The sequence below is a fragment of the Parabacteroides sp. AM17-47 genome (assembly GCF_003434625.1).
Classification (GTDB): domain Bacteria; phylum Bacteroidota; class Bacteroidia; order Bacteroidales; family Tannerellaceae; genus Parabacteroides; species Parabacteroides distasonis.
The window spans coordinates 49,140-91,433 of the sequence record NZ_QTLI01000024.1; the positions used below are offsets into that span (position 1 = coordinate 49,140).

The 42,294-nt window shown below is 45.9% G+C and carries 35 protein-coding genes; 9 read left to right on the forward strand and 26 right to left on the reverse strand.

Annotated elements, in window-relative coordinates:
• Positions 1-255 (forward strand): flavin reductase (locus tag DW205_RS22625; protein WP_233523159.1); only part of this gene is annotated, 255 nt, incomplete at its 5' end.
• A gap of 2 nt (positions 256-257) precedes the next feature.
• Here the strand turns inward: DW205_RS22625 and DW205_RS18050 are convergent.
• From DW205_RS18050 to DW205_RS18060, 3 genes are all read right to left on the reverse strand, one after another.
• Positions 258-1,022, reverse strand: coding sequence for an AAA family ATPase (locus DW205_RS18050; RefSeq protein ID WP_005863912.1), 765 nt, complete (start codon positions 1,020-1,022; stop codon positions 258-260).
• A 35-nt stretch (positions 1,023-1,057) separates the two neighbouring features.
• A complete protein-coding gene (locus DW205_RS18055; protein ID WP_005863914.1) occupies positions 1,058-1,786 on the reverse strand; it encodes a helix-hairpin-helix domain-containing protein in 729 nt (242 codons plus the stop codon).
• A gap of 77 nt (positions 1,787-1,863) precedes the next feature.
• A complete protein-coding gene (locus DW205_RS18060) occupies positions 1,864-3,228 on the reverse strand; it encodes a sodium-dependent transporter (protein ID WP_005863916.1) in 1,365 nt (454 codons plus the stop codon).
• A 118-nt stretch (positions 3,229-3,346) separates the two neighbouring features.
• On the opposite strand from DW205_RS18060, the gene DW205_RS18065 reads away from it, so the two are divergent.
• From DW205_RS18065 to DW205_RS18095, 7 genes are all read left to right on the forward strand, one after another.
• Complete coding sequence (locus DW205_RS18065; RefSeq protein WP_005863918.1) at positions 3,347-4,306, forward strand: site-specific integrase; 960 nt, start codon at positions 3,347-3,349, stop codon at positions 4,304-4,306.
• Positions 4,307-4,916: 610 nt separating this feature from the next.
• A complete protein-coding gene (locus DW205_RS18070; RefSeq protein ID WP_005863920.1) occupies positions 4,917-5,507 on the forward strand; it encodes a DUF3575 domain-containing protein in 591 nt (196 codons plus the stop codon).
• Positions 5,508-5,526: 19 nt separating this feature from the next.
• A complete protein-coding gene (locus DW205_RS18075) occupies positions 5,527-6,996 on the forward strand; it encodes a DUF3868 domain-containing protein (protein WP_008778656.1) in 1,470 nt (489 codons plus the stop codon).
• A 63-nt stretch (positions 6,997-7,059) separates the two neighbouring features.
• Entirely contained in the window at positions 7,060-9,171 is a 2,112-nt protein-coding gene (locus tag DW205_RS18080; RefSeq protein WP_005863924.1) for an Mfa1 family fimbria major subunit, read from the forward strand.
• 167 nt (positions 9,172-9,338) lie between these two features.
• Positions 9,339-10,457, forward strand: coding sequence for a FimB/Mfa2 family fimbrial subunit (locus tag DW205_RS18085; RefSeq protein ID WP_005863926.1), 1,119 nt, complete (start codon positions 9,339-9,341; stop codon positions 10,455-10,457).
• Between the two features lie 24 nt (positions 10,458-10,481).
• A complete protein-coding gene (locus DW205_RS18090) occupies positions 10,482-12,107 on the forward strand; it encodes a hypothetical protein (protein ID WP_008778655.1) in 1,626 nt (541 codons plus the stop codon).
• A gap of 42 nt (positions 12,108-12,149) precedes the next feature.
• A complete protein-coding gene (locus tag DW205_RS18095; protein ID WP_005863930.1) occupies positions 12,150-18,005 on the forward strand; it encodes a hypothetical protein in 5,856 nt (1,951 codons plus the stop codon).
• Here the strand turns inward: DW205_RS18095 and DW205_RS18100 are convergent.
• The 13 genes from DW205_RS18100 to DW205_RS18160 all read right to left on the reverse strand — a co-directional run bounded on the left by DW205_RS18100 (position 17,999) and on the right by DW205_RS18160 (position 33,985).
• Positions 17,999-18,658, reverse strand: coding sequence for an ABC transporter ATP-binding protein (locus DW205_RS18100; RefSeq protein ID WP_005863932.1), 660 nt, complete (start codon positions 18,656-18,658; stop codon positions 17,999-18,001). The genes DW205_RS18095 and DW205_RS18100 overlap by 7 nt on opposite strands.
• Positions 18,655-19,371, reverse strand: a complete 717-nt coding sequence (locus tag DW205_RS18105) for a ThiF family adenylyltransferase (RefSeq protein ID WP_005863934.1) — start codon at positions 19,369-19,371, stop codon at positions 18,655-18,657. Before DW205_RS18105 ends, DW205_RS18100 begins: the two co-directional genes overlap by 4 nt.
• A gap of 180 nt (positions 19,372-19,551) precedes the next feature.
• Positions 19,552-21,534, reverse strand: coding sequence for a glycoside hydrolase family 97 protein (locus tag DW205_RS18110; RefSeq protein ID WP_005863936.1), 1,983 nt, complete (start codon positions 21,532-21,534; stop codon positions 19,552-19,554).
• A 34-nt stretch (positions 21,535-21,568) separates the two neighbouring features.
• Positions 21,569-22,840 (reverse strand): MFS transporter, encoded by a 1,272-nt coding sequence (locus DW205_RS18115; protein WP_005863938.1) that lies wholly within the window; start codon positions 22,838-22,840, stop codon positions 21,569-21,571.
• 11 nt (positions 22,841-22,851) lie between these two features.
• The gene (locus tag DW205_RS18120; RefSeq protein ID WP_005863941.1) at positions 22,852-23,778 is read right to left on the reverse strand and encodes an ROK family protein; all 927 of its coding nucleotides are present in this window, start codon (positions 23,776-23,778) and stop codon (positions 22,852-22,854) included.
• A gap of 15 nt (positions 23,779-23,793) precedes the next feature.
• Positions 23,794-24,516, reverse strand: coding sequence for a galactosamine-6-phosphate isomerase (locus tag DW205_RS18125; protein WP_005860625.1), 723 nt, complete (start codon positions 24,514-24,516; stop codon positions 23,794-23,796).
• Positions 24,517-24,522: 6 nt separating this feature from the next.
• The gene (locus DW205_RS18130; RefSeq protein WP_005863943.1) at positions 24,523-25,329 is read right to left on the reverse strand and encodes a DUF1080 domain-containing protein; all 807 of its coding nucleotides are present in this window, start codon (positions 25,327-25,329) and stop codon (positions 24,523-24,525) included.
• A gap of 98 nt (positions 25,330-25,427) precedes the next feature.
• Complete coding sequence (locus tag DW205_RS18135) at positions 25,428-26,972, reverse strand: Gfo/Idh/MocA family protein (RefSeq protein ID WP_005863945.1); 1,545 nt, start codon at positions 26,970-26,972, stop codon at positions 25,428-25,430.
• Positions 26,973-27,044: 72 nt separating this feature from the next.
• Positions 27,045-28,613: a RagB/SusD family nutrient uptake outer membrane protein gene (locus DW205_RS18140; protein ID WP_005863947.1), complete on the reverse strand. Its 1,569-nt coding sequence runs from the start codon at positions 28,611-28,613 to the stop codon at positions 27,045-27,047.
• Positions 28,614-28,632: 19 nt separating this feature from the next.
• Positions 28,633-31,776: a SusC/RagA family TonB-linked outer membrane protein gene (locus tag DW205_RS18145; RefSeq protein WP_121963137.1), complete on the reverse strand. Its 3,144-nt coding sequence runs from the start codon at positions 31,774-31,776 to the stop codon at positions 28,633-28,635.
• Positions 31,777-32,038: 262 nt separating this feature from the next.
• A complete protein-coding gene (locus tag DW205_RS18150; RefSeq protein WP_005863952.1) occupies positions 32,039-33,013 on the reverse strand; it encodes a FecR family protein in 975 nt (324 codons plus the stop codon).
• A 70-nt stretch (positions 33,014-33,083) separates the two neighbouring features.
• Positions 33,084-33,554 carry an N-acetylmuramoyl-L-alanine amidase gene (locus DW205_RS18155; protein ID WP_009016469.1) on the reverse strand — a complete coding sequence of 157 codons (471 nt, stop codon included), beginning with the start codon at positions 33,552-33,554 and terminating at the stop codon, positions 33,084-33,086.
• Positions 33,551-33,985 (reverse strand): HU family DNA-binding protein, encoded by a 435-nt coding sequence (locus DW205_RS18160; RefSeq protein ID WP_005863956.1) that lies wholly within the window; start codon positions 33,983-33,985, stop codon positions 33,551-33,553. Before DW205_RS18160 ends, DW205_RS18155 begins: the two co-directional genes overlap by 4 nt.
• 194 nt (positions 33,986-34,179) lie before the next feature.
• Between DW205_RS18160 and DW205_RS18165 the strand changes: the two genes are divergently transcribed.
• Entirely contained in the window at positions 34,180-35,295 is a 1,116-nt protein-coding gene (locus DW205_RS18165; RefSeq protein ID WP_005863959.1) for an ATP-binding protein, read from the forward strand.
• Between the two features lie 234 nt (positions 35,296-35,529).
• On the opposite strand, the gene DW205_RS18170 is transcribed toward DW205_RS18165, so the two are convergent.
• The 10 genes from DW205_RS18170 to DW205_RS18210 all read right to left on the reverse strand — a co-directional run bounded on the left by DW205_RS18170 (position 35,530) and on the right by DW205_RS18210 (position 42,077).
• Positions 35,530-36,711, reverse strand: a complete 1,182-nt coding sequence (locus DW205_RS18170; RefSeq protein ID WP_005863961.1) for a 6-bladed beta-propeller — start codon at positions 36,709-36,711, stop codon at positions 35,530-35,532.
• Positions 36,712-36,718: 7 nt separating this feature from the next.
• Complete coding sequence (locus DW205_RS18175; protein ID WP_005863962.1) at positions 36,719-37,933, reverse strand: 6-bladed beta-propeller; 1,215 nt, start codon at positions 37,931-37,933, stop codon at positions 36,719-36,721.
• A gap of 153 nt (positions 37,934-38,086) precedes the next feature.
• Positions 38,087-38,227: a hypothetical protein gene (locus DW205_RS22170; protein WP_005863964.1), complete on the reverse strand. Its 141-nt coding sequence runs from the start codon at positions 38,225-38,227 to the stop codon at positions 38,087-38,089.
• A gap of 16 nt (positions 38,228-38,243) precedes the next feature.
• Positions 38,244-39,407, reverse strand: a complete 1,164-nt coding sequence (locus tag DW205_RS18180) for a 6-bladed beta-propeller (RefSeq protein ID WP_005863965.1) — start codon at positions 39,405-39,407, stop codon at positions 38,244-38,246.
• Between the two features lie 39 nt (positions 39,408-39,446).
• The gene (locus tag DW205_RS22055) at positions 39,447-39,737 is read right to left on the reverse strand and encodes a hypothetical protein (RefSeq protein ID WP_005863966.1); all 291 of its coding nucleotides are present in this window, start codon (positions 39,735-39,737) and stop codon (positions 39,447-39,449) included.
• 69 nt (positions 39,738-39,806) lie between these two features.
• Positions 39,807-40,028, reverse strand: coding sequence for a hypothetical protein (locus DW205_RS18190; RefSeq protein ID WP_005863967.1), 222 nt, complete (start codon positions 40,026-40,028; stop codon positions 39,807-39,809).
• A gap of 11 nt (positions 40,029-40,039) precedes the next feature.
• Positions 40,040-40,486 (reverse strand): hypothetical protein, encoded by a 447-nt coding sequence (locus DW205_RS18195; protein WP_227713785.1) that lies wholly within the window; start codon positions 40,484-40,486, stop codon positions 40,040-40,042.
• Positions 40,487-40,734: 248 nt separating this feature from the next.
• Positions 40,735-40,962, reverse strand: coding sequence for a DUF4248 domain-containing protein (locus DW205_RS18200; RefSeq protein ID WP_005863971.1), 228 nt, complete (start codon positions 40,960-40,962; stop codon positions 40,735-40,737).
• Complete coding sequence (locus DW205_RS18205) at positions 40,949-41,563, reverse strand: DUF6633 family protein (protein ID WP_008778650.1); 615 nt, start codon at positions 41,561-41,563, stop codon at positions 40,949-40,951. Before DW205_RS18205 ends, DW205_RS18200 begins: the two co-directional genes overlap by 14 nt.
• Positions 41,466-42,077 carry a DUF4373 domain-containing protein gene (locus DW205_RS18210; protein WP_005863975.1) on the reverse strand — a complete coding sequence of 204 codons (612 nt, stop codon included), beginning with the start codon at positions 42,075-42,077 and terminating at the stop codon, positions 41,466-41,468. The genes DW205_RS18205 and DW205_RS18210 overlap by 98 nt, the downstream gene beginning before the upstream one ends.
• Between the last annotated feature and the right edge of the window lie 217 nt (positions 42,078-42,294).

Genomic DNA, 42,294 nt, shown 5'->3' on the forward strand with positions numbered 1-42,294 from the left:
AGCATTTGTGGCTCTAAATCCGGCCGGGAGATTGATAAAGTGGCCGCTACGGGGTTGACACCGTTCTTTACGGAGGCTGGTAATCCTGTATTCGAGGAAGCTCGCCTTACGTTGGAATGTAAAGTGGTCTATAAGTCCGAGATCGAGGAGGCTAAGTTTTTAGATCCTAGTGTTTTCCCTCGTTGGTATGATGAGAAGAACGGCAATGCGCATATCGTTTACATTGCCGAGATCGTAAATGCTTGGGAGAAGTAATCTCACTCAAGCAGTTCTTTCATCATTTGCTCCGTATGCGTGAGGAAATATTTAGTGAGCTGGTAATGCTCTGTTTCCTCATACGGGGTGATGTGCGCTCCGGTATCATCGATGGCATAAATGTCCGCGTTCGGATAAGCCATCAAGATCGGGGAGTGCGTGGAGATAATCAGTTGGCAACCGTTATTCACCAGTTCATGGATACGCACCAAAAGGGCCAGCTGCCGTTGTGGGGAGAGTGCGGCTTCCGGCTCGTCTAATATAAATAATGTATTGCGGCTGGCATAATTCAGGAAAGCGCTGAGAAAGCTCTCGCCGTGCGATTGCTCCAATAAACTCCTGCCACCGTAAGCTTTATAGGCGTAGATCTTGCTGTACTTACGTAATTCCAGTTGGGCTTGCCTATCCAATTCGGCCGCATGGTTAAAAAAGGATTCTGCCCGGAAGAAGAAATGCTTTTCCGGTTTTCGGGTTTCGATCAGCTTAATATGCTCGGGTAAGACATTGGCGTAAATCTTGTAGGCCTCGGTTCCGTCATAGAGCATACCCGGTTCTTCCTCATCCCTTTCCTCATATTTACTCATCATCGCTTCCAGCAGGGTAGATTTTCCCGCCCCGTTTTCCCCGACAAGGAAAGTAACCGGCTTGCGGAAAATGAATGATTCCGTGAAACGTACCGCCGGAGCCTTATACGGGTATTTTAGTTCTTCGGGATTGCCGGCTACCAAGTCCGGGTCCAGTAATTTGACTTGCTTCAGATAGATCATACAGAATATGTTTTGTTACAAACATAGTGAAAATATCAATGGAATGAAAGATAATATCGTAATCGTTGTTGTTCATGCTCCGGAAACTCTTCCAATAGGGATAAATCCTCCCAACCTTGTAATTTCCCTTTTTTCCGGATCATTTTCTCAATGATCCTAGCTTGTTTATAACTGACATATGGGTGACTGGCCAGTTCTTTAGCTGACAGTTGGTTGACAAATAGATGACTTATAACTGACGGGTCCACGGAAAACCACGATTTCATCGCTTCATAGCGTTCCTCGTCAATACCATATACTTCTCCTAGCTGTTCCACGGAATAAAATCCTCCTAGTAAGTCCCTGTATTTAATGATCCGCTTGGCAAAAACGCTACCAATTCCCGGAACCATTTTAAGGGCGGTGGTATCAGCCGAGTTTAATTCGACAACCGTTCCTTGCGGCCATTTTTCTGCTTGGGGATAAGAGGGGAAATGGGGCTTTGATTCCCTTCGGATGCGTTTGGATTTCCATTCGGAAGGGATTTTAGTTTCGTTCGAATGGGATTCTTTTTCTTTCCGAATGAAATTTGAAGGTGTTTTATTCGAATAGATCCGTGAGGAATCTTGTTTGATTCCGGTGTTTGCCAATGGGACTGTTTGAAATTGGGAACGGTAGAAATCCGTCCCGATAATTGCGATCCATGCCATCGCTATTAAGGAAAGGAGTAGGGTAAGAGCCTGCCTTTCCCCCTTGGAGAAATAAAGTAAATCACGCCATTTCATAGTCTTATGTTTTGATTTGTGGAACTTCCACCGACAAAGGTAGAAGTTCCGTTTCTATTGACAAGGAATTCTCGGTATTATTTACCGGTAATCCATTTCAAGATCCCTAATTCGTTCAAAAATACGATACCGATGGCGATTGGGGCCACGTATTTCATAAAGAATACGTAAGCGCCGAAAAGACGGAACTTAAGAGTCCCCTCATTGGTCAACTCGGCTTTCAATACTTTTTTATCGACACGTGTACCTACGAAAATACAAGTGAGCATACCTCCCAGCGGTAGCATGATCTTGGCGGTCAAGTAATCCAGCGCGTCGAAAAAGGCCAAGCCTCCAATCGTGAATCCTTTCATCACCCCGAATGAGAGTGAACTGAAAATACCTAAGAAAAAGACTCCTAAGGAAACGATCAAAGCCGCTTTCTTGCGTGTCATATGGAACTCCTCAAGAACGTAGGCCGTAGCTACCTCATGTAAAGAGATCGTGGAAGTCAGTGCCGCCATCGCTAGCAAGATATAAAAAATACAGGACCACAAGCCACTCAGCGGTAATTGCCCAAATACGTTCGGTAACGTGATAAACACGAGTTCCGCACCAGCGGAAGGGGTGATGCCGAAACTGAATACCGCCGGGAATATCATGATACCGGCCAATACGGCGACAAGCGTATTAATGATTGTCACCTGCCAAGCGGTGGCCTGCATATTCGTATCTTTCCCGAAGTAAGAGGAGTAAGTGATCAGGCAGCCCATACCCAAACTCAAAGAGAAGAAAGCCTGTCCTAGTGCGCTCAAGACCACTGAGGAAGTCAATTTGCTAAAATCCGGCTTGAAAAGGAAAAGCAATCCGGCCTCAGCGTTCGGTAAGGTCACGGAACGTACGCACATGATCAGCAAGATCAAGAATAAAAGCGGCATCATGATCTTAGAGGCCCGTTCGATGCCTTTCTCTACGCCCGAGACAATCACGAAGTGAGTCAACCCGATAAAAGCGCCCATCCAAAAGATCGGACGGAAGACATTGGAAGCGAAATCCTGAAAATCGGCCGTATAGTCTATATCCGGCTGTCCATACAAACGGCCACTTAGCGTTTGCCAAACATATTCAAGCGTCCAACCGGAGACGACCGAGTAATAACTTAAGATCAAAAACGCGGCCAAGATACCGTTGTACCCAATCCAGCACCATTTTGTACCGGGAGCCATTTTCTTGAAAGAACCCACCGTATTGCTGCGGGAATGCCGGCCGATGAAAAACTCGGTTATCATTACCGGAATGCCCAAGAATATCATGAAAAGTATGTAGACCAGTAGGAAGGCCGCACCTCCGTTTGCTCCCAGCATATACGGGAAGCGCCATACGCTTCCCAATCCGACGGCGCATCCTACGGTAGCTAGTACTACGCCCAATTTACTACCGAATGTGACTCGATTGTTTGCCATATTATTTATTGTTGCTTTTATGCTTTTAATTGTTACCTATTTTCTTATTTTCGGGAACAAAAGTAATAATTTGAATTAATTTGTTCGTGTAAAGTATAAATAATTTAGTGAAAGGAGTATGAAACGAGGACGTAAGAAAAAGTTAGCAATCTCATTGATGGATTATATGGGAAAACGAAGAGACATGAAACGGCAGTTAAAGAAAGAAGGGACAGCTGAGTTGTATGAGGTGGCCGTAAGGCATTTTTTAAGATTCGTGAAGAACCCGGGGTTCTGTTTGGCCGATTTGAATCGTGCGTTGGTGATAGATTTCATCACGTATCTTCAGGGAAAAGGATTAGCTACTAATACGGTAAATACGTATATCAGTAGTTTGCGGGCGCTTTATAATACGGCTTGCCAAGAGTCGTTGATTCCTGCGTCATATTATCCGTTTGAGAATTTGAAACTCCGGCGTGCGATGACGGCGAGGCGTGCGATTCCCGCATCTTTGTTCCAGCAAATCGCTCAGATCAAGGTGGCGGATGACCCGCAAGTGGAATTATCGATAGATCTTTCCCTATTCAGTTTTATGGCTTGCGGGATGCCTTTTGTGGATATAGCGTACTTGACGAGGCAGAATATCCGGGGGAATGAGTTGGTATATCACCGTCATAAGACAGGACGTATGATCCGGTTGGAGATAACCAGTAGTATGTTGCAATTGATCCGGAAATACGCGGATCGGCAGCGAGCGACCGGATCGCCGTATTTGTTCCCGATTCTTCCGCCCAAGAATCCGGACCATTTGAGGTATAAGCGTAGCTTGGCTCGGCATAATGCCCGGCTGAAACGGATTGGGCAAACTTTACGGTTACCGAATCCGTTTACGTCGTATGTTGTTCGCCATAGTTGGGCATCAGAAGCTTTACGCTGCGATATGCCGATGGCCTTGATCAGCCAGGCGTTGGGGCACTCGTCGGAGAAAACGACTCGTTTTTATCTGGAAGAATTGGATATATCACGTTTGGCTCATGCGAACATGAAGGTGATAGGCTCTGTAAATCGGATTCTTGAGAAAAGGATGGATGGTTTGTGAGCTTATTTATGGAATAAGGAGTTTTAGCGTTAAAATAGTAACTTCCTCCCTATTAGTTCACAAAAATACATAATAAATATTTTATTATCACAACTTTTCTGCATTAAAATTGTCAAGTTCTTTTCACCAAATAAGGAATTTAGGGGAAGCTATGTCTTTAAAATGAACCATATTCACCTTTATTGATTCACTCTCTCAACTAAAGAGGAATTTCTATACTCTACAAATTCCTCCTGAATATCAAAAACAAATAATACAATAAGCTCGTTTGGATAGGCCTATATGTAAGCCATTGATTGATAGCTGTATAGAAACACCATAATATTTATTGGATTTCATGTACGTGTTTTCCAAAAAACATGTACGTCTTTTCAGGAAAACATGTACATGTTTTTCTGAAACGTTCCGTGTGGTCTATTGATATACTATATAAACGACAATAAAATGTTGTTTAACGTTTATTCTCCGCTGACGTTTTTGAAACGCTAAACCTTATTCCATAAATAAGTCCACGGGCCATTCTTGCCGTTAGTTGATTTTAGGAAGTTAGGTCTTGAGGGGCAGAAGGGTGAAAAGATATAAGATTAACAACCATAATGAATAAGAAAGAATGAAGAAGACGATTTTCATGCTATTCTTGTTGGCAGTCCCGTTTCTTTCGAGAGCGCAGGGGGTGCCGGTCGAAGGGAAAGGCTCCATGATTGGGATCAAGAGCAATATTCCTTATTGGGCTACTGCCACGTTTAATTTGGGGGCTGAAGTTTATCTCGCCCGTCATTGGACACTTGAGTTGGAGGCAGGCTTGAATCCGTTCAGCGGCAAGAACGATGATGGGAGTTATGGCCGCTCACTGAAGCATTTGCGTCTGCACCCGGAGTTGAGGTATTGGTTTTGCGAGACGTTTAACGGCCATTTCCTCGGCGTGCATACTCCGTACCTATTATATAATGTAGCCGATATCAAATGGCTGGGTACAGAGGGCGAGCGTCACCAGGGATGGGGCGCGGGAGCCGGTATCAGTTATGGATACTCGTGGCTGCTGTCTCGCCATTGGAACTTGGAGGCTACGGTGGGCGTGGGCTATCTGTACTTGAAGTCGGACAAGTATCCCTGCGCGAATTGCGGCCGCAAGCAAGAAGGGATCAAGAAGCATTACTTCGGGCCTACGCAGGCGGCGATCAATCTCATTTACCAATTTTAAATCGATGGAGGACTGAAAAATGAAGAATCTACAAGGATGGATGATACTTGGGATCGCTTGTTTGGCCGGTTGTGTGGGTACTACGATTCCCGTACAGGCGCAGCAGACGGCTACCGCCATCGTCGTGAAGGAGCGGTTGGTGGAGCATGTGGGCGATCGCTTGATAATTGATATGAAACTAGCGTTGGACGAGTTGTCGCTACCGGCCAACCGGAGTTTGGTCTGTACGCCGCTGATCGAGCGGGGCGATAGCGTAAGGGCTTTGCCTCCCGTGATCGTGAACGGGCGTAACCGCCAGATCCAGTACGACCGGTCCGGGCGCGACGCGGCAGCGAACGGGGAGTTTGTCTTACGCCGTTACAATGGGAAGGAGCAGACGTTCGATTACCATGCCTCTATTCCTTTCGCCAAGTGGATGGAGCGTTCGGAGGTGTCGCTGGTAGCCGATTTTTGCGGTTGCGGCTGGGAGGCGTTGAGCAATGACAAGTCGCCGCTTTTCCCGATCCGGATCGCGGAGCCTGTGGTATTGCGGCCGCTTTTGGCCTACGTCACGCCGGAGGCGGAGCGTGTGAAAGAGCGTGTGAAGGAAGGAAGCGCCTTCCTCGACTTCCCGGTAAACCGCACGGAGATATATCCCGAGTATCGCGATAATCCCTCAGAGCTGCGCAAGATCCTTGAGACCGTGTCGTCGGTGAAGGAGGATCCTTACGCTACCATCACGGAGGTATATATCAAGGGTTTCGCGTCGCCGGAAGGTACCTATAAGCATAACACTTATTTGGCCGAGCATCGCGCCAAGGCGTTGATCGAATATGTGAAGGGTCTTTACCACTTCGAGCAGGCCCGTTTCACGGTGGATTTCGAGCCGGAGGACTGGGCCGGATTGGAGAAACGGGTGGAGAACTCCTCGCTTGCGGACAAGGAGGAGCTGCTGGCCATCATCCGTGCGGACGAACCGAAGGATTACGACCGCCGCGAGGCGAAGCTGAAGGCGTTGAACGGGGGGGCCTCGTATCGGGTGCTCTTGCGTGATATTTATCCCGCCTTGCGCCATTCGGATTATGCGGTGCGCTACACGATCCGCTCGTTTACGGTAGAGGAGGCCCGTGAGCTGATCTATTCGGACCCTAGGCAGTTGAGTCTAAACGAGATGTTCCGGGTGGCGCAGACGATGGAACCGGGTAGCGACGCTTACCGCGAGGTGTTCGAGATTGCCGTGCGTATGTATCCGGAGGATCCGGTGTCGAACCTGAACGCCGCCCTTACGGCGATCGACGCGGGTCGCTTGGAATCGGCCCGCCGTTATCTGGCGAAGACTTCCGATTCCGCGGAGCGTACCTTGGCGGAGGCGGCCATCGCCATGCTGGAGAACCGCTTGGACGAGGCGGAGGCCCTGCTGGGTAAGTTGTCCGGCGATCCTTCCGTAGCCTCGCAGGTGGAGGAGAACTTGAGGCAGATCGCCGCGAAGCGGGAGGAACTGGCTGATTGATGGCGAGAGCTGTGATCGCAGGATGATAATAATGAGTATCAAATATAAAAACGAATGAGAAACATGAAAAAGAATTATTTATTAAGCGCGGCCGCCGCTTTCTTGCTGGCGGTTACGGGTTGCTCCGATGATATCGAAAACGGAGGCAATTCCGGTGGTGAGGACGATGGCGGCAAAGTCTATATGACAGTGAACGTCTCCACGGTGTCGAAGGGGGCATTGACGAAGGCGGGAGGAACTCCTTCTAATCCTAATAACGATGGTGCCGGCTGGGGCGAGGACGGCAACGGTTTCTTGGAAGAGTTCGATGGCGCTAATGAGGGTAAGGTGTATGATGTTAATATCTTCTTGGTGAAATATGACGGTAATACATTTGACTCTAACCCCTTGGACTTCTTTAATGATGACGTAAATAAAAGTTTAGAGATTGCCGGACAGGGTTGGTATGAATCTAAGACCGGTGTTGATCCGAGTGGAGGTGGCGAGCCTAATCATGACAGTGCCGGAAAAGTGACGATGAAGGTGACGATGAATGAGGAGCTGACAGTAGATGGATGTGATTATCAAGTATTTACGGTAGTTAATGCCGGATATAGAATAGAGGGTATTACTACTTTGGGTGAGTTACGAGACAGAGAAACTTTAAAGGATTTATGGACTGGCACTAATCAGGTTTCGAAAGCGGATCACTTCATTATGTCTACGCACAAGATGAAAGGCGTAGATGGCATAGGGAAGTCGCTTGTTCACATTTCCGTGGAAAATACAGATGAGACGAAACCGGCGGCAACAACCGTATTCGTGGAGCGTATGGCCGCACGTATCGACTTGGGATATGCTGCTGTATTAGAGACAGATAAAATACTCGAAAGTTCTCCGGTAAAGAATAAAGGCTCATTCAAATTGACGGGTTACAAGGTCGTGAACCAATGGAAGGGTAACAGCTACGTGTTTAAGCAGGTCTCTCCTAAAGCGGATAAGAACTTTGGCGAAGGGTCAAGTTTAGCGGATGCGATGGCTGGAAGTTATACTAAAAAAGGTAATGACTTTAAATATTTGGGTGATGAAGTATGGTCTATGACGGCGCTAAATAATCCGGGTGGCTTTTATAATTATGTGCTGGATCCGTCGATCAGCAAAAAAGAGGTACCTACGGGGGAAGGCAATAATCCTTGGGCTCAATTCAAGGACTCTTATATCAACTATTTTAATCCGGAAAACAAAGACTTAAATAGGGTTGAGAATATGGCTAAGATTCCTGATGCTAATACTGAAGCTTTTTATAAAGGATTGAATGATAGAATATATTACCCCGTCGTGTACACCAAGGAGAACACGTTGGATCGTGAGGCGCAAGTAAATGGTTATTCTACCGGCGTTATTTTCGAGTCTGAGTTTATGCCAGATGGTGATAATTTTAAAGTCAGTTTCTATAATCAAGAAACGGGTTCTATTGAGTCTGTTCCTTTAGATGACAATAAAACATTCCTTTTGGCAGTCCATAAGAACGGTGAGGGTGCGACTGTCCGTTCTGTCTATAAAGATCTTCCGTCTGTTGCCGCTTGCGCATTTAATTTGGAAGAGGGTTCGGATCCTAATTTATTGAAAGGCTTAATTAAAGGCTGGAATGAGGTAACATTACCGAAATTTGCTGATGTACAAAAGGCAATTAATTCCATGTCTGATCAGAACGGATTTGAGATCGCGTTTAAGAAATATCTTAGTGACATGATTAAGGGCGAAACAAACTGGACTGATGGGCTAAAAAAGCGCCTATGCTATTTTGAATTTAGAATTGAACAAAATGAGAAAGACGGTGGTCATCTCCCTGATACCTACACTGAGCCGAATAAATTCACCCCGGATCAGATCGGTAATTTGTACCAATTCTACAACGTTTCCTTATACAAAGGCGGAAAGAGCTATTACAAGTTCTGGATCCGTCATAACGATAACGGGAACGATGGTATGATGGGCGTGATGGAGTTCTGTATCGTGCGTAACAACGTGTACCAATTGTACGTGACGGGTGTGCGTGGCTTAGGTGACCCGCTGCCTTACACGCCGGGTAAGGATACGCCGGACAAACCGGATGAGACGGATGATGTTACCATCGACGTCACCATCTACGTGAAAGATTGGGTGAAACGCACGAACAAAGACATCATTATTTAACCCTACCCCTCCGGGGGATTCCTACGATGGGCATTGTAAGCTCCTTACGATGCCCATCCAAGCCACCTTACGATGCCCATCATAAGAACCTTATAATGGGCATCATGGTTTACCTCCATCCCCAGTAGTACGGGCGGAGGATTACTGCGTATCTTAATAAAATGATTATGAACCGTTTATTTCATACCTGCAAACAGTTGATTGGCGTAGCTGCCTTGTCCGTGGGGCTATACGCTTGCGATTGGATACACGACGACTCGCTGCCGCTTTGCGAGTTCCGCCTGTATTTCAAGTACGACTATAATATGAAATTCGCCGACGCTTTCCAGCATGAGGTAGACTTCGTTACGCTCTTCTTCTGCGACCAAGAAGGGAACTTCCTCTTCCAGCGGCGGATCGAGAAGAGCGAGCTGGACGAGCGGAACTCCATCGCCCTCGACATGGAGCCGGGTACCTATCAGGTAGTCACTTGGGCCGGGCTGGACAAGGGCAGTTACGCATGGAACGATCCCGCCGAGGCGTCGCGGGCTGTCGAGAGGGCGCAAGACGTCAAGGTACGTACCTTGCGTGAGGACGATACGACGCAACCCAACGAGCTGCACCCGCTTTGGCATAGCCTCGATACCTTCACCGTGACGCGCGACATGCCCGAGGAGAAGGTGATCAGCCTCGCCAAGAATACCAACAAGCTACGTGTCGTGCTGCAAAACGTGATGGGGGAGGACATGGACGTGAATAACTTCTCCTTCCGGATCGTGGCCGACAACGGGTATATGGATTACGACAATTCCCTGCTGCAAGATCCCACCATCCACTACCTGCCTTATTATACGGAGAACGTGGAGCTGGGAGCCGCCCCGACTCCCGGCGCTACCGTGGGCGGGCAATACGTGGCCGTGGCCGAGATGAACACCATGCGCCTGATGGCGAGTCGCAACTACCGCCTCATCATCCGTCATCACGGATGGGAGAAGGATGTGCTGAACGTGAACCTCAACGATTACCTCCTTCTCACCAAGATGGAGGGGCACCGTATCTCCCCGCAGGAGTATCTGGACCGGCAGGATGAGTACTCGATCATCTTCTTCCTTACGCCGAAGGTATGCCCCGATTGCCCGGATAAGCCTACGCCTCCGGATCCGCCGGGACCGGACAATCCTGACAACCCGGACAACCCGGATAATCCCGATGGGCCTGATCCGGAAGACCCTACGATCGTGGGGTACGCCTGCTTCAAGATACAGGTGAAAGACTGGGTGATCCGTATCAACGATGGTATATTGTAAACTGAGATTTATTAAATAGCGCGAATGATGAGACGTTATACCCTATATAACCAATTGATGGCGGTCGCCGCCGGTCTTTGCCTCTGCTGGCTCTGCGTAGCCTGCGGCGAAGACCGGGGGGGCGATCTCCCCAACGATGACCCGAACAGTTGTGTCGTGACCATCACCCTGTGGACTTCCCGCTCGGCACGACCGCCGCAAACGAAAGCCGGCGAGATGATGACGAAGGCGGATTTTTGGGAAGAGGAAGAGGATCAATACGAGCGAGACATCACGGACTGGCTGGTGGTGGCGTATGATGATGAGAACGTTGAATTGGCCGGATATACATCTAGCAATGGTACGTGGACGCCGGGTATCAATAATCCTGATTCTCGTACGGAGGTAGAGATGAAGTTGCCTCTCGGCAAATACTCTTTTTATGCGTTCGCCAATTTGCAGTCGCTGGAAGATGGTACATCGTTGTATCAAAAAATTACCGGGGCACATTCCTTGGCGGAACTGTCGGAGGTGAAGATATTGGACTCGGGAACGAGTATCGATACAAGGAATGAGGAGAAAAAGGGTAAATTCGGAGGCGAGGAAGCATCTCGAAAGCGCATCCCTATGAGCAGTTACGCCCAAAAGCATACGGTATTGCCCGTTCCGGCAGAGAACAAATTCGAGATTCCCTTGATCCGCATGATCGGCAAGGTGCAAGTGGAGATAACCAATAACTTAGATAAATCCATAACCGTAAACCGATTGGACATCATGAACCTCCGCAAGGGAAGCCTGCCGATCTGGCTCTTGCCTTGGGGAAATGAGAATTATTTGGAGTTTAAGGATGACAAGGACTTGGAAGAGCCTTTGGTTCCATCTTTTCCGAAAGATGCGAATCCTTCTGTAGTAAGTCTAGAGGATCTTTATACTGAATCTATCAAACCCGGTGATAATGAAAAAGAAATACAAGCCAAACCTGTGGACGGCGAGAACGGTAGTAAACGAGCTTATATTCGCTACATTCCTGAAACCAATGCGGCCGTCGGAGAGAACGGCGGTGGCATCCACCTCGGTGTAGAGATCGAAGGCCGCCCTCGTACGGAGCACCTCACGGGCTTCGACTTCGTACGCCGCAATGACCTGCTGGTCATCCCTGTCTTGATAACCAACATCACGACGAAATTGGAAGTAGCCGAGCAACGCCTCCCCATCGGGGTCTACCCGACCGCCTTGGTCTATGGTGAGAAGACGGGCGTGCAGATACTGACGCCTGTTGAGCATACCCTGCAAGCCGCCGGTGACTTGTCGATCCGTTTCGAGATATCTAGGATAGAAGGCGTGACAGGAGATTTCACGATCAAAGGTCTCCCGCAGGATGAAACAGTCCCGGAAACGGTGAAATTTAGTTCGATCCAAGTGAAAGATGATGATAAGCACCTTATTACGGCCGTAAATGGAGAGGATTGTGACAAGAAACAGCGTTTCTACCTTCCCGAGGCTTCGGTCAAGGAAGGAAAGAAAGGCTCCTTCACGATCCATACCCAAGAACTGGGTGGAAAAGCGGAGGCCACGGTCATCCTCACGCTCATTATAAACTATTACGTGGATCAGGAGAAGCAAGAGATGCAAATCCCTTATACCATCAAGATAAGAAATTACAAACAATAACCATAATATAGTAACTAAAACTAAGAAAGGAGGACCCGACGGATGAAACCATCAATCAACCTACGATATAAATCCTTGTTATTAACTTGCTTGTTGATCTTGTCTGTTAGTGCGGTTGCGCCGGCGCAGATTACAAAAATAGAATATAAATTTGGCAAACGTCAAGTTGTTTCGGAGCGTGTGGATACGGTGTATTTTCAGAAAGGCAAAGAGAAACAGTTGTTTATACCCGAGCTGAGAAACAATGATGGAAGTACTGATCAAAATTATCGTTGGTATGTCCGTTGGTATCGATTTGATGAAAATGGGAATTTGACTAGCAAGGGTATAACAGGAAAAGATATAAATCCTATGACGGATGGTTCTTATGTAGATGGAGGTTCATTAAGTAATCAGCTTTATAGGACATCATTACGAAAGATTGATACTTCTCTGTTTTGGTATAAAGGATTTTTTAATAAAGATGCTGGTAATTATGCGACAGGAGCTTCTACTGTCGTATATGATATGGATGTAGTGGCAGAGGATAGTGTTTTTTGCGATGTGAGCTTGAATGCGGATGATTATAAAATAAGCGCAGATGGTAGAACATTTACCGAACCTGAACTTTCAGTACGTTATAAGTTTATAATTCGGCCTGCATCTGAAATTGCGGAACGGATTAAAACTTCCGGTGCTAATATCCTTGATAAACCTTTTATCGAAGAAAATTTGTATGTTTCAGAGGATGCGAGAAATGTCAATGTGCAAATAGGTATGACCGCTAATAACTATGCCTGGTATACAGACGGAGAGCTCATTGTGGGGGAGAAGTATAAATATGCTATAGATGGGACTGTAAAAGAGTTGAATCGTTGGAAAACAATGGTAGACAGTTTTTCTTTTACTAAAGATACTACGAAGTTGACGATTTGGGCGGTTGATTCATTAGAGAATCAGAGTCCCTTGATTTATCGGTATAATATTATTAAGCAGAAGGGTGCCGGTTTTATGTTGGAAAAAGATCCGGAAAGGTCGAAGTATCCAGCGCGAAATCCGGACGATAATCAGGAACTTTATGAGTTGATAGGTTATATAAACTTCGACCGAAAAGATTCGATAACGATTGAAGAGTTAAAGGCCGAACCTCTGAGAAATATATCAAATATTGGTTTCCCTACTGAAGAAAACACTGCAGGATATTGGTTAGAGCGGGACATGACAGGTTATGCGCCTTATAATTATAAAATACAAAAAGCATATGGTAAATGGGGGGGGGATCCTCGTTTTCAAACACTTCAAAACCAATATGGATTGTTCCGTACAGCAAATGTTAAAGGTATATCCAAACAGAAAGAAGTCTTCTATGATGACCGACAAAATTTTTGGTTTTTTGCTAATAGTGGTGTGGATAAAGAAGTATATGATCGAACCTATTATAATACAAAAGGTAAAAAATTAGGATATTTCTATTATGTGGATGCTGCGAACTTGCCGGGACGTTTGGTTAAAATCCCGTTAGATCAGGGAACTATCTGTGCGAATACGGGACTTTTAGTGAACTTTTGGGTGAATGATATGACAGGTAAAGGTACAGCGAATCTTCCTCCTAATATTAATCTGTTTTTTATTGGGAGAAAGGAGGATGGTAAAGAGGATATTTTGCATCGCTTTACTTCCGGTGATGCGATAGATGGAGATGACTGTCTCGGTGAATGGCAACAGTTAGTTTATACTTTCTCTTTAGTACAAAATATTAGTGTATATAAAGAGTTTTATCTGGAGGTACAAAACAACACAATCCATGCTAACGGCGCGGATTACGCTATCGACGGCTTGCGTATCTACCGTACCAAGCCCAAGATCGACGTAAAGCGAGTAGACGTGTGCTCTTCTGCCAACTTGACCGTTGCCACGGATTACGAACTTCTGCTCAAGAATATGGGTTGGAGCATTAATCCGGATGTATTGTCCGATCTGAATATGGGGAATAAAATAACGGAAGATTCAAAGCATATATGGAAATACCGCTATGGTTTGATGGGTGGAGATCCAAAGGAAAGGGAAAGTCATCTTAATCCTACGATCGGCAACGTTTATATTGGAGCTACCGATAAAAGGGAAACCGGAGCTATAGATAAACCATACGATTGGATTACATTGAATACGGATTTGAAGGACTATAAGAATGAGAACTATAACAACCGAAGCAAAGTGTATCGTATTATCGTTCCGACTAAAGATGGGTTAAAGCATCAAGGATTTGAGGATCTGACAAATTATGAAACTGCGATGCGACGACAAATTGTCGTAAACCTGCGTATGATCAATGATTTCTTATATGATGCAGCTGAGCAAGGAGTTTGGGATAAGGACATAGAAGAGGGTGCCCAAAAAACAAATGGGGATCCGTTCCCGAAAGATGAGTATATCGCATATTTGAAACAAAATTTAGGAAAGCTTTGTGGTAAATCAGACTCAGAATGGGACTATAACATTCCTGATCCGCAAACAATAGGGGACCAGATAGATAGAATAATGAATGGATATGACGATATATACGAAGAACTGATACGAGCCGTTTGTTCGGTAATGGGTATTTCTCGTCCTCGTGTGCCTTGGTGGGATGGGGAAGATTCAAACATCATCCATTTAAGTGCCATTGATGTGGACAAGACTGAGTTGAGATATAAAGGTGAGAGACCTTACGGAAGCGGGACGAAGGTAGAGCCTGCCTCCGGTAAGTATGATGTGGTAATCTTTAGTGCGGCCGCGACAGTTACTAGCGATAAAGTCGTGGATTTCCCGAATGCCTATGCGGGAAGTAGTTTCCAAGATCCTTGCTTGCTGACCACCCCTTTCACCGTACTCCCTTCCTTCACGGTCGTAGCGAATACCAAAAGTGATTTGCCGGAGGGCATGATTGCTTGCGAGGGACGGATCAGTCAGATTGAGGAAGCGACCGTATGGGTTGAAGAGTTAGATGATAACCAAAATCCGACAGGGGAACTGAATAAGTTTAAAGAGATAGAAGCTTTCAAGGATTATTCATATACGTTCGATTGGTTCTTGGGCGACTCGCTGGAATTTGCGTCGTTCAATGAGAGGTATGGGGAATCATTAGATGGGATATTGAGGTCTTATAGAGATCAACTTCTTGATGACAAGAAAGCCTTGTCTTTCCCGGCGGAAGCTTTGATTGAGTATTGTGAAGACAAATATACGGATCAGCGTTTAATTAAGGAATTGAAGACATTGCTCTTAGGTGATGTGGACACAGAGCCAAAATTAGTGATTGGCGGGAAGTTTGGATATGCGGAATTCCGTTGGGTAAAAAAAGTGGTAGCGATTCCTTATCTGCCAGAGAAAATTATTGAAGGCAATCGACGCGAGTGGCTTTTCTGCGAACAACCTCAGGAAAAAACATTGGAAGCCGCTCCCGCCCCGACATTGTTAGCCGGCTTTCCGGATGTGGAGTACCCGAAAGATATGGAGCATTATCCCAATGTGCCCCTGCGTATCGGCTTGCCGAATATCGTGGAGGGAAGCATAACCAATATTCCTATTCAAGGAAGAGGCTTGACAATGGGTATGGAAGGATCTGACCAATTGGGTAAACCTAACGGTAACGCTACGACTATATTCTTGCGGCAAGGACAGACTTATATAGAGGTAGGTAATTTGACGGCTTTGTCTGCGAAAGCTGAAACTGAAACTGATAATGGCGGCGGGTTATTCTCGATGACCTTTGAGGAGGGTGCCTATGAAAAATTCGCTGAAGGCCAAATCTATTCACTTTATATTCCATTCGGTGAATATAAGAACGGAACTTTCGTAGAAGGCTCTTGCGAGGGATATGCTACCTTACTTATCAAGATCGTACCGGAATACTTGACGTGGAAAGGCCCGAATGCCGAAGTATGGTATAATGACGGAAACTGGCATCAGTCTACGAAAGGGGAATTGTATATAGATCCAAACGGAACAAACAATGCGGATGCCAACGGCAATGATGCAGACTTGACCGCCGCCTTCGCCCCGCTTCATTTCACCCGTATCACGATCCCGGAAGGGCAGACGCTGGAATTGGAAGACTTGGAGACGAAAGATCATTTGTTACAGATTCCCGAAGCGAACTCATCAAAGGCTACCGAGTATATCCAATATGATATGGCGGTAGACAAAGACAGAGATAATACGGTCGTAACCCCGTACTATATAAATAAGGTAAAAGCCATCTATTTCAAACCCAAGGCGCAGTTACGCCGTCAGCAACTCCTGACGTACGACACCGCCCGTGTGGAATTCGAAATGACACCTGACGCGAAATATTGGATGGCATCGCCCCTGCAAAGCGTATTCGCCGGCGATATGTACACCGTGAAGAACACGGGCCGTCAGAACACCTACGCTTTCGATGATATCAAATACAACACAGCCAACAACGACCGCCAAGCCCCTGCCTTCTACCAGAAAGCTTGGGACAAGGCGATCACGATGTACGTGCCGAAGAGCGGAGCGAATCAAACAAATTCTCTTCCTGAGAGTGATTTGGATACAACTCATTACGAGGTAGTCCAATCCAACTGGAGCCGTGAATACAACGATGTGAACGTCCCTTACGCATTAGGAAAGGGATTCTATGCCAGCGTAGAAAAGAAGAAAGCGGATGCTTTGAATGGAAATGTCTTGGTACGCCTGCCGAAAGCGGATGACTCCTACGAATATGAACCGTGGAAACCGGAGACGAAAAACGCTACATTGAGAGCTGCCATGACCGAAGCCCCGACTTTAGCGGAACGGATCAATGCCGGCAAGCTGGCGGATGACAAGCCGATCGAGGTGGTATTGACAGATGCGAATGGAACGGAAGAATGGTGGAATACGGATAATGGAACCGTCCGTGTCATTGCTGATGGCGACGGTAAGCACTTCCTGTTGGGTAATCCGTATATGTATCCGTTGGATATCGCTCGTTTCTTGAAAGGGAATGAGACTATCTTAGCGCAAAAATATTGGACATTGGATACGAAGATTGGAGAGGGTCTTGTTGTCGGTACGCCTGATGTGGCATGGGAAAATGGAGATACTGATGCTGTTTCCGGAGCCGTTATCGCCCCCATGCAGGCCTTCTTTGTAGAGCTGAAAGATGCGGCTCAAACGAAAGCGGAAGGTACGGCAACCGGTGCCGATCTGAAGGTCGTTCGTTTCGATCCCTCCATGATGCAAGGAGAGCCGGAGAAGGTCTCTTCTTCCTTGCGTACCGCTACGGCCAAGAACCCGGTATTGAGGCTGACGGCGGAGCGGGATGCATATCGTAGCACGGCCTTGCTGACGCAGCAGGATGATGCTACGAACAGCTATGAGGCAGATAAGGATGCCGTAATCTTGCTGGATACGGAACTGGAGGAGATCCCGCAGGTGTACACTATCGCCGGGACTCGTGCCGTGGGTGTGAACGTAGTACGACGGATCGACCAAGTGCCCCTTGGCGTATATGCCGGCGAGGGTAAGGGCGAGGTTACACTGACGATAGAGGGTATCGGCGATTGGGCGGAGACGCTTTACCTGTACGATGCCGTGACCCGCAAGAGTACGGAGTTGTCGGACGATACGTATACCTTGCGTTTGGACGGCAGCAGCCATGGACGTTACTTCCTAAGCGCGGGCTCGCCTACCGGTAATGAGGGGGTAGACAACGCGGAATCTATCTCTGTCTATTCCGCCGTATCGGGTAGGGTAGTGGCCAGCGCGAGCGAGGCGTTGAAGCGGATACAAGTGTTTACACCGATGGGTCGTTTGGTACGTACCTTATATCCCGCTCGCCCGACTTATACGTTCGATCTCCCGGCAGGCATCTACATCATCCGTGCGGAGATCGCACACGATCAGAAGACGGTGAAGCTGCGGGTTCAATAAGCAGCTTCTACCACTCCATCTCTAATATGGATTACACGGTCTGTATTTGTAGCCAGTTGTTCGTCATGCGTCACGATGACGAACGTCTGGTTCATCTGGTCTCTTAACTCGAAAAAGAGGGCGTGCAATTCTTCCTTGTTCTTGGTATCGAGACTTCCGGAAGGTTCGTCGGCTAGGATAACCGCCGGATTGTTGATAAGCGCACGGGCTACCGCTACCCGTTGCTTCTCTCCGCCGGATAGCTCGGCAGGCTTGTGTGCCATGCGATCGGAGAGTTTCAGGAAGTCCAGCATCTCTTTCGCTCGCTTCTCGGCCACGGCCGATTTCTCCTTGGCGATCAGTGCCGGGATCATCACGTTCTCCAAGGCCGTGAACTCCGGCAATAATTGATGGAACTGGAAGACGAAGCCGATATTCCGGTTGCGGAAAGCCGCCAATTCCTTATCGCCCAATCGTCTTGTCTCCGTGCCATTGATAACCAGCCGCCCGCTATCCGGTGCGTCGAGCGTGCCGATGATTTGCAACAAGGTTGTCTTACCCGCCCCGCTAGGGCCTACGATAGCGACAACCTCGCCCTTGTTTATCGTGAGGTCGATGCCTTTCAATACTTGTAAGGCTCCGAAACTTTTCGTTATTCCTTCGGTTTGTATCATATCAAGTTTCTTAGAACGTGCGAGGCAAGGAAACAACCGAACGTTGCCGGCATATAAGAGACCGTTCCCGTGGTCGTACGTTTACATGTTTCGTTTTCAACTTCGATCACGGCGTCCGGATCGGCGAACTCGGTGGAAAATACGACGGGAATCCCCTTGCTTACGCCTAGAGGACGCAACCGTTTCCGCACCGCTTTCGCGAGGGCGCAATTGATTGTCTTGGAGATATCCGCAATCCGTACCAAGGACGGGTCTACCTTAGCGCCCGCCCCCATGGAGGACACGATGGGGATCTTATGGATATATGCTTGGTACATCAGGTATACCTTGGGACTTAGGGAATCGATGGCATCTACCACGAAATCGAGAGGGGCCGATAGGAGTACCTCCTCCGTCCGCTCGTCTCGCAGGAATTCATTCAGGACGGTTAGTTGCAACTGGGGATTGATATCGAGCAAACGCTTGGCTACGACCTCGGCTTTCGGCATCCCTAGGGTGGAATGAAGGGCGGGCAATTGGCGGTTGATATTACTCTCGTTTACCGTATCGGCGTCTATGATCGTCATCTTTCCTACTCCGGCCCGGCAAATCTGCTCGGCGGCATAAGCTCCTACACCTCCCAGTCCAACTACCAATACATGGCTACGGGATAAGCGCTCCATACGCTCCGCTCCGAACAAAAGTTCCGTCCGTGTATTCCAATTGTAACTCATTTATATACTTTTGAGGACAAAAGTAATCAATTGTTCCGGTTCCTCCAATACTTGCTTTTATCCGAAAGCTTTGTGTCTTGTTACTGCACGGGCGTTGCAGCGTTACTGTATGGGCGTTGCAGTATTACTGCATCAGCCTTGCAGTACCACTGCAACCCGGGTTGCAGTGGGTGGATTGCGTCAGATGGGTTGAATATGAAAGACCGATCCTCCGTCGGAGGCCAGCGGAAGGGTGATTTTATCCCTGTTGGTGATCTCCTTAACCTCTTTTACGAGTTTGTTCGAGTCTATATTCGTATCTTCAGCATCTTTATAGATCGTTATCTTATATTTCTTGTCCTTATCCAAGAACTTGAGGTCTACATCGATACTGCGTGCTTGGCTGTTATTGATCGTACCGACAAACCAATCCTCTCCCTTTTTGCGGGCGATCGTTACGTATTCATTGACGGAAGCGTTCGGAACGACTGTTTGGTCCCAAGTCGTAGGCACGGCTTTCAGGAACTCGAATCCCGGTTGTCCCTCGTAAGCCTCCGGCGTATCGCAAATCATGCCGAGATAGCTCTCTAATACCACGTACATCGCTAACATATGGCAACGGGTACTCATTACGTAAGGGTTACGTTCTTGGTTCTTGAACTTATCCCTTGGCAAAGAGCGGAAACCACCTAAATGATAATCTGTCGCTCCCGCTAATAAACGGGTAAAAGGCATATGGATGTCATGATCCGCATCGGTATCCTTGTCCCATTTACAATGCTCATAATTAAGCGTACCCTCGCGGGTGAACTCATTGGGATAGGTACGGTTCAATCCAGACGGCTTGCAAGCTCCGTGGAATTGCACGAATAGATGATGCTTGGCCGCCTTCGCCAAGAACTCTTCTTGGATGCGGATCATCTCTTGATCGTCTCGATCCATGAAATCGATCATCATACCGGCGATTCCCCATTTCTCGAATTGGGCGAAAGCCTCGTCTATCTTCGCGTACAGAGGCTTCCAGTTGGTCCATAAATGGATACGTACGCCTTGGCTCTTGGCGTAATCGCAAATCTCCTGCATATTAAGGCTCGGAACGACTTTCAAGATGTCCGCTTTCGGGCCCGGAGAACCGAATCCGGCTCCATCCTCGTCATACCAAGCTTGCTCGGCGTTCCCGTAGATCGAGTGATAATCCAATCCGTTACGGGCTACGAAATCAATGTAATATTTATTCGTGGGGAAATTGTTTCCGCCAAGGAAAGTCGTATCCGGAACGACATTTCCGTTCCACCACGTAAAAGTAGTCTTACCCGGCTTAATCCAAGACGTATCCTCTATCTTACAAGGCTCATTGAGATTCGTAAGGATATTGGACGCTATCAAGGAACCGATTTGATCGCTGATCATCAAGACCCGCCAAGGGGATTGATGGGGTAGGGATGCCTCTACCTTGATACGCTCTTGTCCCAGTTTAGGTGATAGTTTCCCGAGAAGAGCCCCGTTTTCTTTCCATAGGTACATACCGGCGTAATCACGAACCGCCGCCTCGGTAATCGCCATATAAACATGGTTCGGGAAAGAGAACAGGGCGGGCATATCCATCAATCGTTTATTATCCATGTCGGCATAATCCGTGACCGTATATTTACCTTCGTGGGAACTTTGGTAGTTGGGGAGGAATAAAGTGGTTACGCTCGGGTTACCTTGTAGGTTGAAGCTGGTTCCCTCGTCATACATGATATACGAATCCCATCCTTTTTGCTTCGGAAACTCATAGCGGAAGGCGATACCGTCATCGAAAGCCCTTACGACCAGATTAATCTTGCGAAAAGGCTGAACGGTTTCCTCTAGCGGGATGATTACCTCTTTGGAAAGGCTATGTATATGTTTCGCCTTACCGACGATCAGTTCGTAGGTCTCTTCCTTCGTGCTGAACACGGGTTTGTTGATCTTTACATTTTCCCCGAAAGCCCCATTATCGAAAGTCAACGTTAGCGGAGAGTCTTGGATCAGGGTTTGTTTATTAAACGCTACGCTGTATACCGGGCTATTCTTATCCAAAACCAAGGAGAACTTGATCTTTCCGTTTGGAGAAGACAACCGTACGCTTTTATTTGCGTATAAAGAGTGAGCGCAAAGTATAAAAAATGCCAGAATGAGGTAGATTGATTCTTTTTTCATGGATGATAATTTTATAGGCCAAAGATATACATATTTATTTTGTACGGTTTAACTGCTTCAACAATTCTTTAAGGCTGACGGTCTCATTCTTGACCAATGGTTTTGCCCAATAGGAAATACTCAAGATATAGCCCAGCGTGATAAATAGGAAAAACATGGAATAGCGCAACCCGATCAGATCTCCAAGTCCACCAATGATGAACGGAATCAATGCCCCACCGAAAATACCCGTACACAGGATACCGGAAAAAGCTCCATGATGCTTATCCACGGAGTTAAGGGCTAAGGCGAATATCACCGAAAACATGATCGAGATCGAGAAGCCGCAACAAGCGAAAGCGATAATCGCTACTTGCGTAGGACCGAAGAGCGCTATCGCTAAATTAAGGATCGCTATCATCGAGAAGATACGTAACATCAGCTTTGAGTCGATTAACTTAACGATCACCAATCCCAACAAGCAGCCGATGGACATCAATCCCCAGAACCAAGCAACCGTAGTAGCCCCGGCTCCTTCCGGGCTGACCCCATGATACATATTCAAGAAAAGGCTCATCCAATTCGCCAATCCTTGCTCGGTTCCCACATAAGCGATAATCCCTAAGAAATAGAATATAACTTGTTTTTGCCTGAGCAATTCCTTATAATTTTGTATCGTTCCCGCCTTCTCATCTTCCTTTAATTCTACTTTCGGGAATTTGACATAAGAGATAACCACTAACATGATGACAAAAACAATCGTAAAGATAAAATAGAGCGAGCTCCAAGGTAAGCTCTCCGGCGTTATCCCTTTGAGGAAACGGATGAAGAAGTCGTTTGCCGAATCCTCACCGGTTAATTTCCGCATAAGTCCGGCCAAGACGAACGGGCTCATGAAAGAAGCGGCCCCGAATACGATCTGGGCCAATACCTGATTAAAGGCATATTTTTTCTCTCCACCCGCCTCACGCATCAAAGGCAATATGATCACCTGTAGCATCGCCATGCCCAGACCGATAGCGAAAAGGGAAGTTAATACGATAGGGTAGGTCGGGAATATGACGAAAAGCCCCGCACCCAAAAACGCCAGACTGAAAGCGATCAATAAGGAAATCTTTCCCCCGAAACGCTCGATGATCATTCCTGCCGGGATCGACATGATGCCATATGCTAAGAAAAATGAGAACGGTAAGAATGCGGCCAATGTCAGGCTCAGCCCAAAACTATCGATAATCATCGGTAGCATAGGGCCTAATATATTGGTAACAAAAGAAATGACAAACCAAATACACAAGATGAGGAGTACGATCCAATTATTCTTATTCATGATAGATAGATTCAATGATTAAACACCAATGCCGCCGCCCCGAGGCATCCGGCCTTATTTCCTAATCGGGCAAGCTCGATAGTCGTGAAGTACGAGGTTTCCTTCATCACGTATTTCCCGACCTGCTCCCGTATATTGTCAATGTAGAAATCTCCGGATTCCGAAATGCCTCCGCCGATAATCACCTTTTGCGGAGCGAAAATGTTGATAAGGCTCGCTACGCCTAGGGACAGATTCCGGAAATGATCCTCCATAGCGAGTACGGCCTCTTTCTCCTGAGCTTTATAGCGCTCTACTATATATTTTCCATCGATACGGGAAGGTATCTCCCGTCCGTTCTTCTCCAATAATTGCCGGTATAAGGCGATCAACGCACTTACGGAAGCGTGTGCCTCTAGGCAACCGGACGCTCCGCAAGTACATTGATTCCCATTCAGACCATGAATAATTAAGTGCCCAAGTTCGGTGCCCCGATTCCGGTAGCCGCCATAAAGCCGGCCGTTCAAGAACAAGGCACCCCCTATGCCGGTACCCACCGTCAAGAAAACGATATCGGAGAGACCTTTAGCCGCCCCATATATCACCTCGCCCAACCCCATAAGGTTTGCGTCGTTGTCGATGAATACCGGTAGATTAAATTCCGCTAACGCAAGATCCAATTGTTGGTTATCTAGTTCAGGAAGATTATTGGCAAAGAGAACCACCCCATTATCTACTACGGAAGGTACACCTATGCCAATTCCGTAAATCCCCCAATCCCGGGAACGGGCGTAGTCTGTCATTTTCCGTACGATACTTTTTATGGTATCGGATAATGGGCGTGGATTCTCTTTTGATTGTGTGGTTTCCGACGATTCGTAAAGAATGTCGCCATTCTGGTTCACAAGAGTATATTTTATGCTTGTTCCTCCAATGTCTAATGCGATAGCGTATTTCATGATAATTGTAAAAGCTTAATTAGAACTATGCGCCGCTTCCCTGTCGATCAGGCAAATCACGTTCGGGTGCAGCCACAATAAGGAGGCCGGCAACTCCGTCGAGATCTTCTGTTCAAGGAAAGCTTGAGTAATCTCCCTTTTCTTTATCCCGTTGATAAGAAGGATAATCAGGCGTGACTGAAAGATATTCGCCATGCCTAATGTCAGTCCGTATCCCGGTTTCTCCGTATCCCCGGCGATCATGGGATGTTGCAAGGATTTCTGGGACAGATGAGCCACATGGCAATTCGTATGCAAGGAAGGAGCCGGCTCGTTCAAGGCGATATGGCCGTTCATCCCTATTCCTAATATACAAATGTCGATAGGGCCTTTTTGATCCAGTATCTGTTGGATCCGCTCACATTCTGCCTCAGGATTTTCCGGATCGCTTTGGAACGCTATATACCGGTCTTCCGGGATTTGAAGCGGACCTACGAAATAGTTCCGTAGATACGACTCGCACGTACCCGGGTGGTCCATCGGGATTCCTCCCCATTCATCAAGCTTTAGTACCGTGAATTGGGAGAATAATTCCGGTTGGCGACTGGCTTCCTCTACCAGCAACTCATACATCCGGGTAGGAGAGCCCCCAGTGGCGGCACAAAGCGTAAGTGCCTTGTGCTGCCCTAACTCTGAGGTAACAATCTCTTTTGCCTTAAGGCTTAATGCCTCATAAGATTGACAAATCTCTATTCTCATACGATTTTAGAGCTCTTTGATTCGGATATTGCGGAAGCAAACACCATAACCGTGGTCTTGCATACCGATGTAACCCGGTTGTTTTCCGCATTGTAGCATCAAGTCGTAAGCTTCCGGGCATTTCTCCGGACTCGTGCTGAACTTGCTGAACTTACTATGATCCACTAACGCACGCCATACCGGTGTACCGAACTGGAATTCCAGCACTTTCACGTCGTTCATGTAATGGATCACGCGTTGGTTATAGACAACGATTCTCGTCTTGTTCCAGTTTCCGTACGGTTTTACGGGTTGTGGATCCGGCATAATCATGTCATATACGGCACCGGCCTGACGGTTACCGTCGCAACCTTCCCATGCGTCCGGCATATTCTCGTTGTCGAGTAACTGATATTCTGGGCTGGAGTAATAAATAGGTGTACCCTCAATTTCTTGCGCTGTATAGAAGATACCGCTATTACCGGCCTTGTCGATCTTCCATTCGATCTCGAAAACGAAATTTTTGAACTTCTTGTCGTAGATCAAGTCGCCGAAGCCCGTGTCTGCCTTATTGTCGCTACCTTTATAGGTGATCGATCCGTCTTCAACCACCCAACCTTGGGGTACATCCTGACGGCAATAGCCGCGCCATCCGTTCAAGGTCTTGCCGTCGAACATGGTGATCCACTCGCCTCCCGTAGGGATACCGTCGCTATCGAGGGCTTGGGTTTGGGCGGTTTGCGTTCCGGCATCGTTGGTATTACCGCCGGAGGTACATGACAAGGCCGATGCGAATAAGGCTACGGCCATAATACTGCTATAAATCTTTTTCATCGCTATTATGAATGTTTGTTGTTTGTTAGAAACTTGTTAGATAATTATTAGGAATTTGTTAGGTTCCTGTTAGGTTACCGTTAGATTCCTGTTAGCTTTTATAACTTCAGGTCTTCCCATCCATCGCGGTATTTCCGCTTGATGAATTGGTTCGCCTGCTCGAAATTGGTGATACGCATATTCGCTCCATCCCATAGGAAAGTCTTGTTTCTTCCCGGATAGATGAAGCCTTCACGCTCTCCGTAGATCGAGTCGTTATGTTTCACTTGTTCCCGGATATTATGGCTCCGTAAGATCAAGTTACCCATCAATACGGTCTCCGTCAACGGACCGGCGTATCCTTCGAATGGAGATTCTACGTCCGCCTTGTCGTACCCTGCGATACAAGAGTCGATCCATGCCCAATAGTGGCCATTCGTACCCCCTTCGATACGTTTATATTTATGAGGAATGTTCACGTCTTTGTTGAATAAAGGTTTCTTGTTCGCCTTTACCCCCTTCGGCCAGAATCTTGGATCGGAACCACCCCAGCCGCAAGAAGCCATACCTTTCGTACCTACGAATACGGTTGCGCCTTCCACGTCCATCATATCCAAGTCTCCCATCGTGCAGGTCATATCGGCATCTGGGTCGATCTCCTCGAAACGTTCTGGCATGATACCGCCGTCCATCCAATATAGGCTCAAGTCGCTTCCGTCTTTCTTCTTGAATTTATAACGGATCGAGCTGGCTACCGGGCAACTTTCAGGATAATAGGCTTCTTCGAAGATTCCGGAGTAAACATTGGTCGTGCTGCAAGAAACCTCGGTCGGATAGCCTAATTGAAGCAATTTGAATGGAGGGCCGATGATGTGGCAACCCATATCTCCAAGAGCGCCTGTACCGAAACGCCACCAACCACGCCAGTTGAACGGAACCAAATTATCCACATAGTCTACATACTCCGCTGTTCCTAACCATAAATCCCAATTCAAGCCTTTAGGAACAGGCGGTTTCTGGTTCGACCAAGGAATACCTTGCGGCCATACGGGGCGGTTGGTCCAGCAATATACTTTCTGGATGTCACCCAACAGATCTGCCTCGAGCCATTCACGAAGGGTACGCATACCGTCGCAAGAGTTACCTTGGTCACCCATCTGGGTCACGACCTTATATTTCTTGGCAGCCTCGGTAAGGATACGTGCCTCGTAAATATCGTGCGCGATCGGTTTTTGCAGATATACGTGCTTACCCATCCGCATAGCGCCGAAAGCTTGGATCGCATGGTTATGATCCGGGGTGGAGATACATACGGCATCGAAGTTCTTACCTTCCTTCTCGTACATCTCACGGAAGTCGTTAAAATACTTAGCTTTTGGATAGGTCTTGCGAGCGTCGACAGATTGACGGTCATCCACGTCGCACAGACAGGTGATCGCCGCGTTCTTATGCGGCGTATTCATTAAGCTACCCAAATCGGCGGCTCCCATACCGCCGCAGCCTATTTTCGCGATATAAAGCTTATCGCTGGGAGCTACATGTCCTAATCCCGCTACGGTAAAGCTGGGCAGGATCGTAAGGGCGGCAGCGCCTGTGGCTGCCATCCCAAGGAATTCCCTTCTAGAGATTCCAGTCGGACTGGATTGTTTATTTACCTCTTTCATAAATTTGTTCATATTATGATTAATAATTGAATTGGGGTCTAAAGAATTGAGATTAAAAACAGACTGATATGATTAGAATGCCGGATATCCCGGGTTCTGAACCAAATTATTGTTCTTCTGCCAAGCCTTGAACGGGATCGGGAAGATCTTACGATATTCCGGAGTCTGTTTCGGCTTCATATATCTCGGTTTCAGATAAGTCCCGAAGCGGATCATATCTTGGCGGCGGACAAATTCGAATGCCAACTCATAACCACGCTCGTTATAAATATCATCTAATGTCACGCTCGTGTAATTATGATCGGAATTACCATAAGCCCTTTCCCGGATAGCGTTTACCAGACGAGTAGCTTCACCGAGATCCCCGCCCATGCGAACCAAGGCTTCCGCTTTCATTAGGTATACATCAGCCAGACGGAAAATAGCGATATCGTTCTCCATATTGGTATTTTGCATGCCTTTCTCATATACCCACTTATTGATACGTGCGCCGTCTTCTTGGTGAACTTCGCCCCACGGAGTTAAGTTACCGTCCGCATCGGTTTTCTCTGTTCCCGGTACCACATTTAAGTCGATCGTATGGATCAAGTCATGTCCTAGGGTCGTTTTCAAAATCTCTCCCGTGCTAGGGTCGATCATCGGGCCGATCAAGAACGAACCTTCGTAACGAGGATCTTCCGTATCAAATGTGCGGACAAAATCCGGCTGGGCGTTGATACCGTTCCACATACCGCCGGTGAAACCTAATACATCGGGATCCAGATAATGCAATGTCCAAAGATGGATGGAGTTGCCCCACTCATCGGATGCCTTGTAGCAGATCGGGAGAATGATCTCTCGTGATACCTCGTTATGAACCTCGAAATTGGTTTTCCAATTCGGTTCGATGATATATTCGAGTTTCATGATCTCGTCGCATTGCTCCACAACACCTTTCCAGTTCGGTTCACCGATCCATTCCTCGGCGTTGAGGTACATCTTCGCCAATACCATGCGGGCAGCACCTTGCGTAAACTTACCGTAGCTGGCATCTGATACATCGGAGCGCAAGTTCGGGATGATCTCGGTTAATTCCTTAACCACATATTTATAAATGTCCGCACGGCTTGTGCTGGAGGGCAAGGAGGTATCCTCAAAATCTGTCACTAGTGGGGCGTTACCGAAGATATCTACGATTACATAATACCAGAAAGCGCGTAATCCTCTTAACTCGGACAAGTATTGAAGCTTAAGCTCATCGCTCATGGCTTCGCTTTTCTCTATAATATTATATACGGAGTTAACCGTAGTTAGGCCTCCCGTACAATAATCCCAGCAATTTTCTACAGAGTAAGAGTTCGGTTTCCAGCTATGCATACATTGTTCCATATACTGTCCACCGTCCCACCAGTCACCACCTACACGTGTCGGTGCCATCAAGATATCGGCTGTCATATCGGCCGCCCCCCAAGGACCGTCGTAGGCTAGCATATTTTTCAAAGATTGATATGCCGGAGCCATGATTGCGTTGATCTGCTTTTCCGTTGTCCCGAATTCGTCGGTAGGAAGTTTGTCGTATACGTTCTCGTCCAAATCCATGCAAGAGACAAGCGCTACCGGAGCGAGTACGGCACATATTATATTTTTGAATAATCTTTTCATGATCGTTACTGTTTATGTATTAGAAATTCAAGTTTAATCCAACAGAGAATGTGCGTGTCTTCGGATAAAATTCACGAGGTTCTACACCCGGGGTTAAACCGTCTCCTGAATCCATAGGGACTTCGGGATCAAGACCTTTATATTTCGTGATAACGAATAGGTTTTGTGCCGTGAAATAAACACGGATACCGTTCAAAGCTTTGATCTTATATCCTAAAGTCAAGTTGTCGAGACGCATAAAAGATCCTTTCTCTAAATAATAGTTGGAGAATCTAGGAGTTTCGCTTAACGTATAGGTCAATGGATCGTCCAGCGCATTCGTTCCCGGCAGGAATCCGGATTGAGCGTATGCCATGCGGGTCGCGTTCAATATATCATTACCGATCGTTCCACGCAAGAAAAATGATAAGTCAAAATTCTTGTAACGGAAAGAGTTGGTGATACCGTAAGTCAATTTCGGCTGTGCGGAACCTATGTAGTCGTAATCCGCCGGATCGGAAATCTCGCCGTCGCCGTCTTTATCTACCAAGATATATCTACCGTTCTCGTCAATACCGTTACAAACCAAACCGTAGAATTGTCCGATAGGGCGTCCTTCTTCCAATACGTGCGTACCACTGGAGCTTCCACCCCGGATGAATACGTCACCTAATAAGATCTTATCCATCGTGAATACATCGTTGGATAAACGAGTTACCTCATTTTCATTGTGAGCCAAGTTCAAGGAAATGTTCCAGTCGAAATCCTTTGTGCGGATAGCGTCTGCGTTCAAACTCAGCTCGATACCCGTATTACGCATATCACCTACGTTTGCCATGATCTTATTATATAAATAAGGAGGGGTTGGTACCGGATAGGTATAAAGCATGTCAGAGGTCTTTTTGTTATACCATTCGATACGACCTCCTAGGCGGCTATCCAATACGGAGAAATCAAGTCCGATGTTCAACATCGCTGTTTGTTCCCATTTTAGGTCCGGATTGGCGTTCTGGCTGATCTTATAAGAAGGCAACCAAGAACCGGTATCATAATATACACCATCTGTGCCGTAAAGCTCGAGGGTTTTGTAGGGGTCCAATCCTGTTTGATTACCAGTGATACCATAACCGACACTTAACTTTAAGTCGTTAAGCCAGTTTACTTTTTGCATAAATGATTCTTGGGTGATATTCCAACCCACGGAAACGGAAGGGAAGGTACCCCATTTGTTATTCGTTCCAAATTTGGAAGAACCATCCCGGCGTACGGTAGCTGTCAACATATATTTCTCATTGAAGCTATAATTGGCTCTTGCGTATAAAGAGATCAGGCGACTTTGCCATTTCTCAGACTCCGCGTCTCCGGGGTTCAGGTTTTGTCCTGCGGCCAAATTGTTAGCGCCTAATAAATCAGTGACGAAACCACGGGTCTGTACGTGAGTCTCCTCATAGTTCTCCTCTTCCCAAGAATAACCGATCAAGGCATTGATCTTATGCTTATTGAACTCGGCCGAGTAATTGGCGGTCCATTCCATCAAATCCTTATCACGCAATCTCGACCAACGTTCGGCCTTACCGCCATCGTTGTAGCCGGCTTGAGACTCGATGCTACTGTATTTACTCTCATCTTCCGTGTTCCGGCTTTTAGCTAAAAGAACTTTAGCCTCTAAGCCATCGATAATCGTATAACCGACATCAGCGGTTCCATAGAAATTATTGATGCGGTTCTTATGTGTATTCTCTTTCTGGTTACGTACCGGGTTTCCTTGGTCGTATTCACGTGTGTCGAACCAAGATCCATCCTCTAGCTTAACCGGACGTACGGGAATCATATTGTAGGCAAGCAAGAAGTTTGTCGTATTTGTCGGTGCGTTATCCGTAACGGTAGCCACGCCGGTGATGCTTACTTTCAAACGATCCTCCAGCGCACGTTGGGAGAATTGGAAACGGGCGTTGTAACGGTTCATGGAGTTATCGCGTGCGATACCTTCACGTTGCATATAAGAAAGGGAACCTCTATAGTTATGGTGTGAACCACCTCCTGATAAAGACACGGCATGATCCTGTTGGAAACCGATTCTCGTGATCTCGTCGAACCAATCCGTGTTCGCTCCCATGTCAAAATCCTTACCATCCTTACCCGGGGTAGAGGAAGTATAGCTACGCCATTGGTCCGCCGTCAGCAGATTCGGCTTGTTGGCCAAGGTAGATACACCGAACGCTCCATTATAAGCGATGGTCGGTTTGCTGGCGTAACCTTTCTTCGTAGTGATAAGGATAACACCACCCGCTGAACGGGAACCATAGATAGCGGCTGAAGACGCATCTTTCAAGATAGAGATAGATTCGATATCCTGCGGATTAACCGTAGACATGTCCATGCCCGGTACATTATCGATAACAACCAACGGACCTTGGTCCTTTTGCAAGGTTGACATACCTCTTAATTGAATCGTCGAGTTGCCCGTTACGTCGCCGGAACCCGTATTGATCGTTAAACCTGCCACCTTACCTTGTAACAAATCCGCTGCGTTACGAGTCAGACCTTGGTTGAAATCCTCAGCGGTCACATTGGTGATAGAACCGGTAATCTCACGTTTTGTCTGTGTACCGTAACCTACTACGACTACCTCGTCCAGTTTTTGAGTGTCCTCTTTCAGGTTTACATTGATCTCGTTTTTGCCGCCTACCGGTTGCAACTGTGTCATGTAACCGATATAGGAAAACTCAAGGGTCGCGTTTGAGGATACTTCCATCATGTATTTACCGTCCAGATCCGTAATCGTACCGTTGGTCGTGCCTTTCTCGACAACGTTAGCGCCGATAATAGCGTTTCCTTCCGCATCTTTAACGACACCGGTAATACGTTTTTTAGTTTGCTGGGCGACAATGTTTTTATTAAATACATTGATATTTCGTCCTTCGATCGAATATTTCAAACTCGTGTTGCGTAGTGCTTGCGATAAGATATTTTCTATGGACTTATCGGTTGCGTTCACGCTCACTTTTACGTTCTTTACGTCAGAATCCACATAGAAGAATAAGAAATCGCTTTGTTTTTCTATAATAGCGAATAGATCGGTTAGCGGGGCCTGATCCGTCTTCACGGAAATCGTTACAGATTGTGAATAGGAATTAGTCGCTACCGCTTGGAACAGTGTCAAGAAAAGTAAAATAAAGGACATTTTTAGGACCGAGAGCATTTTTTTTAAGTCTTTGGACCTAAAAGACCTATAATACGAAACATTTTCCATATTTTTGTACTGATAAAAGGTTGATAATATGCGTCTGCCACAAAATTTGGTCGTGGAGTAGCAGAAGCAGGAATTAATTCTTTTTAATGGGGCCGGCTGTATTTTTGCAGCCGGTTTTGTTTTTTTGAAAGATATGATCCGTGTTATCTCATAGGCATTGCTTGTTTTTTTAAGATGTGTTGATATTTTTATTTTATTGAATATAGTAAGTTCCATCTCTTTGTGACCATTTGATCGGCAAACTGCGAGATATTACTTGTAAAATCTCCTTTAAAGATTGATCCTCGCTGAATGTTCCGGATACAGTGACATTCGGGTCCAGCAATCTCTTGTTTTCTATATGGATCGGGATCTCGTATCTTTTCTCAAGCTCATTCAGCAAGGTACAAAGCGCTATTGATTTATACTTTAGCAAGCCGTCTTTCCATGCCAGATTTTCTTTTGCGTTGACGGATTGGATATCAATCTTGTTCGTTGAACGGATGAATGTAAGTTGCTGGTCGGGAGCTAGTAAGACTTGTTGTGTCGGGCTTTCGAAACGGATAGACCCTTCCAGCAGGACGGCCGTGATCTGATCCTTCCCTTTATCGGCTTTTACACTAAAGGTCGTTCCTAATACCCGTATGGAGGCATTTCCCATATCGACGATGAAAGGTCTTTCCGGATTTTTCGCCACCTCGAAATAGGCTTCTCCTTCCAAATTAACCTTTCGCTGATCCGTACCGTATGCGTCAGAGTAGGTAAAGCGACTATTCCGGTTCAAAATGATCTTCGTACCATCATCCAATGTAAAATGAGATTTATTTTTATCGGTTATATAGGTATAGAATTGCTGAACCTTCCCTTCCCGGGTATTTAAGTGCGTCGTAGCGAAAAACAGAACAAGAAAGGCGATTGCCGCCGCAATGGGAGTAGCGATGAAACGGATCAGCCTCAATCTCTTTTGCCTGCTTTGATCGTCGATCTTCTTTCTCAAATTATCGAGGGACACATTAGGCATTAAGGAATGGCTGAACGAGACTTCCGCATCCCAATAACTCTTTAGCAACCGAAATTCTTTTTTGTTCTTTTCGTCTGCGTTCAGCCATTCGCTCAGCGAAAGAAAATCTTCCGAGGAGCTGTTGCCACTTAATATCCTTGTGATAATATGATCTATGCTATTCTCCATTTTAAGTTGTTTCTATACTAATAGTCGCAACCAAATTTGAAAACCCTTAGTGGGAGCATGGATTTTTTACTTATTTTTTTCGTAGCTCATACACGAGTTCTTTGTATTCGGGTATCGCGTTGAATGAGGGGCATTGTTTGATCCATTCATCCGGCGAGATCGTCCCGTCTCCGTTTAAGTCCTCCGAGAGATCCCGGTGCCCACAGACCCATGAGCCGGGAAAGCAGATTAAGAGATGCCGGATCAAACGTAACAACGAGGTCTTTTGAGCCTGTGTGCGGGTATCCCGTGGCTGTCCGGTGATGTCCAGTCCACCCTCGTAGCAAATCCCGATGCTGTGTTTGTTGTGTCCTCTCGCATGAGCCGGAATTTGCTCTAGCGGGCGCAGGTTCACTACTTCTCCCGATTTACGGATGTAGAAGTTGTAACCGGCACGGAGGAATCCCCGTGCCTTGTGGTCACTCTCCAGTTGCTCCGGGCTATAATCCGTATTCTCACGGGTTGCCGAGCAATGAATCACGATCAGGTCAATTTTTCTCATATCTCGTCCGGGCTTTCGCTATCAGAACCTGCGCTCTTTTTCGTAACCTCCAGAGGCTCGAAATTCACCTCATTGCGGGTAGTCCGCAGGGCCGAGCCCGGGAAAAAGATAATACGTGCCCCCTTTATCTTGGTGGCGTCGAAGTCCTCGGGCGTATTCGTTCCTTCGGAGTTAATAGACATACGGAAGTTTCCAAATTCTCCCAATTGCACCACGTTGCCGGAGGAAAGTTCCAGATCCATCGCCCAGTTTAATGAATCGAGCACCGCTTTCACGTCCGCCGACGAAAGCGTGGAGCGAGAGCAAATCAGTTTACATAATTTGTTGAGGTCCGAAGTCCCCGACGTTTTAGCGATCGCGTAGTTCTTTACTGAGTCTTTCTCTGCGCCGTTCAATACCTTACGCTTTACTACTTTAAATTTCACTGCCATAATTTTGAATTTTAAAAGGTTAATTACTAATGACAATGCAAAGATAGAGCCTCTGAAAAACGGGAATCGGCGAGTGTCGGTGAGTGTCGGTGAGTGTCGGGATATGTAAGTAGTAGTCGGTTTACTTGTTATTCTGGTTTTTTATTACGTAATTTGCGTTACGTGAATTGCGTAATGCAAATAAGATGCTGAATATGAATAATCCTTTTTTAATAGTTGGTTATCAAGGTCCAGAATATTTTTGTGATCGGGAGAAAGAGACAGAAGTGATTTTATCCGCTCTTCATAATGGGAGAAATATCACGTTGGTAAGCCCTCGCCGTATGGGAAAGACCGGTTTGATCAAGAATGTTTTTTATACGCTACAAGAAAAGGAGAAGAATGCCAAGTGCTTCTACTTAGATATTTTCTCTACTCAAAATTTGCGTGAGTTTGTCGCTTTGTTGGGAAGGGAGATCTTAGGTAAGCTGGATAGTCTCTCTCAATCTACGCTGAAGACCTTGCTTTCTTTTTTTAAGAGTTGCCGTCCCGTGATAACAATGGATGAGTTATCGGGCATTCCGTCTGTATCCTTGGATATCGTCCCTTCGAAAGAGGAGGAGACGCTGAAGGAGATTTTCGACTACTTGCGGCAGTCTGGAAGAGAATGTTATCTGGCTATTGACGAGTTCCAGCAAATCATGGAATATCCGGAGAAAGGGGTGGAAGGCCTATTGCGTTCTTATATTCAATTTTTGCCGAATGTTCATTTTATCTTTTCGGGGAGTAAAAAGCACTTGATGGAATATATATTCTTCTCAATCAAGCGCCCCTTCTATCAATCCACCCAAAAATTATTTTTAGACAAGATCAGCAAGGAGGTGTATTTTTCCTTTGCCCATTCTTTCTTCGAGAAGGAAGGGAAGGAGCTTCCGGAAGAAATATTTGATAAGGTGTACACATGGGTAGATGGGCATACTTGGTATGTGCAATATCTTTTGAACCGTCTCTTCGCTTTACCGGAAAAAACACTTTCTCCGGAGCTTCTTGATTCTCTCATGATGGAGATCTTACGGGAAGAAGAATATACCTACCAGACTTATTTCCAATTGTTGACATTTAATCAAATCCAGCTATTGAAAGCGATCGCCAAGGAAGGGATCGTCCGGGAGGTCAATGCTGCCGCCTTCATCAAAAAGTATGATTTGAAGGCGGTGAGTAGCGTGAATACTTCCTTAAGGATATTAATAGATAAGGAGTTTATATTGAGGCAACCGGATGGGTATATCGTGTATGATAGGTTCATGTCTATTTGGCTCAGCCGGATATGACAACGGATGAAAAATATTTAGTTGACACAGTTCGCTCGTACTACCAAAAATTATTCCATTAATATTATGATGGGATTATCTTCTTTGCCCAAATGCCAAAATATTTGTTCTGAAGGAAGTAAGCAGTTCTGACGCCCATCCTTGAAAGTCATATAGATAGCGCCATATCCCGTGTCCGGGTGTTTGTATCCATTTATATATACTATATTTGTAATGTGATCTTTTTATTGGATATCACTTCTTTTTTCTACACAACACGATCAGTTGATTTGTGTCCTCTCCCCAACTTTCGAACTGTTTTTGCAAGGTAGGGGATAGGGTGCGTTTCTTATCCTTTATCCATTGCGCTAGGTCGAACCATTCCATGGTCGTAATGTATAGGTCGTTAGTACTCCAACGAGGCCAGAAATTGGGGCCACCTAAAATATCGTCGGTGATTTTCATCCCGTCCTCATTTTTCACAACAAAACCCTCCCTCTCTTTTTTATCGTAAATCACGAATTTGTAATCATTCTCATTCTCTCCCCGTTGAGTCTGCTTTTGCCTGACTGCGGTGAAAAAGAAGTAACGATCGTCTTCCTCCAATCTTGGTATATTCCAATAATTAATCGCATTTTTGTTATATGCGTCCTCGGAATACCAAGCCTCGTACTCTATGGGCATCTGGTATTTACCCATATCTAGATAGAGATAAGGTCTCCATTTTGTTCCCGATAACTGATATACGGTATCTCTTGACGAGCGGGTTTTCATATAAACATTCTCTTTATATTTCGAGAATTCTCTCAATTCAGAGGAGGAGACAAAAGAAAATCCCTCGTTGAGACTCTCTATCCCATAATTCGGATTGGGCATGACAGTAACGGTATCACCCGCTAAACTCAATGCGCAAGCCATATATTTATCTATATGCATACAAAGATTACAAGTCCATAATACAGAATCCACAAAGACTATATTAAAAAAGTAATCATTAATTTTCTCCTTCCGAAGAAAATTTCCATCGTAATCATAATATAAGATCTGTTGCGTATCCGCATGGATGATCTCTTTTCGAGTAGGATTTATATCTATGCCTAGAATATAGAGATATTCGTCGGGTCCTTGTCCTTGACGGCCTATCTGTTTAACGAATTCACCGGTTCTCGTAAATTTGTAAATTCCTTGCCTTGTGTGAATCAACCAGAAATTATCACCGCAGACAATGTTTAAGATGCGGGAGATTACGATATCATGTGGAGTCTTCAACTCTAAATACTCAATGGTATCGGCTATCTCGGAGATTTTCATCTTTTGCTCTGTCTCTATGCATCGCTCGAAAAGTATGGTTCGCAACTTATCCGGATTCTCTGGGTTTCGATTGCATCCTACCGTTAAAAGTATGCATATCGCTGAGATTGTGATTATGGCTTTCATGTTTCTTTTATTTTGTTTTCAATTTTCCTATAAAGACGATACAATTATCGTCATCGGTAATTCGATTATTCAACTCTTTTACTTTTCTCAACACCTCCGGAGATAGTTTTTGATTGGAAGTCAAAACCTTTTCCAATTGCTCTTTTAATGCGTAAGGTTCCATGATCGCAGTGAAATAACCTCGATTGAAGGACGGATTGGTAGGCCCATCTATATTCCCTAGCATATTCCATTTCAAATTCACGAAACAACCTTTAAGGCTTTGTTTGTCTACTAGGATTTTCGGGAAACGGGGTAACTCATTATTCCATGAGGTCTGTGTATACCAAGTGACTAGAAAGTGATTGGGCAGCTCCGTGAAATAATGGCAGATCGGCTCATGACCCGTATGCATCGTAAAAACAGGGTGTAGCGTATTTGAGTCTATGTCATAATGATAAAGTGTGTCTTGCGAGGCTATACAATTATGAAGATAGAAGTCGGAAGCGTTGGTATTCAAGGATTCCCGTACCTCATAATCGTAAGTGCTTGGGATCAACATGAATTGGTCGGAGACCGGATATTCTTGGATGATATTGCCTTCGAAATCCTGTGTCCAGATCAATGCGGTGGGAGTTCCCTGAAAAGGTATGCACATGACGGTTACTGTTTTTTTCTCGTCATTGATAACAAATCGTCCTTTATGGGTTATATAGGCCAGAGGAATGTGTTTTTGTGGCTGCCCGTCGAGGTCAAACACTAATATCTTAGAGGCACGAATCTCCATTAGATAGATTTTATTATTATTTTCATCTAAATACTGATCATAAATAGATAAGTTATATTCATCCGGCCCTTGTCCTTGGGAGGAGATCTTTCTGATGAAATCCCCATTACGGTTATAGAGCTTACAGGAAGAGCCTGCCCTAAAAGATTTCACTAAAATATAATGGTCACTCACGGCTATATGGGTATCTTGTCCTGCGGCGGTCAGTGCGTCTTCCGAATTTTCTAGGCGAATAACTTGAAAGGAAGATAGCAAGGAGCTTAATGGTAAATTGAATGTATCCTTTACGGAAGAAAAGTCTAAATTAGTCACCGGATCTCCTTGCAGATTAATAACCTGTGCTATGACCGGGCAATTATCCAAGGTCAACTTTCTGGATACATTTGTCTCTTTATTTCCGCATGAGGAAACAACCGTTAGTAACGTGATCGATACGTAATATATGATTTTATTCATGCGTTTTATTATTTAAACAATGAATATTACACAAGTTGAATCATTCCATGAAAATGGAATGATGATTTGTGTTTACAGAGTCCTCACGACAAACATATACTTCTTCCTGTATATAAGCAAATAATATCTCCGATATTTTCGTAAAGGTGTTGTCTAGCATTTATTGAGGCTCTTTTTGTTGGTAGTAAAGCCCTCTATGTTCACCTCAGATCGTTCCAATGCCTTATCCGGATGACGGCATCCTTCGTGTTGGCGTGATTCCCTATGACCACCAGCTGATGAATTGTTTTCCATCACTGTTGATATTTTTTTACTTTTTAGATTTCACCAACATTACCACCCGATTGTCATCCTCTTCCAATGTCGCGGCCACTTCTTTTAGTTTGCCTTTCAACTTTCCCTTTTGATAGTCCCGGCAAAGATCGAAAGCGTTCAGGGTAGCCCATGATTCACCTTGGGCATTGATAGGGGTCAGCATAACCATATAGAATTCATTTTTAGAAGTATAATCTCCATTGTATATAATATACCTAGAAAACTCCTTTTCTTGGGTATCATACACAAAGTAGGTTTTAGGGAATCCTTCTTCTTTCCTGAAATCATATACGTTTTTTATACCTTCCATGAAATAATAGCGATTGGATATCAACCTCGGAATCAAGAACACTTCCGGATCCATGGTATGGATAGGTGGCGTTCGTGCGATAAACGGACGTAAACTGCAATCGGGCATCAATGTGTAGATCGTATCTGATGAGGGTTCTAATAGAATCCAATTACCATTAAACGGAGTGATTCTGCTGTAAGATCCCGGTCCGGCAGCTCTTGTACTATTTTCCATCCGTAAGACTTGAAAAAAGTACTTCTTCTCTTTAAAGGAAGGTCTTATTTCCTTGGTTATGCTCCCGTCCTGCTTCGATACGAGCAGGAAGGGTATCTCAGCATTGATTTCATCGTAACAAATCAGATTTTCTTTGTCATAATTGAATATTTCCCAATAGAACTGAGAGTCACCTTCTGTTTTCTGCTTCAAACTGCGTTTAAAATTTCCCTCTAAATCATAAACCTTTATTCTTTTCTTATAGTGATCATTTATAAATATTTCATTGTTTTCTTCGTCCAACGTAACACATCTAAAATTTATATATTCTTCCCCTCCTTGTCCTTTACGGTTTATCTTACGGATGGCCTTTCCGCTCCGGTCATATACGAATATATTCCCATCATTATTATAATTTGCCACTATTATGTATTTTTCACCAACCGCTTGTACATATCCCTGATTAATAAACTCATCGTTTGTTTCCAGAGGAATGTATTCCACATCCATGAAGTCTTGCAGTACCAGTTCTTTTTTGGTTGAATAACTTTCATTTACATCTACGGTAATAAACTCATCGGTCGATGAATGACTGCCTCCACACCCTGTCACTACAAACAGGATGCTTACTCCTATAAAACTGAATGTTTTCATTTGCCTATTATTTTATTTATTGTTTATTCCGCTATTTTTTTACATGACATAGGTTAGAACGTCTTTTCTTTTGCTCAAGGTTATACATTTATTCTTTTCTGTTTCCAGCTCTTGTTCCAGACGTGCTTTTTCTATGGAATCATGCGATAACTCATAGCGTTTGGATAATAAAGCCGCTTGTTCCCACTGTTTTTGTGCCAAGGCGCTATCCGGATGTTGGGGCATTAATCTCTCTACCTTCTGGAAGATTGAAGGGTGATGGTTTGGCCTATCACAAGAAATAAAATAGGTTAAGCCTAGTATTAAGAGGTAAACAAAGGTTTTTCTCATAAGTCCATTATATGTAAGGGGTAAAAGTAATAAAAAAATTTATACTATCACCTACCGTTTTCTTATTTCTTAATAGTTCCTTTTCTCCTTATATTTGTAATCCACCCCGAATAGGGCGCCGGCGAAAGTGGAGACCTCACCGAAGCCGATTAATACGGAATTATGGATCTCTCCCGTGGGGCTACACCAGAATCCCATGAACAGCAGCGAGAGGCCGGCTAGGCATAACATCACGGCTACTGTTAATTGTATATTTATTCTTTTCTGATACTTATTTCTTTTATGGTTCATAGGATGAGTTTTTATTTTGTCGAGGTCGTTTTTTTGAGAATCACGATGAGGGCAAGGCCCGGCGCTAGCCATAGCCACCAAGGGGTCGCCTGTCTTTTTCGCTCCTTGCTCTCCTGCGATACGTGCGTGGCGGTACTGGTTTGCGTGGATCGTTGGGCGCTGGATAGGGAAGAGGTGTCTGTTGCCGATCGCCGGGATTGTTCTTGCAGGGTGGCGGTGGTCACGGACAGCGGATATTGCCGCCCGGAACTGTCGGGGGAAGAGAAGGTTACTTGGCGCAGGGTGGCCGATAGGTGATTCCGGCTGTCGCTTTTGGCTTGGCGAAAGAGATGGTCGATACGGATTGCCGAGAGGGAGTCTTTCTCGTGTTTATACAGCCTTTGCTTGTTATCTCGTGAAACCGAGCAAGACAATGCGGATAGGGTAATTAGCCCGATACATACAAGTTTATTCATCATTTCTTTTTTCCGCAAAGGTAAGAGACTGAAAAAAGGGCAGTCGGTCAGTGTCGGTCAATGTCGGGATTTGTACCCGAAAAAAAGACGTACGTGTTTTCGGAAAAAGTCGTACGTGTTTTTCGAAAAACATGTACGTGTTTTTTTGAGAACATTTACGGCCGTGATTCGCTCGAAAAAAAGAGTTGGATTACGGGAGAAATCACCGTTATGCCGTTAATAATGGAAAATTGATAATTGAGGCTTGGAAATTAAAGATTCCAATTCTCGGGGTCGCCCATATGATCGACGATGGTCCGCACTTGCAAGGGCGTGTAAAGGCGGATGCCTTTACGATAGCCGATGGCTTCGAGGGCAGACAGTAGCTCCGGGTCCCGGCGGATGAAACGGGTCAATTGTGTGGAGGCCGAGGAGGGGAGTACGTTCGGGAAATATAAAAGGGCCAACTCTTGATGGCCATAGATTCTATTCGTGTTCATGGTGTTGCTGTTTTTGTTTTTTTAATCTTAAATACTCTTCATACGTGATACCACTCGAGGAGGGGGTGGTCGTGGCGGGAGCTGCCGTGTCCGGTTGCCGGTAGCGGACGCTCTCTTTCCGTCGCTCGTCCATGAATTGCAGGAGCGAGGTCGTGATGGTCAAGGCATCCACCGATCCGTAGAAGCGTCCGTACCGCCCGCATTTCAGCCGGTGGAAGAACAGGAGCATCTCGGAGGCTTTTAAAAATGGATACTCGGTGAGAATCAAGGCCGACAGCTCTTTTTGGCGGCTGACGGGCATTTTTTCTTTTACCCCCGCGAACAGGTTCACGTTCTCCAGTTGGATGCAGATCCATACGATCGCTACCGGCTCGCCGTAGCCGACGGCTATCGTGGCCAGCGTAGGGGCCGTGCCCGTATAGGTCCGCTCCGGGTGACGGGCGGCGGCGATCTGTAGATCGGGGGTGAATATCGATAGGAAACTTTGGGCGTCGCCGTAGCGTTTACGCATGTCGGCTAGCGCTTGTGGCGTTGGCTGCCATTTGGAGTAGCTCGACTCTGCGGCCTGCCTCTCCGTTATCATTTGAGGTCGAATGTTCATTTCTAGCTTGAATTTTTGTTACCGTGTTTGTTTTATTTTCTTTTCCTTTTCCTTTTGGGGAGGTTTCTGGCGCGAAAACCGGGGTTTCCGTAACAGGAACCGATATTTCTACCGTAGGAATAGGGGCGGTCTCTTCCCGGATTTCCCATTCGGGGGAGATACGGGATATGCTCCGCTTGTTGATTTCCCGATAGCGGGATTGGATTCCGAAAGAGGTGAGGATTCCTTGCCGGGCGAATAGATCCCGGTTAAATAATCGGATCTCAACGCAAAATCCGATGATCTCGCGAACTCGCTCTTCCTTCAGGTTAAGCGTAAATCCGATGTCAAAGCAGAAATCGTCCGTGTATCGGACGTAATAGCCCGTGGTTCCATACGCTTCGCACAGGATCGCCATGTAGGTGGAGAAACCTTCGCATCCATAATTTTGAAATAAACGACGTGTTTTTCGGTCGGACAGTATATCGGTATCCAGCGGAAAATAGCTTAATCCCTTTTTGATTGGTCTCGACATAATTTTTTTAATTTTATTGGCATTCCGGTTCGTTCTCCCGTACGAGGGATGAAGAAGTAGGTTTAAGGTTCGGCTAACAAACTCGAAAACGAAATTCGACTCTCTCTTCCATCTCTATTTGGATGCGAACTTAATTATTTTAGATGAATTTGAACGCTAAATAGGGTATCCTATAATATAATGTACCCGATATCCGTTGCCGTAAAAAACTTGCAAA

Coding starts and splice junctions, on each gene's coding strand:
- DW205_RS18050 (WP_005863912.1), bottom strand. CDS start 1,022: ATGATCTATCTGAAGCAAGTCAAATTACTGGACCCGGACTTGGTAGCC.
- DW205_RS18055 (WP_005863914.1), bottom strand. CDS start 1,786: ATGAAATGGCGTGATTTACTTTATTTCTCCAAGGGGGAAAGGCAGGCT.
- DW205_RS18060 (WP_005863916.1), bottom strand. CDS start 3,228: ATGGCAAACAATCGAGTCACATTCGGTAGTAAATTGGGCGTAGTACTA.
- DW205_RS18065 (WP_005863918.1), top strand. CDS start 3,347: ATGAAACGAGGACGTAAGAAAAAGTTAGCAATCTCATTGATGGATTAT.
- DW205_RS18070 (WP_005863920.1), top strand. CDS start 4,917: ATGAAGAAGACGATTTTCATGCTATTCTTGTTGGCAGTCCCGTTTCTT.
- DW205_RS18075 (WP_008778656.1), top strand. CDS start 5,527: ATGAAGAATCTACAAGGATGGATGATACTTGGGATCGCTTGTTTGGCC.
- DW205_RS18080 (WP_005863924.1), top strand. CDS start 7,060: ATGAAAAAGAATTATTTATTAAGCGCGGCCGCCGCTTTCTTGCTGGCG.
- DW205_RS18085 (WP_005863926.1), top strand. CDS start 9,339: ATGAACCGTTTATTTCATACCTGCAAACAGTTGATTGGCGTAGCTGCC.
- DW205_RS18090 (WP_008778655.1), top strand. CDS start 10,482: ATGATGAGACGTTATACCCTATATAACCAATTGATGGCGGTCGCCGCC.
- DW205_RS18095 (WP_005863930.1), top strand. CDS start 12,150: ATGAAACCATCAATCAACCTACGATATAAATCCTTGTTATTAACTTGC.
- DW205_RS18100 (WP_005863932.1), bottom strand. CDS start 18,658: ATGATACAAACCGAAGGAATAACGAAAAGTTTCGGAGCCTTACAAGTA.
- DW205_RS18105 (WP_005863934.1), bottom strand. CDS start 19,371: ATGAGTTACAATTGGAATACACGGACGGAACTTTTGTTCGGAGCGGAG.
- DW205_RS18110 (WP_005863936.1), bottom strand. CDS start 21,534: ATGAAAAAAGAATCAATCTACCTCATTCTGGCATTTTTTATACTTTGC.
- DW205_RS18115 (WP_005863938.1), bottom strand. CDS start 22,840: ATGAATAAGAATAATTGGATCGTACTCCTCATCTTGTGTATTTGGTTT.
- DW205_RS18120 (WP_005863941.1), bottom strand. CDS start 23,778: ATGAAATACGCTATCGCATTAGACATTGGAGGAACAAGCATAAAATAT.
- DW205_RS18125 (WP_005860625.1), bottom strand. CDS start 24,516: ATGAGAATAGAGATTTGTCAATCTTATGAGGCATTAAGCCTTAAGGCA.
- DW205_RS18130 (WP_005863943.1), bottom strand. CDS start 25,329: ATGAAAAAGATTTATAGCAGTATTATGGCCGTAGCCTTATTCGCATCG.
- DW205_RS18135 (WP_005863945.1), bottom strand. CDS start 26,972: ATGAAAGAGGTAAATAAACAATCCAGTCCGACTGGAATCTCTAGAAGG.
- DW205_RS18140 (WP_005863947.1), bottom strand. CDS start 28,613: ATGAAAAGATTATTCAAAAATATAATATGTGCCGTACTCGCTCCGGTA.
- DW205_RS18145 (WP_121963137.1), bottom strand. CDS start 31,776: ATGTCCTTTATTTTACTTTTCTTGACACTGTTCCAAGCGGTAGCGACT.
- DW205_RS18150 (WP_005863952.1), bottom strand. CDS start 33,013: ATGGAGAATAGCATAGATCATATTATCACAAGGATATTAAGTGGCAAC.
- DW205_RS18155 (WP_009016469.1), bottom strand. CDS start 33,554: ATGAGAAAAATTGACCTGATCGTGATTCATTGCTCGGCAACCCGTGAG.
- DW205_RS18160 (WP_005863956.1), bottom strand. CDS start 33,985: ATGGCAGTGAAATTTAAAGTAGTAAAGCGTAAGGTATTGAACGGCGCA.
- DW205_RS18165 (WP_005863959.1), top strand. CDS start 34,180: ATGAATAATCCTTTTTTAATAGTTGGTTATCAAGGTCCAGAATATTTT.
- DW205_RS18170 (WP_005863961.1), bottom strand. CDS start 36,711: ATGAAAGCCATAATCACAATCTCAGCGATATGCATACTTTTAACGGTA.
- DW205_RS18175 (WP_005863962.1), bottom strand. CDS start 37,933: ATGAATAAAATCATATATTACGTATCGATCACGTTACTAACGGTTGTT.
- DW205_RS22170 (WP_005863964.1), bottom strand. CDS start 38,227: ATGGAAAACAATTCATCAGCTGGTGGTCATAGGGAATCACGCCAACAC.
- DW205_RS18180 (WP_005863965.1), bottom strand. CDS start 39,407: ATGAAAACATTCAGTTTTATAGGAGTAAGCATCCTGTTTGTAGTGACA.
- DW205_RS22055 (WP_005863966.1), bottom strand. CDS start 39,737: ATGAGAAAAACCTTTGTTTACCTCTTAATACTAGGCTTAACCTATTTT.
- DW205_RS18190 (WP_005863967.1), bottom strand. CDS start 40,028: ATGAACCATAAAAGAAATAAGTATCAGAAAAGAATAAATATACAATTA.
- DW205_RS18195 (WP_227713785.1), bottom strand. CDS start 40,486: ATGATGAATAAACTTGTATGTATCGGGCTAATTACCCTATCCGCATTG.
- DW205_RS18200 (WP_005863971.1), bottom strand. CDS start 40,962: ATGAACACGAATAGAATCTATGGCCATCAAGAGTTGGCCCTTTTATAT.
- DW205_RS18205 (WP_008778650.1), bottom strand. CDS start 41,563: ATGAACATTCGACCTCAAATGATAACGGAGAGGCAGGCCGCAGAGTCG.
- DW205_RS18210 (WP_005863975.1), bottom strand. CDS start 42,077: ATGTCGAGACCAATCAAAAAGGGATTAAGCTATTTTCCGCTGGATACC.